The 54,445-nt window shown below is 58.1% G+C and carries 60 protein-coding genes and 3 tRNA genes (2 of these 63 running past the window's edge); 30 read left to right on the forward strand and 33 right to left on the reverse strand.

The window, feature by feature from the left end; translation table 11 throughout:
- Nucleotides 1–630: the 5' portion of a glycosyltransferase family 4 protein gene (locus ABXH05_RS11445; protein WP_353561124.1), read on the reverse strand. It extends 606 nt beyond the left edge of the window; 630 of the gene's 1,236 nt are visible here — the first part of the coding sequence; the start codon lies at nt 628–630; its stop codon lies beyond the left edge, outside the window.
- Between the two features lie 9 nt (nt 631–639).
- Nucleotides 640–1,269 (reverse strand): polysaccharide biosynthesis/export family protein, encoded by a 630-nt coding sequence (locus ABXH05_RS11450; RefSeq protein ID WP_353561125.1) that lies wholly within the window; start codon nt 1,267–1,269, stop codon nt 640–642.
- Between the two features lie 269 nt (nt 1,270–1,538).
- Here ABXH05_RS11450 and ABXH05_RS11455 point away from each other — a divergent pair, with 269 nt between their 5' ends.
- Nucleotides 1,539–3,848, forward strand: coding sequence for a Wzz/FepE/Etk N-terminal domain-containing protein (locus ABXH05_RS11455; protein ID WP_353561126.1), 2,310 nt, complete (start codon nt 1,539–1,541; stop codon nt 3,846–3,848).
- Here ABXH05_RS11455 and ABXH05_RS11460 read toward each other — a convergent pair.
- From ABXH05_RS11460 to ABXH05_RS11485, 6 genes are all read right to left on the reverse strand, one after another.
- Nucleotides 3,845–4,759, reverse strand: a complete 915-nt coding sequence (locus tag ABXH05_RS11460) for a JmjC domain-containing protein (protein WP_353561127.1) — start codon at nt 4,757–4,759, stop codon at nt 3,845–3,847. The two genes, ABXH05_RS11455 and ABXH05_RS11460, sit on opposite strands and share 4 nt — an antisense overlap.
- A complete protein-coding gene (locus tag ABXH05_RS11465; protein WP_353561128.1) occupies nt 4,756–6,021 on the reverse strand; it encodes a GNAT family N-acetyltransferase in 1,266 nt (421 codons plus the stop codon). Before ABXH05_RS11465 ends, ABXH05_RS11460 begins: the two co-directional genes overlap by 4 nt.
- Nucleotides 6,022–6,121: 100 nt before the next feature.
- Nucleotides 6,122–7,531 (reverse strand): oligosaccharide flippase family protein, encoded by a 1,410-nt coding sequence (locus tag ABXH05_RS11470; protein WP_353561129.1) that lies wholly within the window; start codon nt 7,529–7,531, stop codon nt 6,122–6,124.
- Complete coding sequence (locus ABXH05_RS11475) at nt 7,528–8,769, reverse strand: GNAT family N-acetyltransferase (protein ID WP_353561130.1); 1,242 nt, start codon at nt 8,767–8,769, stop codon at nt 7,528–7,530. The genes ABXH05_RS11470 and ABXH05_RS11475 overlap by 4 nt, the downstream gene beginning before the upstream one ends.
- A gap of 26 nt (nt 8,770–8,795) precedes the next feature.
- Nucleotides 8,796–9,725, reverse strand: a complete 930-nt coding sequence (locus ABXH05_RS11480) for a cupin-like domain-containing protein (protein WP_353561131.1) — start codon at nt 9,723–9,725, stop codon at nt 8,796–8,798.
- Nucleotides 9,726–9,812: 87 nt separating this feature from the next.
- The gene (locus tag ABXH05_RS11485) at nt 9,813–11,030 is read right to left on the reverse strand and encodes a GNAT family N-acetyltransferase (RefSeq protein ID WP_353561132.1); all 1,218 of its coding nucleotides are present in this window, start codon (nt 11,028–11,030) and stop codon (nt 9,813–9,815) included.
- Nucleotides 11,031–11,177: 147 nt separating this feature from the next.
- On the opposite strand from ABXH05_RS11485, the gene ABXH05_RS11490 reads away from it, so the two are divergent.
- Complete coding sequence (locus ABXH05_RS11490) at nt 11,178–12,239, forward strand: polysaccharide deacetylase family protein (RefSeq protein WP_353561133.1); 1,062 nt, start codon at nt 11,178–11,180, stop codon at nt 12,237–12,239.
- Between the two features lie 29 nt (nt 12,240–12,268).
- Here the strand turns inward: ABXH05_RS11490 and ABXH05_RS11495 are convergent, their stop codons facing one another.
- The gene (locus tag ABXH05_RS11495; protein WP_353561134.1) at nt 12,269–12,763 is read right to left on the reverse strand and encodes a DUF7282 domain-containing protein; all 495 of its coding nucleotides are present in this window, start codon (nt 12,761–12,763) and stop codon (nt 12,269–12,271) included.
- 359 nt (nt 12,764–13,122) lie between these two features.
- Between ABXH05_RS11495 and ABXH05_RS11500 the strand changes: the two genes are divergently transcribed.
- The gene (locus ABXH05_RS11500; RefSeq protein WP_353561135.1) at nt 13,123–14,394 is read left to right on the forward strand and encodes a glycosyltransferase; all 1,272 of its coding nucleotides are present in this window, start codon (nt 13,123–13,125) and stop codon (nt 14,392–14,394) included.
- Here the strand turns inward: ABXH05_RS11500 and ABXH05_RS11505 are convergent.
- The gene (locus ABXH05_RS11505) at nt 14,391–14,627 is read right to left on the reverse strand and encodes a DUF2842 domain-containing protein (RefSeq protein ID WP_348140722.1); all 237 of its coding nucleotides are present in this window, start codon (nt 14,625–14,627) and stop codon (nt 14,391–14,393) included. The two genes, ABXH05_RS11500 and ABXH05_RS11505, sit on opposite strands and share 4 nt — an antisense overlap.
- A 163-nt stretch (nt 14,628–14,790) precedes the next feature.
- On the opposite strand from ABXH05_RS11505, the gene ABXH05_RS11510 reads away from it, so the two are divergent.
- The gene (locus ABXH05_RS11510; protein ID WP_353561136.1) at nt 14,791–15,855 is read left to right on the forward strand and encodes a COX15/CtaA family protein; all 1,065 of its coding nucleotides are present in this window, start codon (nt 14,791–14,793) and stop codon (nt 15,853–15,855) included.
- Here the strand turns inward: ABXH05_RS11510 and ABXH05_RS11515 are convergent.
- Nucleotides 15,834–17,111 (reverse strand): O-acetylhomoserine aminocarboxypropyltransferase, encoded by a 1,278-nt coding sequence (locus tag ABXH05_RS11515; RefSeq protein WP_353561137.1) that lies wholly within the window; start codon nt 17,109–17,111, stop codon nt 15,834–15,836. The two genes, ABXH05_RS11510 and ABXH05_RS11515, sit on opposite strands and share 22 nt — an antisense overlap.
- Before the next feature lie 47 nt (nt 17,112–17,158).
- The gene (locus tag ABXH05_RS11520; protein WP_353561138.1) at nt 17,159–17,578 is read right to left on the reverse strand and encodes a CoA-binding protein; all 420 of its coding nucleotides are present in this window, start codon (nt 17,576–17,578) and stop codon (nt 17,159–17,161) included.
- A gap of 204 nt (nt 17,579–17,782) precedes the next feature.
- Here ABXH05_RS11520 and ABXH05_RS11525 point away from each other — a divergent pair, with 204 nt between their 5' ends.
- Nucleotides 17,783–18,412, forward strand: a complete 630-nt coding sequence (locus tag ABXH05_RS11525) for an HD-GYP domain-containing protein (RefSeq protein ID WP_353561139.1) — start codon at nt 17,783–17,785, stop codon at nt 18,410–18,412.
- A gap of 7 nt (nt 18,413–18,419) precedes the next feature.
- Here ABXH05_RS11525 and ABXH05_RS11530 read toward each other — a convergent pair whose 3' ends face one another.
- Together ABXH05_RS11530 and ABXH05_RS11535 are read right to left on the reverse strand one after the other, a co-directional pair.
- The gene (locus tag ABXH05_RS11530) at nt 18,420–19,235 is read right to left on the reverse strand and encodes an enoyl-CoA hydratase (protein ID WP_353561140.1); all 816 of its coding nucleotides are present in this window, start codon (nt 19,233–19,235) and stop codon (nt 18,420–18,422) included.
- 92 nt (nt 19,236–19,327) lie between these two features.
- Entirely contained in the window at nt 19,328–19,945 is a 618-nt protein-coding gene (locus ABXH05_RS11535; RefSeq protein ID WP_353561141.1) for a bactofilin family protein, read from the reverse strand.
- Nucleotides 19,946–20,281: 336 nt separating this feature from the next.
- On the opposite strand from ABXH05_RS11535, the gene rplM reads away from it, so the two are divergent.
- Nucleotides 20,282–20,746: a 50S ribosomal protein L13 gene (gene rplM, locus ABXH05_RS11540; protein WP_043949138.1), complete on the forward strand. Its 465-nt coding sequence runs from the start codon at nt 20,282–20,284 to the stop codon at nt 20,744–20,746.
- Nucleotides 20,747–20,749: 3 nt separating this feature from the next.
- Nucleotides 20,750–21,256: a 30S ribosomal protein S9 gene (gene rpsI / locus ABXH05_RS11545; protein WP_348140707.1), complete on the forward strand. Its 507-nt coding sequence runs from the start codon at nt 20,750–20,752 to the stop codon at nt 21,254–21,256.
- A 66-nt stretch (nt 21,257–21,322) separates the two neighbouring features.
- On the opposite strand, the gene ABXH05_RS11550 is transcribed toward rpsI, so the two are convergent.
- Nucleotides 21,323–21,763, reverse strand: a complete 441-nt coding sequence (locus ABXH05_RS11550; protein WP_353561142.1) for a group I truncated hemoglobin — start codon at nt 21,761–21,763, stop codon at nt 21,323–21,325.
- 158 nt (nt 21,764–21,921) lie between these two features.
- Here ABXH05_RS11550 and ABXH05_RS11555 point away from each other — a divergent pair, with 158 nt between their 5' ends.
- The 11 genes from ABXH05_RS11555 to ABXH05_RS11605 all read left to right on the forward strand — a co-directional run bounded on the left by ABXH05_RS11555 (nt 21,922) and on the right by ABXH05_RS11605 (nt 32,885).
- Nucleotides 21,922–22,143, forward strand: a complete 222-nt coding sequence (locus ABXH05_RS11555; protein WP_353561143.1) for a DUF2061 domain-containing protein — start codon at nt 21,922–21,924, stop codon at nt 22,141–22,143.
- 113 nt (nt 22,144–22,256) lie between these two features.
- Nucleotides 22,257–23,048, forward strand: a complete 792-nt coding sequence (locus ABXH05_RS11560) for an esterase/lipase family protein (RefSeq protein ID WP_353561144.1) — start codon at nt 22,257–22,259, stop codon at nt 23,046–23,048.
- A gap of 95 nt (nt 23,049–23,143) precedes the next feature.
- Nucleotides 23,144–24,112: an N-acetyl-gamma-glutamyl-phosphate reductase gene (gene argC / locus ABXH05_RS11565; RefSeq protein WP_353561145.1), complete on the forward strand. Its 969-nt coding sequence runs from the start codon at nt 23,144–23,146 to the stop codon at nt 24,110–24,112.
- A gap of 310 nt (nt 24,113–24,422) precedes the next feature.
- Nucleotides 24,423–25,967, forward strand: coding sequence for an OmpA family protein (locus ABXH05_RS11570; protein WP_353561146.1), 1,545 nt, complete (start codon nt 24,423–24,425; stop codon nt 25,965–25,967).
- Nucleotides 25,968–26,203: 236 nt separating this feature from the next.
- Entirely contained in the window at nt 26,204–27,457 is a 1,254-nt protein-coding gene (locus ABXH05_RS11575) for an LL-diaminopimelate aminotransferase (RefSeq protein ID WP_353561147.1), read from the forward strand.
- A complete protein-coding gene (locus tag ABXH05_RS11580) occupies nt 27,454–28,773 on the forward strand; it encodes a homoserine dehydrogenase (protein WP_353561148.1) in 1,320 nt (439 codons plus the stop codon). The genes ABXH05_RS11575 and ABXH05_RS11580 overlap by 4 nt, the downstream gene beginning before the upstream one ends.
- Before the next feature lie 84 nt (nt 28,774–28,857).
- On the forward strand, nt 28,858–29,853 hold the full coding sequence (gene glpX / locus ABXH05_RS11585) for a class II fructose-bisphosphatase (RefSeq protein WP_348141138.1): 996 nt from the start codon (nt 28,858–28,860) through the stop codon (nt 29,851–29,853).
- Between the two features lie 4 nt (nt 29,854–29,857).
- A complete protein-coding gene (gene recJ, locus ABXH05_RS11590) occupies nt 29,858–31,651 on the forward strand; it encodes a single-stranded-DNA-specific exonuclease RecJ (RefSeq protein WP_353561149.1) in 1,794 nt (597 codons plus the stop codon).
- Between the two features lie 116 nt (nt 31,652–31,767).
- A tRNA-Glu gene (locus ABXH05_RS11595) sits at nt 31,768–31,842 on the forward strand.
- Nucleotides 31,843–31,987: 145 nt separating this feature from the next.
- Nucleotides 31,988–32,557: a PAS domain-containing protein gene (locus ABXH05_RS11600; protein ID WP_353561150.1), complete on the forward strand. Its 570-nt coding sequence runs from the start codon at nt 31,988–31,990 to the stop codon at nt 32,555–32,557.
- On the forward strand, nt 32,541–32,885 hold the full coding sequence (locus ABXH05_RS11605; protein ID WP_353561151.1) for a TraR/DksA family transcriptional regulator: 345 nt from the start codon (nt 32,541–32,543) through the stop codon (nt 32,883–32,885). Before ABXH05_RS11600 ends, ABXH05_RS11605 begins: the two co-directional genes overlap by 17 nt.
- On the opposite strand, the gene ABXH05_RS11610 is transcribed toward ABXH05_RS11605, so the two are convergent.
- Genes ABXH05_RS11610 through ABXH05_RS11625 form a run of 4 tightly spaced genes read right to left on the reverse strand, consistent with a single transcriptional unit; the run spans nt 32,886 to nt 35,196 of the window.
- Nucleotides 32,886–33,479: a YceI family protein gene (locus ABXH05_RS11610; RefSeq protein ID WP_353561152.1), complete on the reverse strand. Its 594-nt coding sequence runs from the start codon at nt 33,477–33,479 to the stop codon at nt 32,886–32,888. It abuts the gene before it with no gap.
- Nucleotides 33,476–34,096, reverse strand: a complete 621-nt coding sequence (locus ABXH05_RS11615) for a cytochrome b (protein WP_353561153.1) — start codon at nt 34,094–34,096, stop codon at nt 33,476–33,478. The genes ABXH05_RS11610 and ABXH05_RS11615 overlap by 4 nt, the downstream gene beginning before the upstream one ends.
- Nucleotides 34,097–34,106: 10 nt before the next feature.
- On the reverse strand, nt 34,107–34,766 hold the full coding sequence (locus ABXH05_RS11620; protein ID WP_353561154.1) for a hypothetical protein: 660 nt from the start codon (nt 34,764–34,766) through the stop codon (nt 34,107–34,109).
- Between the two features lie 10 nt (nt 34,767–34,776).
- Nucleotides 34,777–35,196 (reverse strand): VOC family protein, encoded by a 420-nt coding sequence (locus ABXH05_RS11625; RefSeq protein ID WP_353561155.1) that lies wholly within the window; start codon nt 35,194–35,196, stop codon nt 34,777–34,779.
- Nucleotides 35,197–35,332: 136 nt separating this feature from the next.
- Between ABXH05_RS11625 and ABXH05_RS11630 the strand changes: the two genes are divergently transcribed.
- Complete coding sequence (locus ABXH05_RS11630; RefSeq protein WP_353561156.1) at nt 35,333–36,073, forward strand: SIR2 family NAD-dependent protein deacylase; 741 nt, start codon at nt 35,333–35,335, stop codon at nt 36,071–36,073.
- An 11-nt stretch (nt 36,074–36,084) separates the two neighbouring features.
- Here the strand turns inward: ABXH05_RS11630 and ABXH05_RS11635 are convergent, their stop codons facing one another.
- The 3 genes from ABXH05_RS11635 to ABXH05_RS11645 all read right to left on the reverse strand — a co-directional run bounded on the left by ABXH05_RS11635 (nt 36,085) and on the right by ABXH05_RS11645 (nt 38,081).
- The gene (locus ABXH05_RS11635; protein WP_353561157.1) at nt 36,085–36,675 is read right to left on the reverse strand and encodes a PAS domain-containing protein; all 591 of its coding nucleotides are present in this window, start codon (nt 36,673–36,675) and stop codon (nt 36,085–36,087) included.
- Between the two features lie 83 nt (nt 36,676–36,758).
- Complete coding sequence (locus tag ABXH05_RS11640) at nt 36,759–37,349, reverse strand: PAS domain-containing protein (RefSeq protein WP_353561158.1); 591 nt, start codon at nt 37,347–37,349, stop codon at nt 36,759–36,761.
- On the reverse strand, nt 37,350–38,081 hold the full coding sequence (locus tag ABXH05_RS11645) for an SDR family oxidoreductase (protein ID WP_353561159.1): 732 nt from the start codon (nt 38,079–38,081) through the stop codon (nt 37,350–37,352).
- Between the two features lie 99 nt (nt 38,082–38,180).
- Between ABXH05_RS11645 and ABXH05_RS11650 the strand changes: the two genes are divergently transcribed.
- On the forward strand, nt 38,181–39,779 hold the full coding sequence (locus ABXH05_RS11650) for an alpha-glucosidase family protein (RefSeq protein ID WP_353561160.1): 1,599 nt from the start codon (nt 38,181–38,183) through the stop codon (nt 39,777–39,779).
- A gap of 29 nt (nt 39,780–39,808) precedes the next feature.
- Here ABXH05_RS11650 and ABXH05_RS11655 read toward each other — a convergent pair whose 3' ends face one another.
- The 10 genes from ABXH05_RS11655 to ABXH05_RS11700 are packed head-to-tail and all read right to left on the reverse strand — an operon-like array spanning nt 39,809 to nt 47,465.
- Nucleotides 39,809–41,506, reverse strand: coding sequence for a proton-conducting transporter transmembrane domain-containing protein (locus ABXH05_RS11655; RefSeq protein ID WP_353561161.1), 1,698 nt, complete (start codon nt 41,504–41,506; stop codon nt 39,809–39,811).
- Nucleotides 41,503–41,775 carry a hypothetical protein gene (locus ABXH05_RS11660; protein WP_348140663.1) on the reverse strand — a complete coding sequence of 91 codons (273 nt, stop codon included), beginning with the start codon at nt 41,773–41,775 and terminating at the stop codon, nt 41,503–41,505. The genes ABXH05_RS11655 and ABXH05_RS11660 overlap by 4 nt, the downstream gene beginning before the upstream one ends.
- A 12-nt stretch (nt 41,776–41,787) precedes the next feature.
- Entirely contained in the window at nt 41,788–43,308 is a 1,521-nt protein-coding gene (locus ABXH05_RS11665; protein WP_353561162.1) for a proton-conducting transporter transmembrane domain-containing protein, read from the reverse strand.
- Nucleotides 43,305–44,855, reverse strand: coding sequence for a monovalent cation/H+ antiporter subunit D family protein (locus ABXH05_RS11670; protein WP_353561163.1), 1,551 nt, complete (start codon nt 44,853–44,855; stop codon nt 43,305–43,307). Before ABXH05_RS11670 ends, ABXH05_RS11665 begins: the two co-directional genes overlap by 4 nt.
- Nucleotides 44,855–45,289, reverse strand: coding sequence for a cation:proton antiporter subunit C (locus ABXH05_RS11675; protein ID WP_348140657.1), 435 nt, complete (start codon nt 45,287–45,289; stop codon nt 44,855–44,857). Before ABXH05_RS11675 ends, ABXH05_RS11670 begins: the two co-directional genes overlap by 1 nt.
- A 3-nt stretch (nt 45,290–45,292) precedes the next feature.
- Entirely contained in the window at nt 45,293–45,742 is a 450-nt protein-coding gene (locus ABXH05_RS11680) for a Na(+)/H(+) antiporter subunit B (RefSeq protein ID WP_348140655.1), read from the reverse strand.
- Nucleotides 45,739–46,320, reverse strand: coding sequence for a DUF4040 domain-containing protein (locus tag ABXH05_RS11685; protein ID WP_353561164.1), 582 nt, complete (start codon nt 46,318–46,320; stop codon nt 45,739–45,741). Before ABXH05_RS11685 ends, ABXH05_RS11680 begins: the two co-directional genes overlap by 4 nt.
- A complete protein-coding gene (mnhG, locus tag ABXH05_RS11690; RefSeq protein ID WP_353561165.1) occupies nt 46,317–46,670 on the reverse strand; it encodes a monovalent cation/H(+) antiporter subunit G in 354 nt (117 codons plus the stop codon). The genes ABXH05_RS11685 and mnhG overlap by 4 nt, the downstream gene beginning before the upstream one ends.
- Entirely contained in the window at nt 46,667–46,981 is a 315-nt protein-coding gene (locus tag ABXH05_RS11695) for an MrpF/PhaF family protein (protein WP_353561166.1), read from the reverse strand. Before ABXH05_RS11695 ends, mnhG begins: the two co-directional genes overlap by 4 nt.
- Before the next feature lie 10 nt (nt 46,982–46,991).
- Complete coding sequence (locus ABXH05_RS11700) at nt 46,992–47,465, reverse strand: Na+/H+ antiporter subunit E (protein ID WP_353561167.1); 474 nt, start codon at nt 47,463–47,465, stop codon at nt 46,992–46,994.
- Between the two features lie 310 nt (nt 47,466–47,775).
- Between ABXH05_RS11700 and ABXH05_RS11705 the strand changes: the two genes are divergently transcribed.
- The 7 genes from ABXH05_RS11705 to ABXH05_RS11735 all read left to right on the forward strand — a co-directional run bounded on the left by ABXH05_RS11705 (nt 47,776) and on the right by ABXH05_RS11735 (nt 51,047).
- The gene (locus ABXH05_RS11705; RefSeq protein WP_353561168.1) at nt 47,776–48,321 is read left to right on the forward strand and encodes a cold-shock protein; all 546 of its coding nucleotides are present in this window, start codon (nt 47,776–47,778) and stop codon (nt 48,319–48,321) included.
- A gap of 39 nt (nt 48,322–48,360) precedes the next feature.
- Entirely contained in the window at nt 48,361–48,849 is a 489-nt protein-coding gene (locus ABXH05_RS11710) for a DUF192 domain-containing protein (protein ID WP_353561169.1), read from the forward strand.
- A gap of 31 nt (nt 48,850–48,880) precedes the next feature.
- A complete protein-coding gene (locus tag ABXH05_RS11715) occupies nt 48,881–49,336 on the forward strand; it encodes a PaaI family thioesterase (protein ID WP_353561170.1) in 456 nt (151 codons plus the stop codon).
- A gap of 108 nt (nt 49,337–49,444) precedes the next feature.
- Nucleotides 49,445–49,521: transfer RNA gene (locus tag ABXH05_RS11720), tRNA-Pro, on the forward strand.
- Nucleotides 49,522–49,803: 282 nt separating this feature from the next.
- Complete coding sequence (locus ABXH05_RS11725) at nt 49,804–50,511, forward strand: TetR/AcrR family transcriptional regulator (protein WP_353561171.1); 708 nt, start codon at nt 49,804–49,806, stop codon at nt 50,509–50,511.
- A 119-nt stretch (nt 50,512–50,630) separates the two neighbouring features.
- Nucleotides 50,631–50,939 carry an ETC complex I subunit gene (locus tag ABXH05_RS11730; protein ID WP_348140632.1) on the forward strand — a complete coding sequence of 103 codons (309 nt, stop codon included), beginning with the start codon at nt 50,631–50,633 and terminating at the stop codon, nt 50,937–50,939.
- A gap of 31 nt (nt 50,940–50,970) precedes the next feature.
- Nucleotides 50,971–51,047, forward strand: a tRNA-Arg gene (locus ABXH05_RS11735).
- A gap of 21 nt (nt 51,048–51,068) precedes the next feature.
- Here ABXH05_RS11735 and ABXH05_RS11740 read toward each other — a convergent pair.
- Nucleotides 51,069–51,944, reverse strand: coding sequence for a LysR family transcriptional regulator (locus ABXH05_RS11740; RefSeq protein WP_353561172.1), 876 nt, complete (start codon nt 51,942–51,944; stop codon nt 51,069–51,071).
- A 106-nt stretch (nt 51,945–52,050) separates the two neighbouring features.
- Here ABXH05_RS11740 and ABXH05_RS11745 point away from each other — a divergent pair, with 106 nt between their 5' ends.
- The 3 genes from ABXH05_RS11745 to ABXH05_RS11755 form a co-directional block, all read left to right on the forward strand.
- Nucleotides 52,051–52,728, forward strand: coding sequence for a pirin family protein (locus ABXH05_RS11745; RefSeq protein ID WP_353561173.1), 678 nt, complete (start codon nt 52,051–52,053; stop codon nt 52,726–52,728).
- A 22-nt stretch (nt 52,729–52,750) separates the two neighbouring features.
- Complete coding sequence (locus ABXH05_RS11750) at nt 52,751–53,383, forward strand: isochorismatase family protein (protein ID WP_353561174.1); 633 nt, start codon at nt 52,751–52,753, stop codon at nt 53,381–53,383.
- A gap of 476 nt (nt 53,384–53,859) precedes the next feature.
- On the forward strand, nt 53,860–54,445 hold the 5' portion of the coding sequence (locus ABXH05_RS11755) for a tetratricopeptide repeat protein (RefSeq protein WP_353561175.1). It continues 191 nt past the right edge of the window; the window shows 586 of its 777 coding nt (coding positions 1–586); its start codon is at nt 53,860–53,862; the stop codon falls past the right edge of the window.

Here is a 54,445-nt window from a genome sequence, read left to right on the forward strand (position 1 = left end):
GGGCAGCGGCAGAAAGTCTGTTTCGCCCACGCCGTTATGCACGATCTGGGACTTGCCTTTTGGGGCGCCTATCTTTTGCGCGAAGACACTGCGCGCGAACTCGCTTTCAAAAATGAAGGCGTCGGTTCGGCTGTTCAGCAGTTTTTCGATGGCGAGATACGCCATGCCTGAAAGAGACGTGGCGTCATAGTGCAGTGATCCACCATGAGGTGTGTAGATGGAGCGCGCTCTGCGGTCCGGAGTGATGTCACTGGGTGGCCGGTGCACAGCCAATCGGGCCATCAGGCCGCCTTTTGCGCCATGCCCGTGCACGATATCCAGTTCCTGGCTCGACCGCAGGGCGCGCACCGTCGTAACGGCCGCAATATCTCGGGGGTCCGCCAGGCGCGACATGAAGATGCGCCGCATACCAAGCGCCAGATCAGGCTCCAACGCAGACAGTGCTTCTTCAGCAGCGGGCGATGTCCCGTTTGAGGCGCACACCACGCCAACACTGTGGCCAGCGGCTACCTGCCCACGCACCAAATCCTGCACATGACGAAACAGCCCACCGGCAGGTGCGCGAAACACATGCAGTATATTGAGCTTGCGCTCGGTCTCATGCTCGATGTGCTGGATTGGGTCGGTCATGATCTGGTCTTAGAAAAACCGTTCGCGGATGAAGATGGTGTCGCCGGGCATAACAAGGGCGTTCGTCTCAGCCTTGAATTCGTTGGAGGCAGTGCGTGTGATGCGCGCGCGTGACGTGTTGGCGCGATAGGTGTACCCACCGGCGATGGCCACAGCCGTCTCAACAGTCATGCCGGAGACGAACGGATATTGTCCCGGAGAGTTGACCTGCCCGAGAATGAAGAACGGGCGAAACCGCGACACTTCAACAGACACATTTGGATTGCGGAGCAATGTCTGCGACAGGGCCTGCTCAATGGACGTCTTGGTCTGTGCAGTAGACAGCCCGCGCACACCCAAAGGCGGCAGCAGGGGCATTGTGATGGAGCCTGAATCATCGACACGGAATGTGCCGGACAGGTTTTCCTGGCCAAACACGATCACACGCAGTTCATCGCCAGCGTCCAGTTGATACTGGGATATGCGTCCGGGCATGGGCGCAGCATGCTGCATGGGCTGCTGACTGGCGGCCTGAGGATGGGCCGGCATCGGAGCTGCAGCAGCCTGCATCTGCGGTTCATTGGAAAAGCCGCCGCAACCCGCCAAAACGAGTGTCGACAAGAGGCTCAATCCACCAAACAGTTTTTGATACGCACGCATGGCTGTCACCGCTACACCTTCGAAATTTTGTCAGGTGTGCGAGCCTAGCCCCGTCACGGTTACCATCGCCTTAGCGTGGGGAGGTAACAGGTGCTCCAAAATCAGCAGGAAATCCGGGAAAATTAATGCGGGTTAACATCCCGGTTACCTTAAGGCCGCTAAAAAACAAGCTGGATCATTTTTGCGCGCGAAGCGATTCGCGGGCGTATGTCCGCTGTCTGCCTTGACCTTTGGTGACCAGCGGTAATGAGGAGCAGTCTAGCTCGCCCATGTCTTACGGTGTGCCCAATCAGGATCGGGATATGTCCGCAGGCGCTCGACCGGCTGACGGGTCTGCTGGTCTGGACGTCTGGGCATTGCTGTCGCGCATCTGGGCCCGCAAGTGGTTCCTGATGCTCTTTGTGCTCTCGGGGATTGTACTTTCCTATGCAGCCCTCAGCACGGTGACACCGCACTACACCGGCGAAGTTCGCATTCTAATTGAAGGGCAGACCCCTGACCCGACCACACCGCTGGCCAATCAGGCTGTGCGCGAAGCGGATCAGAAGAAGATCGAAAGCGAAATTCAGGTCCTGCTCTCGCGCTCTCTCGCGGACCAGGTCGTGACCCAGCTGAAGCTCGACACATGGGATGAGTTCTCAACGACCGGCGGCGGCATGTTTGGGTTCGGTGCCCGCAAGCCCGCCAACCGTGCGGCTGTTATTGGCGCCTATTTCGAACGCCTGAATGTCTATCAGGTTGGCGAGTCCCGCGTTATCGCGATTGATTTTTGGGCCGAACATCCACGCAGCGCCATGATGGTCGCCAATGCCATTGCTGATCTTTACGTAGGCGGACAACTGGATGCCCAGGCTGCCGTGACACGCCGGGCAAGTTCCTGGCTTGATGAGCAGGTGGACAAGCTTCGCGCCCAGGTGCAGGCATCAGAAGCAGCCGTCAGTGAATTCCGCCGCAAGTCCGGCATCTTTGAATCAAACGGCAACCTTCTCAAAAATACAGAGCTTGCCGCTCTCAATGCGCAGCTCATCACGGCAAGCGCTGCACGGTCTGAAGTGAAGGCGCGCTTGGACAGTGCACGGGCGTTGATGCAGTCACCGGCCGGCATCGAAACATCCTCTGAAGTGCTTGATAACCCGCTCATTCGCCAGTTGCGCCAGCAGGAAGTGGCATTGCAGCGGCAGATCACGGATCTGTCTGCGGACCTTCTGCCGCAGCACCCCGATATGATTGCGCGCCTGGCCGAACTTGATGATCTGCGCCGTGCCATTTCAGCTGAAGTCGGCAAGATTGCCCGCCGTCTGGAAAATGATGTGCGTGTGGCAACCGCGCGTGAGAGAACGCTGCGGTCATCCATCGCGCGGCTCAAAAAAGATGTAACCGAGGAAAAGCAGCAGGAAAGCGAGTTGCGCTCCCTTGAACGTGAAGCCGTCGCCAACCGTGGGCTGCTGGAATCGTTTCTTCTTCGCGCCAGTGAGGCAGGTGCCCGTGACGACCGGTCCATTCAGCGGCCTGAAGCGCGCATCATCTCCCGTGCAGAAACACCTGAAAGCCCATCCTTCCCGAAGAAGGCGCCTATCCTGATGCTGGCCTTCATGGCTTCGCTGACGTTTGGACTGTTGATTGTACTCGCAACAGAAATGCTCTCAGGCGCGGCAACACCCGCGCCACGCTATGCTGCGGCACCTTCCATGCGTCGGTCCGCGCCGGTAGCGCCTCCACAAACGGTGCCTGCCGCCTATGGCGGGTCTTACGCCCCTCAAAATGCCTACGCCTATCAGCAGCAGCCTGCGCGGGTTCCGGTGCAGCACTATGCCCAGCAGCCGCAACGGCGCCAGGCGACGCCTGCTTACGCGGTGAATGGCGCACCTGATCCATTTGAGCCTCAGCAGCGCCCGCAAATGCAGGCCCACATGCAGCCGCAGCAGGTTTACAGATCCGCGCCTCCGCCAGCTCCGCCACCGATGCCCAACCATGCAGCCCCACAACAGATGGCACCTCGCCAGCCTGTGACGCAGATGATTGCGCGGCTGCCAGCCAATCCAACGCTGACGCAGCATGACCAATGGGTGCTGAGCCAGTCAGCTCAGGAAATCCTGCGTTTTATTGCCTCGCGCCCCAGCCGTTATGGCCAGCACGTTCCTGGTCGTGTGGTGCGTGTGGCATGTGGCCAGTCCGGCCCCAAAGGCCTCGTCGGCCTTGCAAGGCTGCTGGCACAACAGGGGCAGAGTGTTGTTGTCGTGGGGACATCGCCACAGCCCACTATGGGTCTGACGGATGTCATGAGCCGTCGGTGTGGCTTCGCAGATGTCATGCAGCCCGACACTCAGTCGACCGCGCGCTTCATCGGTTGGGGGTCAATCCCTGTTCACGATGATCCTGCATTGATTGCAAGCGCCATGCAGGCCCTGGCTCAATCAGCACAGATTGTTCTGGTTGGAGATACAGATAGCGTCGTTCTGGGCCTTGCGGCTTCGTTCGACCGCGCGTCTGACACGAGCCTCGTTCTCCTGCGGGGCACCAATGCGCCGACACAGGCATTGCCGCAGACAGATACGGCAGGTCTCATTCAAATCGCCTAAGGCGTGGCAGCTGCGCCGCGCAGCACGTGTCTCTTCACAAACTGTCGCGCCTTCTTGTTGTTCCGAATGGGATCCACGACTGTATTGAGGGCGTCGTAAGCGGCGGCTTTCAGCTTGTCTTTCCCTGACAGTATTCCGGCGCGGTCCTGCGGCAGTCCAATGCGCCGTAGCATGTGGTTGACGGTTGCCACCTTGCGCCGCTGCCATGTTTCAAGATCATGAAACGTAATGCCCATCGAGATGGATACCTCGTCACCATTCTTCACATAGTGAGGATCGTTGAACGGCACACAAACGGCATCGCCTGCACTCAACTCAAACTTCTGTTCCAGCGGCGCAAAGCCGGGCTGGTACTGGATGTATCGGCTTTTGGCGGGTGAGAGTTCGGTGTCTTCAGCAGTTGTCGTTGCCTGATGAGGCAGGATGGTGATCGTTTTTTTACCGGACATCTGGAGAAGGAAATTGTGCTCCGAGTCCAGATGATAGGGCGTGACGCCACCTGGTGAGGTAACGAAACCAAGGGCCACACGATGATCAAAAGCTGAAGTGGCCACACCACTCAAGCAGGCCAGATCATCAATCAGTTCGTCGAGCAGTGCATTGTAGGCGGGGACATGCTCCATGCCCTTGAGCACGATCCATGATCCGCACGTCTCAATCTCCTTGATCGTATTCGCAGCGGACAAGCCGTTGAACGGGACATGCTTTCCGGAGACATCGACAGGGAGATTTGCGAGATTGTAATCCACCTTGTCGCGCGGCAACTCATTTGCCAGATCAGCCATGGCTTCGAGGCTGAACAAGGGATTGCCTGCCAGATCATGACGCATCTTGAACGGCGACATACCTACATGCATGTCGATGTTGCCTTCATGAGCTGAGAAATGTTCCGCGTTTGATGTCTGGTTCATGCTGCTTTCCTTTTCAGCAGACTCTTTTTGATGGTCTTGGTCACTGTCTGGATTTGACGTTTTGCAGATGCTGCGGATTTTTCACTGAGGGCTGTGATGCTGAGCAACGCTGCTGATGTTGGTTTGGATGTCGTCAGGGTGATGTCCTGCATGGCCCGGCGTTCGCGCCACAGGTGATCAATCATCGGGTGATCGGGATTGGCGCAGCTGTCGACCCAGGCAACATCCCTTGACGTCAGGGCGCGGGCGGTCATCTCGAGTTCCAGAAGAACGCCGGGCGAGAAGCGCGCATAGCTTTCGTCATAGGCGATCTTGAAAGAGAACAAGCCGTCGCCGTGGGTTCCGTGCCCTTTGAAGTTGATGATGCTTGCGATCGGTTTGTTGTCCAGACGCAGGGTCAGTGGTGACAGACCGCCAGCGGCTGCAGCCGCGCGACACGCGTCAATGAAGAACCGGGCCTCAGCGGGGCGGGTGGCGATGGCCGTGCCGGCCTGACCCTTCCAGCCCGTGCGTTCGAGTTCAAGGAACTCAAGCACCACGCCCTCTACACAGGCGGGGTCACTCATATCAGGGGTTTCGAAGGTGACGTCCCCTTCGTCGGTAAGACGCCGTTTTAGCCGCCCATATTCCTTGCGTTTCTTTTTCGAGATGCTGGCCGTCAGATAGGCCTCTGCATCCAATTCGCTGTTCAGGATTGCGCGCTCAAAGGTGCGGGTCGTGGCAATGGTCGTATCGGCCACTTCGCGCACTGCTTCGCTCACCGGGCCATCGGCGGCCATGTGGTGCAGGCGCAGCAGGGGAATGCCTTCTGCCGCCAGATGCGCCATCAGGCCGGTCACAGCATCTTTTTCATAGTCCGCGCGCACCAGCGGTGTTGCGAGGAAGGTATGGATGTGTCGCCAGGGGGCGGCGCATTTGGCGGGAATGCCGCGATAGGTTGAGGTGATCTTCAGGGGCACCAGCATCACCAGCCGGTTGGCCATGAGCCTGTCGCGAATGGTCAAGACCCTGACCTGTTTGTGCCCGGGCAGATGGGCCAAAGCCGCCAGCAGGAGTGGCGGTTCATAAAAGGGATTTGGTTCGCTGGCTGAGGCCGCGAGCTCGGTCCATTCGGCGATGAAATCAGCATCCAGTGTTTCGGCGGCCATCCACTGGCTGCTGAAACGTGGGTTGGCGATTGCGGCTGGCGGCACGGTCTGGCCGCGCAGAAGCGGCGCAGGCATTTGCGCTGTTTGGGGATATTTGGTCTCAATCAGGCTCATTTGGCTTCCTGATGCAGCCGATTGTGCCATTGGGGCACAGACGGTCGGGGGTCATGCTGTTACGCAGCAATCCCAATGCCATGCGGACCCAAACCCATCCCTAGCGTCCTGGACGCAGTAGGAACGCGTTGATGCCGAGTTTTTGGTACACGGCAATGGCCAGCGCCGTGAGGTTCGCGATCATCGCAATAATGGTCGCCAGTGCCGCGCCGAGTGTTCCCAATTCAGGTATCAGCAGCAGGTTGAGTCCGGCGTTGAAGACGGCGGAAGCGCAGATGATCTTCGTGGCTGTCATCTGTCTGCCGGTCATCGACAGAAGATATTCCAGCGGACCAACCGTGCATCGGGCGATGTAACCGATGGAGAGGATTACGAGGATCAAATAACCATCCTCAAACCCGTCCCCGAACATGCCGAGGATGTATTGGCCAATGACGAGCAGAACCAGCACGCCCATGAAGCTTGGCCAGAAGCTGACACGGTTCACGCCATCGAGAAACTTCTGGAGGTCTTCGCGTGTGCCGGACGCATTGATCTCGGAGAACTTGGGAACCGTGCGGGCTGTCGTTGCGAAATAGACAAAACCGATGAGGCTCGCGGTGCGCGCGGCTGCGTAATAGATGGCGACGGAGGCGGGGTCCTCGATCTGTCCCAGCATGATGACATCTGTGGACGACATCAAAAGGTACGCGCCTTCAAAAACCAGCATCGGTATGGAAATCATCAGCCAGTAGCCGGCATGGGTGCGGGGCTTGGCGCGAGGTACGGTTGCACGGATGCTGCGCACAAGGATGACAGCCTGAACTGCGATGCCGATGGCAGTTGCGGTAATCATGGCAAACAGCGCGGCAATGGCGTCCGGGGCAATACCCACAAGGACCAGGGCACCGATGCCGAGCAACAGCAGGAGCGGCCGCATCAGATACGGGATGATATAGGCGAGCGTTACCCAGCCGAAGGCCCGCGCTGTCCCTTCCTGCGTGTCCAGCAGGGCATAGAGCGGCAGTACAAGAAGTGCCACGGCAAAGGGCAAAACGTAATAGTCATCGATGTAGGGGTGCACGATCCAAAGCGTGATGCCGCCCAGGACGGATGCCGTGGTCGCTGCGGCGAGCACGATCAGATGCGCTTGCGTCAGCAGTCCCCAAATACGTCCCCAGCGCTGACGGGCCATGTATTCGGGGATAAACCGCATCAAGGACGTGTTGAGGCCGAGCGGCGCCATGGTGCCGACAAAGATGATCCACGTCCAAACGTAGGCGTAGATGCCAAACTCGAACGCGCCCATCCAGCGGGCGAGCAGGGCCAGAGAGACGAAGCTGACACAGGCACCAGCCACGCGAATTGCCATGACCGATGCAGCACCGCGCAGGACGGAGGCAAGATCATCGGCATTGTCCAAGAGGCCTGACAGCTTCGTGGCAATCGGTGCGGGAAGTCTTGATACGATCCTGGCCGTCAGGCGCACAAAGCTGTTTGTCGCAGACTGCTGTGTGTCGAGGGCGGTCATGCAGGGAAGACTGAACGCACGATCCGACGTGCAGACAGTGCCAGGTGGAACAGGGCAGGTGATGCCTTGATCCGTCGCTTGAGCGTATCCTTGATCCGCGAAGGCAGTGCGGACACGTACCCGGCCAGTGTCAGCGAGATACGGATGTCGATGAGATCCAGATGCGCGTCGCACCAGTCCTTCTTGTATCCCTCGTCGCCGACCGTGAGGTCAAAGGCCGAAATGTTGTTGGCAAAGCACCAGCGCAGCAACTCATGCAGATGGATTGTACCTGGTGAGTGGCGCGAGGCTTCACCCTCGGCAACGCTGCCAATCACCGCATAAAAACGGTCGCCCCTGACAAACCCGACATTCCCGGCGATGACGTTGCCATCGAGGGTGAGGGCGGACAGATGAAGGCTGCTGCGCGCGGTGTGATCATCAATCAGGCCGTGCAGAAATGCTTTCACTTCGTCTGAACCAAACGGGTCAATAATGCCGCGCTCGTTCAGCCAAACAGACTTTTGCTGAAGGATGGCATCAAGCATGGCGTGCTGGTCTGCCTGCGTCGTGGGGATGGTGAAGGCCACATCACCGCTTTCGTCCAGCCGCCGGCGACGCTGGCGATCCCGCTTGCGCGTCGATTTGCTGCGCAGGGACGCGTAGAACGCCTCAAAGTCATCATGGTCCAGTGAGATGGCATGGCCGGATGAGGGGTGGGCTGCATGCGGAAGCAGGCCAAGGGGATTTTTGAAACCATCGATCTCGGCAAGGGTCTTGGTGAGACTGAAGGCATCAGCCTTTGGAATACTGGACGCCACAACATTCAAAATGCGGCCCAGCTCTTTGCGTGGCGTCTGACTATTCCATTTGGGATGGATTAGAGGCCCGTGATAGTCCGCCTCATCCTGGGCAAGCCAAACCAGTGTCGACACACCCATCGCGCGCTCAATGGCGAAGGGCAGGATCATTACCAGTTCGCCGTCCGGGTCGCGAACCAGCGCAATGCGCGGTTCAACCTGTCGGGCTTTGCCGACAGTTACCATCCAGGCGCTGAGCCATGCGTGTTGTTGAAAGGCCGTTGCGATGGCCGTCTGTTCAAACAGACGCCACGCAACAGCGCAATCATCAAGGTTTTGATAGATAGAAACGCGGTACTGCAAATCGTCAATCGACCTGACAATCCGAAGGGGTACATCCGCCGCCCGCGCAGCGGACGGGGTCATCACAGAGGTTGGTGAAGAAGCGTTCTGGGACATATGTGCACCCGCCGGATCATCGAGCGCTAGGCCCGATGACCCTCAAATTCGATGTACCCAAGTTCCTTCGACGGATCGACTTCAAAAGTCGTAACGAACTCGCGTTCGTTGGCTTCGAGAAAACCCGTCTTCTTGACCACAAAAGCCAGACAGCACTTTATCAGCGCGGCAATGCCCTTGGTGTCAACGCTCTTGGGGTTCATGCCGAACAGGCGACGCAGCACACCATTGCCGTAGATAACGCCATACTGCTTCATGGCTTCCGGCGTGTAGTAAGCCGTTGTCATGGACACATTGAGACCTTCAATGTTGTCCACGCGATGCGGTGCCTGCATCTCCCAGGACAGAAGATCGCCTGGCTGCAGATCAAAGACCTGCGCGTGCTTGTCCATGTCCTCGGTGTAGGGGACTTCCTCTTCGGTCTCACGCAGCACAACCTGTTCGCGAGAGTGATTGGAAATGAACTCTTCCGTGTTCGGATAGAGCCAAAGACGCTTGGCACCCCGGACGTGGCACAAAACGACTGGTGAGATATCGCAATGATAAAGCACGCGGGCTGACGGGCTGGAAATCAGAATACCCGTGTTGTGGCGCATGTGCTTGAGCTTGGGATTTTTCTCGTTGATTTCTTCGAAGGAGCGGGCCACCAGCGCGTGGTAGCGCGGTGCAACTTCTTCCATGTGCTGGAGATTGATCCAGAGCTTGCCACGCTTGATGGCCTCGACCACGTCAGCCCCGGTACGGCCCTTTATGGAGCCATGACGCCACGTCTCCACGCCATCTGGGTTAAGCGTTGTGGTGTGGATGCTCATATGCTCTTCGGGATAGCCTTCAATCAGCTCCGCGAGCGCATCATCATCAAACAGACCGCTTTCAACAAAGTGGTGTTTGGCTTGAACCGTGCCGGTCGAAAAACGGTCGGCGTTGTCCTGTGTAATATCCAGAATGCGGGACATGCTTGGGGCTCCCCAAAAGTGTCAGTTCACTAAAATCAAAGCCGGTGCTGGCTGTGTGTTCAGCAAAACAGTCGCATAAGGGAGTTACTAAGCCGTGTGCGTACGGTAGTCGTAGAGCCGTTTTCTGAGCTTTTTTGCCAGTGGCCACAGGCGTGGTGACTGCTTGATGTAGCGCTTTGCGGCACGTGCTTTGCCATGCAGCCAAGCTGCAGCGCGGCCTTTGATGGTTAAGCCAATGTAAACGTCAAAAAGGTCTGTCGAAGTGTCGCACCAGTCGTCCTTGTAGTCCTCATCACCCACCGTGAAATCAAACACTTTAAATCCACGAACGGTGCTCCATTCAATCAGCTCATTGAGGTGCAACTGGCCAGGCGAGTGGCATCGATATTCGCCGTCCGTCATGGTGGACAGAACGTAGTAGTATCGGTCACCCCAGGTGAGGCCCCAGTTGGTCGCAACGATGTCGTCACCGGCTTTGAAAGTGGACAGCTGGCATATCTCGGGATGCTGTTCTGCAAGCGCCCGATAGAACGCACGCACATTGGACGTCGCAAAGATGTCGTCAGCGCCCATTTCAGCGAGGCGGGCACGTTTTTGCTCGATCATTACGGAGATGGCTTCTGACCGCGCCTGAGGTGTGCGGGCGACTTTGAATTTCGTGGGGCCTGCCGCCTGTGTCAGCCGTCGTGACCGTTGCCGGAGTTTCTTGCGTGACGACGCGCCGCGTCTTGCCTTGTAGAGATCATCAAACTTGGCATTGAGCGTAAGAGAGTGTGTGCCGGCCGGCCCCCGCTGACTGGGGTAGACGAGCAGGGGGTTAAGCTGGTCGTTCAGAATTTCCGGCATGTCGAGCAGCTTGACCGCGTCAATGCCCCGGGTCAGCCGAAAGGCTTCATCGAAGAGCTTTTTTGCCGTGTCAGTGGTCAGACCTGCCATCAGGTCCCGATCGATCACCGGGCCTTTGAAGTCTGCATGTTCGTCACCGAGCCAGAGCAGCGTCCGCAGACCGGAGCGTGTCTCAATGCCCATGGGAAGAAGCGCCCGCATCACGCCGTCACGGCTGGTTGCCATGATGATGTGCGGCGTGATTCCACGCGCCTTGCCGATGTATGTGTGCCAATTCGAGACCCAGGCCCATGTCTGGAACACATGTGTTGCACTTCGCTGCTCCAGGTTGCGCCAGACGCGTTGGAGCGACGCAATATCGCTGGTGGTGCTGAAGACCATCTCGTCAGTCCTCTGGGGATCGACAAGCTGTTGATTATTCAGCGTTTCTGCGTGTTTCAGGGCCGCAATGGCGTTCATGACAGTACCTTCGGGGGTCAGATTTCTACTGTTACTCCCGCAAAAAGGGTGCCATTGCGGCACTTGTGACCGCACAGAGCCTCGTCAATCGCTTGGCAATCAGTGGGCGTTAATCTGTGCGCCTGTTGAGTGCAACCGAGAGTTTGAATGATGCGTTTGGTCGGCAGTGATGTCTTGAAGTTTGGATTGAGCACCCTGCGTACGACGCGGGCACATCGGGTGCTGGGCAATAGCTGGCGGGGCCTTGGTGCCATCTTCATGCTGCATCGCGTGGTAGAGCATGCGCCCCTGCCGCATGATTTCGCGCCAAACCGGGGACTGGAAGTAACACCCGCCTTTCTTGATGCGGTGATCTCCCGGGTTCGCGACCTGGGCTATGACATTGTCGATCTGGACGAGATGGTTCGCCGCCTGCGCAAAGGAGGCCCAGGTCCCTTTGCTGCCTTTACCTTTGATGATGGCTATCTCGACAACGCCGAACTGGCGCTGCCGATCTTTGAGAAACATGACGCGCCGTTCGCGGTCTATGTGGCGTCTGACCTACCGGACGGCATCGCCGATCTTTGGTGGCTGACGCTTGAAGCGTCCATCCGGGCGCTGGACCATGTGGAAATGGATATCGGGGGAGAGACGATCTCCCACGCTGCGCGCACCGAAAAGGAAATGCGCGGCGCGTGGGAAAGCGTCTATTGGCGGCTGCGTGACGTCAGCGAGGACGATGCGCGTTACGCGGTTGCTCGTCTCGCAGAACTTGCCGGTATCGACGGACAGTCGCTGGCATCGTCACTTTCCATGAGCTGGGACGATGTGCGTCGCCTCAATGCTCATCCACTGTGTACCATTGGTGCGCATACAGCGTCTCACTATGCGCTGGCCAAGCTACCCATGGACCGCGCACGTGAAGACATGATGGCGGGAACTGCACGACTTGAATCTGAGCTTGGCGAGCGACCAACCCACTTTGCCTATCCCTATGGGGATGAAGGCTCCGCTGGTCTGCGTGAGTTTGATTTGTCGTCAGAGCAGCGTTTTGCGTCTGCCGTGACGACGCGCAAGGGCCTGCTGTTTGATGCCCATGGCAATCATCTGCGGGCCTTGCCGCGGCTATCGCTCAATGGCGATTTTCAGGATGTTGATCTGGTGGAGGTTCTGTTGGGCGGTGCGCCATTCGCCCTTTGGAACAAGTTCCGCCGGGTGAATGTCGCCTGATCAAAGCCGCCTGTGGCTAGTCGTAACGTCTACGGCGCAGGGTAGGGGTGGGCGATCATCTTGGTGCCTTCGAACACCGCCTTGTCGGCCACTTCGCGTTCGTTGACGAACACAAAGTCAAAAACCTTGTCGTCATTGACGTCGCTGTGAAGCATGACGATGAACATCTCGCCGGCATCCGGCTCGTCATCAACCGTGATCTCAACGTCCTTGTTGGTGCCATCGCCCACATAAGTGTGGCCGACATAGATGTCGCCATTTGGTTTACCGCCCTCGAAGGGATGCATCACCAGCCAGCCATTCCCAGCAATGTGAACTTCAGGGAACGTGAAAGTCGCACCGTCACGGGTCGCGCCTTCGGTGATGATCCAGTTGTCATCGCCATTGCCCAACGTGATCTGTGGTGCGGCCTCGGCGGTTTCTTCGGCCGGGGCAGCATAGTCTTCCGCCATCAAGGGACCTGCAGCGAGGGTAAAGGCAGCGGCGATAAGGCCTGTGCGAATGGCTGACAAATTGGCTGACATGGGTTTCCTCCGGGTCATTGTTTTTGAACGCCTTTTGCGGCTTGGGATCAGTGTCAGCCCTTGATGCCGGTGCGTCAAAACAAAAATGACCCATGGTCGGAATGGATCAAAAGGCCAAAAAGCCGCATCTTGGATTTGAGGCGGAACCCTCTATAGTCCGCCGCAGATGATCAAATCACGGCGGCTCTGCGGTGAGTCGCCCCATACGAAAGACATGTCATGTCCGCCATTATCGCCATTGCCATTTTCATGGTCGCCTTTCTTGCTCTCAACAAAATGACGTTCGGCCGTTTCGACTAAGCCTTGTTTCTGCCCTTTGCGTCCGCCACATGATGGGGCGCAGGGTAGAAAGGTGACCTATGCGTATTCTGTTGATGACGTTGGGGTCACGCGGCGATGTTCAGCCGTTCATCGCGCTTGGGTGTGAGCTCAAATCAGACGGTCACGATGTGGCTGTTTCAACGGCTGCCAATTTCACAGACATGATTGAAAAGGCGGGGCTTCGGTCAGCGCCTGTGTCCGTTGACATGCAGGCTGAGCTGGAAGGCTCAGTCCTCATGGATGGCATGCGGTCTCTGCGCGGCCTGATCCGGGCGTGGCGGGCGTCTCAGGATCTGATGCAGACACAGCTGCAGGATGTCTGGGACGTGGCACATCGCGAACACCCCGATGTCATCGTCTACCACCCCAAAGCCTTTTCAGCGGTTTACGCGGCGCGCGCGCTGGGCATCGTGGCCATGCCTGTTTACCTGCAACCGGCCTATACGCTGACAGGTGCATTTCCAAATCCGATCTATCCCTGGCGTCGCTCCGGATTTTTGACGCGACCACTGAACCGCGCCTTCTTGTGGCTGACGCGGGTGGGCTACGGCTCGCTCCTCAAGAAGTGGTTTGCTAGGAACAAGGACGTCCCGTCCGATCCTCCCATTGATATCCTCACCGGCTATCACCCTGCAGGCACGCAGGTCCCGCGCTTTCATGCCTTTAGCCGACACCTTGTTCCGAGTCCGGATGATTACGGCATCCACGAAAAGACAACCGGATACTGGTTCGTTGAACCCGATGAGACCTGGCAACCACCAGCCGATCTCGAAGCGTTTTTGAGTACTGGTCCCGCGCCTGTCTATGTCGGCTTTGGCAGCATGCCGTCGCAGGATGCACAGGCACTGACGCGCGATGTTGTGGCTGCATTGGATATGGCCGGGCAACGCGGCATTATCGCGACCGGGTGGAGCGGATTATCCGGCACTGACCTTCCGCCGGAGCACTTTGCATTGGAGAGTGCGCCCCACAGCTGGCTGTTCCCGCGCTGTGCCGCCGTCGTGCACCATGGCGGTGCGGGCAGCACGCACGAAGGTTTGCGCTGGGGCAAGCCGTCCGTCATCTGTCCTGTGTTTGGCGATCAACCGTTCTGGGGGCACGTGGTGGCTGACCTTGGTGCAGGGCCAGGCCCATTGAAGCAAAAGAAGATCACCGGGCCACTTCTGGCCGACCGCATCACGCAGGCGCTTGATCCGGCCATTGCATCTGCTGCGGCGGACATTGGTAACTTGCTAAGGGCAGAAGGCGGCGCACGTCAGGCAGCAAATATCATCACGGAGATCGCCACTGACCGCCAGACGGTGGACTAGATCTGCTGGGGTGGCGAACCGGGATCAGGAATCTGCATCCACTTGATCAGGAAGCCTGCCGGAATGGCCCACAGAATGCCGGCTGCCAGAAAATAGGCAAACTCCAGCACGCCGTTTTCGGGGAGTTTGTAGACCGCAAAGGTCATCACAAACATCGCATAGAGGAACATGAACACCAGCAGCACCACGAGGCCAATGAGTTTGCGCCAGCGCATGGGAATGCCGAATGTCATGGGCGGTCTCCAAAATCAGTCACGGGTGGACCAGTGCTGTTCTGCCAGTTGATGCGGCATCGCGCCGCTGCGCCTGTCAGGCACATCAGTCTATGTTATCGCTCGAACTCAGTCATTTAGGCCGAGATGGCCAAAAGCACCAGCCCGAGCGTCAATCCGTCCCATGAGCACCCCGTTGGAAACCAGTCGTACAGATACCCGTCCCATTGCCATCTGGTTGCTGGGCGTTGCCGCCCTTGTGGCCCTGATGGTGGTTGTTGGTGGTCTGACCCGATTGACCGAATCCGGCCTGTCGATCACCGAGTGGAAACCGGTTACCGGGTCGATCCCGCCGCTGAGTGCCGAGATGTGGCAGGAAGAATTCGACAAGTACCGGCAGATTCCCCAGTACCAGCTGGTCAACAAGGGCATGAGCCTGGATGAGTTCAAGACCATCTATTGGTGGGAGTGGGGCCATCGTTTTCTGGGCCGGTTGATCGGTCTGGCATTTTTTGTGCCCTTCGTCTGGTTTCTCGCCACAGGCCGCCTACGCGGACGGCTGGCCTGGATTTGCGCTGGCCTGTTTGTGCTGGGCGGGCTGCAGGGCTTCATGGGCTGGTACATGGTGGCGTCCGGCCTCACCGAGCGTGTCAGCGTCTCCCAATACCGACTGGCCGCCCATCTTGGATTAGCGTTTCTGATTTTCGCGGCGCTGGTCTGGGTTGCTCTGGACATACTGCGTGGCACGGCTGAGCAGATACAGCGCAGATGGGTCGTGTGGACTGGCGGTCTGGCGCTCCTGGTGTATGTGCAGATTGTGCTGGGGGCGTTCGTTGCCGGGCTCGATGCCGGGATGATCTACAACACCTGGCCGCTGATGGACGGGGCCTTTGTGCCTGACGGGATTTACACAGTCCCGGCTGCGGCTTTCGAGCAGCATCTCACCGTCCAGTTCAATCACCGGATGGTCGCGTATCTCATTACCATTCTGACTGTGATTTTCTTCTGGCGCGTTGTGGCCTCAGGAGCCGACAGGCTTCAGCGGCGTGCCGCCATGTGGTTTGCGACAGCGATCAGCGTCCAGATACTCATTGGCATCTGGACGCTGGTTGCCGTTGTGCCGATCTGGCTTGGCGGGCTTCACCAGTTCGGCGCGGTCATCGTGCTGGGCGTCGCCATGGTGCAACTTCACATTGCTGTCCACGGCACGCCCGATGCTGGCCGTAATCAGGCCTTGGCCAGCGCCTGATCAATATCAGCGATGATGTCGGCCGCATCTTCAATGCCGACAGAGATACGTACCGTGTCGTCACCGGCACCCGCAGCTGCGCGTTGCTCCGGTGACAGCTGGGCGTGGGTGGTGGAGGCGGGGTGAATGATCAGCGACTTGGTGTCACCGATATTGGCCAGGTGGGACAGCATCTCAACTGAATTGCACAATGTCTTGCCTGCCTCAAAACCACCCTTCAGCCCGAAGGTGAAGACAGCGCCTGCGCCCTTGGGGCTGATCTTCTGCATCATGGCGTGGCCGGGATCATCCTTCAGGCCCGCATAGGACACCCACGAGACCTTGTCGTGGCCTTTGAGGTGCTCTGCCACCGTCACTGCATTCTGACAGTGACGCTCCATGCGCAGGGCCAGTGTTTCGCAGCCCGTGAGCAGCAGGAACGCGTTCTGCGGCGAGATGGCCGGACCAAGATCGCGCAGGCCAAGAACTCGGCAGGTGATCGCAAAGGCGATGTTGCCAAAGGTCTCGTGCATCTTCAGGCCATGATAGCTGTCACAGGGTTCGGACAGGGTCGGGTAGTTGCCGGAGGCTGACCAGTCGAAGGTGCCCGCGTCCACAATGATGCCGCCGATAGAGTTGCCGTGACCACCAATGAACTTGGTCAGTGAATGACAGACAATGTCCGCACCCAGTTCGATGGGGCGGCACAGATAAGGCGTCGCCATGGTGTTGTCGACGATGAGCGGAATGCCTGCTTCCTTGGCAATGGCTGCGATCGCGGAAACGTCCTGAACAACACCACCCGGGTTGGCAATGGACTCCATGAAGATCGCGCGGGTCTTGGGACCAATCGCTGCTTTCACGGCTGCAGGGTCGGCCATATCGGCCCAGTCCACATGCCAGTCAAACTTCTTGAAGGCATGGCCGAACTGGTTGATGGAGCCGCCGTAGAGCTGCTTTGCCGCCACGAAGCGGTCACCGGGCTGCATGATGGCGTGGAAGATCAGCAGCTGGGCTGCGTGACCTGAGGCGGTTGCAAGCGCTGCCGTGCCGCCTTCCAGAGAGGCAATGCGCTCTTCAAGTACGGCCTGTGTCGGGTTCATGATGCGCGTATAGATGTTGCCGAATTCTTCCAGGCCGAACAGGCGTGCGGCATGGTCCACATCGTTAAAGACGTAGGATGAGGTCTGATAGATCGGCGTCGCGCGCGCGCCTGTGGTGGGGTCGGGGGCCGCGCCTGCGTGGACGGCGCGTGTTGAAAATCCCTGTTCACTCATCTGTTGTACTCCCTGTACGGATCATTTGATGGTCTGAAGATGTTGGTTTACGCAGCCCGAAGGCGCGGAATTTCGATGGCCGGGCAGCGGTCCATGATGACGGTCAGTCCGGCTGCTTCGCCCCGTTTGGCTGCCGCCTCGTCGATGACGCCCAACTGCATCCAAACGGATTTGGCGCCTACCGCAATGGCCTCGTCCACGGTCTCACCAGCAACGCTCGAATTGCGGAACACATCCACCATGTCGATGGGGACGGGGACGTCTGCAAGGGACGCCAGAACCGTTCGTCCGTGAATTTCCTGACCGACCTTGAGCGGGTTGACCGGATACACGTCAAAGCCTTCGCGCAGCAAGAACCCCATCACCTCGTTGCTTGCCCGGTGTGCCTTGGGGCTTGCCCCGACAAGAGCAATGACTTTGGTGCGGTCAAACAGATTGCGGATGAGATCGTCTGAGTAGGAGGGCATTGGACCATTCCGATTTGTGGACAGGCACTAAACACCGGGGGTCATAGGGACGTCCAGTCAGATGGATTGTTGTTTTTGGCCCAATTCCTCATTTTCCCGCCCGGGACCTTTATCCCGAGGTGCAGAAAATACAACCATTATACAATCAAAAGTAATTCGACCTTAATCCAATTGCTGTAACCCTGGAGGCAGGAAGGGTCGATCATGCCTGCAGTCCATCTTTTGAACGCCGCCCATGTGGATGCACTTTCGTGCGTCCATGCCGCGCATTCAGCTACAGATGCACGCACGGCCGACCACGAACACACGGTGGGCCTGCTTGCCAAACATCTGGCGGCCCATATGGGGTCCTCGCCAGAGGAAGCTAAAGCCATCGGCCTTGCCGCGCGGCTTCATGACGTTGGTAAGATGTCGATCCCTCCAGCCATCCTGCATAAGTCAGACGTGCTGACACCGGACCAGCAGGCAATCATGCAGGGGCATGCCCTGGCGGGCGCAAAAATTCTGCGGGCTGGAAAGTTTCCGCTCATGAGACTGGCCAGCCAAATTGCCCTTGAGCATCACGAGCATGCAGATGGCTCGGGCTACCCCTATGGCTTGAGAAACAATCAGACGAGTATGGCGTCACGGATCGTCAGCCTGTGCGACGTCTATGACGCGTTGCGTCGGGAACGGGCCTACAAGCCGGGCATGACTCATGAGGAGGTGTGCGACGCATTGGCCAAAGGGAAAGGTCGGATTACGCCGGACCTGTTTGATGATCGTGTGCTGCGTGCCTTTCTGGACAACCAGAAACAGCTAGCGGAAATATTCAATCAATCAATGCGCAGGTAGCTGCCCGCTAGCGATCTTCCCAGGTCGGGTCGCGCTTCTCGATGAAGGCTGTGATCCCTTCCTCCGCATCATGGGCCATCATGTTTTGCACCATGACGTGACCGGCGTAGTCGTAGGCATCGTTGAGGCCATGCTCAAGCTGGTCGTAGAAGGCCTGCTTGCCGACGGCCAGCGTGTGGGAAGACTTTTGGGCAATGCGTTTCGCCCACGCATTCACTTCTTCGTCCAGCATGTCACCGGAAACGCACTGGTTGATCAGGCCGAACTGGGCAGCACGCTTGGCATCGAGCATCTCGCCAAGCAGCAACATTTCCATGGCGTGCTTGCGTGACACGTTGCGCGACAGCGCCACCATGGGTGTTGAACAGAACAGGCCGATGTTTACGCCGGGCGTTGCAAAGTGGGCATCGCTGCTCGCCAGAGCCAGATCGCAGCTTGCAACAAGCTGACAGCCTGCCGCCGTCGCAATCCCGTGGACGCGGGCGATGACCGGCTTGGGGCAACGTACGATCGCCTGCATCATGGCTGAGCAGCGGGACACCAGATCCTGAAAGTAGGCTTTGCCGCCATCCTCGTCCTGCCGGTGTGCCGTCATTTCCTTCAGGTCATGACCGGCACAAAAGCCGGGGCCAGCCGCATCCAGAATGATGACGCGGGCAGCGGGGTCAGTGCCAAGACGCGTCACGGCTTCATGCAAATCTGCGATGAGCGCGTCCGACAGGCTGTTGCGCGCCTTGGGGCGGTTCAGCGTCAGGCGGGCGATGCCTTTGTCCAAATGTTCAATCAGAACCGGATCGGAGATCGCAGCGGCGGCGTGTGACATGAGGCATCCTCCCAAATGCGTATGAGGAAAGCCTAAGGCCCCGACGGGACGGCGTCAGCCCCCCAAGCCGCCAAGCCGCCATGACGCCCGTGCTATTTGCGCCGAAGCATACCGCCGATGCTGCGCTTGTCAGGCTCCGGGGCAGGCGCCTCGGCCTGAACCGCAGCGGGTTCCGCCTCGGCAGGCTCCTGAGCGCGGGCAGGGGCTTCGGAGCCAATGGTACGGATATCACCTTCAAGGCGGGCGCCACGGGTGGCCTGAAACTCGCCATATCGAATGGTCCCGCTGACACTCCCGGTTTCATGGACGATCAATTCGTCCTGGACCGTCAACTCACCTTCAAAATGCCCGCGCACCTCTGCGCTCGTCACGACTGCCTGACCGGTGATGCGTCCGGCCTGGCCAATCACCAGTTCGCCGGCCTCGATGGTGGCCTGACTGAAATCGCCTTCGACCATGACGCTGACTGCATTGGTCACGTGGCCTGCCAGGGACACACCCTTGCCGAGCACAAGTTTGCCATCAGCAACCGGGGTTGCCGGTGCAGGTGCTCTTGTGGGCGCCGGAGACGATTGAGACAGAGGGCGAGGGGCAGCGGGCCGGGTTGCTGCAGGTGCAGGCGGGGCTGGTGGAGCCTTTTGCGTCGGCGTGTCTGCCGGTTTGGCCTGCGATGAGCCCTGGCCAGTCGGATTGCTACCGTCGTCCGGCATGATAAGTCCCCCAGTTTACGCGCGCTTCAAAGCGCAAGGTCGTGGCACCACCCCAAGCAATGCCATTTACCTTTGATTAACTTAGGTTGATTGAAGGGGAATTAGCCCTTCAATTCAATCAATTAGGTGACATCACAATAATTGAGGTATTAAAATACCGCACCTCGAACCTGCTGGTTTTATTGCGTTTTTTCGGGCATTCGGCGATTGACATGAAACGCGCGGTCCTAGATAAACCGCGCACTGTCAAGTTTCGCCGGGCAATCGCGTCCGGCGCTTTGTTTTCCGGCAAGGCTCCCAATGGGGCTGCACCTACCAGGATACCCAACAAGTACAATGAAGACTTTTACAGCAACCCCCTCAAATATTGAGAAGAAGTGGGTGCTTATCGACGCTGAAGGCCTTGTGGTGGGGCGTATGGCCACCATCATCGCGACGCGCCTTCGCGGCAAGCACAAGCCCACTTTCACACCGCACATGGATTGCGGTGACAACATCGTCGTCATCAATGCCAGCAAGATTGCGCTGACCGGCAAGAAGATGACCGACAAGATCTATTACCGTCACACGGGCCACCCGGGCGGTATCAAGGAAACCAATCCAACGCGGATTCTTGCCAGCAAGAACCCTGAGGACATCGTCCGTAAAGCCGTGCAGCGCATGCTGCCGGGCGGACCCCTGTCCCGCGCGCAGATGTCCAACCTGAAGATCTACCCGGGCACTGAGCATCCGCATGAGGCTCAGCAGCCTGAAGTGCTGGATATCGCGTCCATGAACTCCAAGAATACGCCGAGGGACTAGAGAATGTCAGAAACAGAAACCAAGTCCCTGGAAGATCTGGGCGACGCAATGACAGCTGCCGTCTCCGACGCACCGGTTGTTGATGCAGAACCTGAGGTTCTTCCTGATCCGAAGATTGACGAGCTGGGCCGCTCCTATGCCACTGGCAAGCGTAAGGATGCGGTTGCCCGCGTCTGGATCAAGCGCGGCACTGGCACCATCACGGTCAATGGCCGTGACCAGGAAAAGTACTTCGCACGCCCTGTGCTGCGGATGCTGGTCAACCAGCCACTCGTGGTGACTGAGCGCGCGTCGGAGTTCGACATCATCTGCACCGTCACCGGTGGTGGCCTGTCAGGTCAGGCTGGTGCTGTGCGTCATGGCATCTCCAAAGCCCTGACCCTGTTTGAGCCAGGCCTGCGCCGTACGCTCAAAGCAGGTGGCTTCCTGACACGCGACAGCCGTGTTGTTGAACGTAAGAAGTTTGGCCGCGCGAAAGCCCGCCGGAGCTTCCAGTTCTCCAAGCGCTAGGCTTCAAACCATTATCAATTGCGGGGAGGGCGGTTCTTTGGAGCCGCCCTTTCTTTTTGGCTGCTGTCAGGGCTTCGCCGGCGCAATCACCGCTTCTGCCTTGTAGCGTCCGTGGCACTCGGACACGGACTTTTTGACTATGACCTTGCGAAACAGCTCGTCGCGCTCCAACCAGATGGCGGCGATGTCTGCGTCAATGCCCACTTCAGCCAGTGCTTCGGCAAGCAGTCCGTGGCGGATGTCAAAGACTTCGTCCGTAATGAAGAGGTGCGGATGGGCCTTGTTTGGCAGGCGACCTGAATAGGTCATCGGGCCACCGAGAATACCGACGAAAAAATCCGTGAGCTGGTTTTCCTGATGCTGGCGATCCGAATTGGCAAAGAATCCCTTCAGCCAAGGGTGCGCATAGACCTTGCCGTAAAAGACACGGTGAACCTTGAGAACAACGTCTCTGCCACCGATGACGTCGATCAGTGGAACCTCCGATGTGGCACGTTGGGCTTGCATCCTGTGAGACCTGCTCAGTTACTCCTGGTTGTCTGAACACTGCACTGCAACCATGAATAATTGTGAAAGAGAGCTGGCCTGGTCCTTGAAGCGTCAGTACGCACCTCTATCTAACTAATAGTAATTCGCAAATACGGGTGATCGAGATGGCGCGGACGATGACGAAAACAGCGACCTATTCCGTCATGCACATGGTTGTGGCGATCAGCGTGGCCTATGCGCTGACCGGGAGCTGGATTGTGGCCCTTGGTATCGGGCTGGTGCAGCCTGTCGTGCAAACCGTGGCCTACCATCTGCACGAAAGGGCATGGTCTTTTGGTGATCCGCGTGGCCATAGTCGGCGTAAGGTTACCATCGACACGGCACAGGCTGCGGCTTAGTTGGCACCCGGACACAATATGTTGGGTTCCAAGGGGGTAGGCGGCGTCTGACAGCAAAACCCGTGATCGGTGAGCAATTTCAGCGGTCTAGCCGCTCATATGAGGGTCATTGAATGTCAGATATTGGTCACGCTCCGCCTGAAACGCCTCACAAATACCGCCCGATTGCACCGCCACGGCCGACTCTCTGGCCGCTGGAAATGCGTGTTCTGGGCGAAGGGGCAGCCCTTGCAGCCGCCTGGCCGGCCCTAGACCGGGCCCCCAATGGCGACGGCCACGGTGTGATCGTGGTTCCGGGCTTTTCGACAGATGACAACTCGACTGTTCCCCTGCGCCGCTACATCCGCAACCGCGGGTATCACACCCGTGGCTGGCGCAATGGCCGCAATGATGGCCCGACACAGGCAAATCTCGACGCCATCGTCGATAATGCCAAGGAACTGGCCGACAAGACGGGCGAAAAGGTCTCGCTTGTGGGCTGGAGCCTGGGCGGGGTTCTTGTTCGCGAAGCCACCCGTCAAAATCCTGAACTTGTGCGTGGCGTCATCACCATGGGCAGTCCGTTCCAGGATGTGAGGGCCAACTCCATCAGCATTATGTGGAACCTTCTGGCCTCGAAGGATCGGATTGAGGACAAAGAGCGCACAGAAGCGCTTGGCGCGCCAATTCCAGTCCCAGCCACGGCCATTTTCTCGAGTACGGATGCGGTTGTGGCCGGTGACGCCTGCCGGGAGCGCCCTGGTGGAAAGCGGGAATCCATTGAAGTTTTCGCCAGCCATTTCGGTCTGGGCGTCAATCCGCTGGTTTACTACGCCATTGCGGACCGCCTCGCCCAGAAGAAGGGCACCTGGAAGCACTTCGAACCCCCGGCACTCATGAAACGCCTCTACGAAGTGCATAGCTAGGCCGCATCAGGCATCTAGGACAATCCGGGGAGGCGTGATACATCGCGCCTCCCTATTTGTTTGTGATCTCACGTTTTTCGTAAAGGCAGCGCACCATGGCGCATACGGTATTCATCGATGGCGAAGCCGGTACAACCGGCCTTCAAATCCGCGACCGGCTGGACGCCCGGGCAGATATTGAGGTTGTGTCGATTGATCCGGCACGCCGAAAGGATGCTGATGCCCGTGCGGAACTCCTGAATGGCTGTGACGCGTCGATTCTGTGTCTGCCCGACGATGCCGCGCGCGAAGCGGTATCCCTTGTCACGAACCCGAATGCCCGGATTCTGGACGCCTCGAGTGCCCACCGGACACTGGACGGCTGGGCCTATGGCTTTCCTGAGATGGCGCCGGGGCAGCGGGATGCCATTGCGAAGACCAAACGGCTCGCGGTTCCAGGCTGCTATCCCACGGGATTTCTCGGTCTTGTGCGTCCCCTCGTTGACGCGGGACTCATTGCGGCCGACTGGCCTGCATCTGTCTTTGGTGTGTCCGGCTACTCGGGTGGCGGCAAGGCTCTGATTGACCGGTACGAGAACGAGAAGAATGACGCCTATATCACTGAAGGACATAGGCTTTATGGCCTGACGCTTCAGCACAAGCACTTGCCTGAGATGCAACATTTCTCTGGTCTGGATGCGGCACCGCTGTTTGTTCCAGCAACCAGTCAGTTCCGGCAGGGCATGTTGATACAGGTACCATTGCCGCTTCAGATGCTATCAAAGCACGCCCATATTTCTGATCTAAAACAAGTGTTTATGGAATTTTATAAAGGCGAACGCTTCGTAGTGGTTGCCGCTAATGATTCGGCAAATCCACCATCGGAGATGTTCGGTGAGGATCTCATTGGGACGAATACGATGCGGTTAAGCGTGTTTGGTCATGATGGCGCCGAGGGCACACCCGGTCAGGCTTTGCTGGTCGCGGAACTGGACAATCTTGGCAAGGGGGCCTCAGGCGCGGCTGTTCAGTGCCTCAACCTGATGCTGGGTCTGGATGAAAGCGCAAGCCTTTCAGCGATTTAGTGAGCGCAATCGTCGCTTGGCAACACTCTGTTAAGTATTCAGGCACACCCTCATGAGGAAGCTGTTTCCGTCGTTATACGGTGGGCGGTGCTTGGCCAATTTATTTGCCTATTTTGCCATGTGGCTAATGCGCTTTTGGCTGGCATTTGGTATGGAATAACTGTGTTCCGGTGCGAGGGGATTTCGCGACGTGTTGGAACACTTGCAGCATCGTTATCCAGATGATGGCTGCGCATCGGGTGGAATTTCCGGATTGTAGCGCCCTGACTAGGTGCCTGCTGCAGGGCCGGACGTCAAAAAAGAGAGCTTTATGACCAACACTTCTCTTTCACGTGTGAGCATTGATCAGCCATCAAAGACCCGCCGCGCCGGCTTGCGCGCAGGTCCGCTGGTTGCCGCAGCCGCTGGGCTCATGCTCGCCGCATGTTCCACTCTCCCGGACTGGACCAAGCCCTCTACCGCGTCGGACGCGATTACCGGCCAGTCACCCAGCCAGACCACCAATCAGACGGTGGCTGCTCAGCAGGCACGTGCCGAGGCTGCCTCCGAAAACAGCAGTTTCCCGACAGCGGGTTCTACGCCTCAGGTGCCTAAGACTGGCGACGCGAGTGCGAAGCGCGATCTGGCCAACAGCCTCGTCGCTGATCGCCAGCATGCCCGTTATTCCGGCGAAGCCCTTCGTGGCGGCACCGAGCCACCTGCATCTCCGCTGCCATCGCGGCGCGTTGCCCCTTTGCCTGACCTGCCCTCAACAGCTCCGGCTGGAACGGTCGCTGCTGCCGCCCCATCTGCTGCTGGCGTCATTCCGGCACGGGATATTCCTGCATTCCAGACACCAGCTCGCCGTATGGGCCAGCTGGACGACGGCGAAATTGTTGAGACGCCAGTAGCTGCGGCTCCAGCCGCGCCTGCGCCCACAACTCCCAAGGTTGAGGTAGCAACACTGCCTGCGCCTACTGTCGCACCTGCAGCTCCATCGGCTCCAGCCGCTGTGCCGTCTGCAGCAGCGCCTCGCGTCGCTTCAGCTCCGGTTGCAACACCTGTTCGTCAGGCTGCAACAGCACCTGCGCGCCGCGCCGCCGTGCCCGCACGGTCTGTTCCAACATATGAATCAGAAACCATTGCAGCGTCTGCGCCAGCGGCTTCTGTTCCTGTCCGTTCAGCCGTCACTCCGGTCAATGCATCCGGTCAGCCACAATTTGCTGTTTCCACGGCACCGCCGCTGCCTGCTGAGGTGCGTGATCAGGTGCCCGCCGTTGTTGCAGCACGTTTTGACGAGACGCTGGGTGAACCTCCCGCAGCTGCACAGAATGCTGGGCAGCTTTCAGCACCAGCTGCGCAAGTCGGTGCTGATGGTGTGGTCATTGACTATTCAGCCATCGGAGCTGGTTCACCGGTTCCTGCTACTCCCACGCTCGAGCAGGGCTCTACGCCGACACTTCCAATTCAGGCTTATGAGCCGCTGGAATTCTCCGGTGCTGCCTCAGACGCTGAAGGCGGACCATTTGCGCCAGTTGCCATTTACTTCGGTCACGGCTCATCCAACTTGAGCGCTGCTGATCGCGCACAGATTTCCGAAGTCGCAGCGCTCCACAAGAAGCGCGGGCAGGGCTCTGTCCGTGTGGTCGGTCATGCGTCCAGCCGGACCAACAACCTGCCGGTCAATGCTCACCTGCTTGCCAATTTCGAGGCATCCATGGACCGTGCCAATGCGGTCGCCAATGAGCTGATGCGCAAGGGCGTTGCAGCCTCTGATCTGGTGATTGAAGCGGTCGGTGACCGTGCGCCTGAATACTACGAGTCAATGCCCGCGGGCGAAGCCGGCAACCGGCGCGCGGAAATCTTTCTCGAGTAACGCGTAGCCGGCCTTTTTTCTGACTTCTCCTCGGGGTTCATTGGCCGGGGCTGTTCCCTCATCGGGCAGCACCCCGGCCATTCGCCGTTTGTGCTTTCCAACAACCCGGGCCCCATCCAGGGGACACAGGCCGGGACATTGTCAAAAGCGCTGATTGTCTGCTAATGCCGCTGGACATTCGCGCGGGGTTTTATCGCCCCGCAGCACCTGCCGCGGCAGGAACCGGAACCTTTGTTATGTCGCAAGAATTTCACCGTATTCGCCGCCTTCCGCCTTACGTCTTTGAAGTCGTCAACAAGCTTAAAGCCGAAGCCCGCGGGCGTGGCGAGGACATCATTGACCTGGGCATGGGAAATCCCGATCTGCCCACGCCTCAGCACATTGTCGATAAGCTGGTTGAAACGGTCTCAAAGCCGCGCACGAACCGCTACTCGACCAGTAAGGGTATTCCCGGACTGCGTCGCGCGCAGGCTGCTTACTACGAGCGCCGGTTTGGCGTGAAGCTCGATCCAGAGACCGAGATCGTTGCGACGATCGGGTCCAAGGAAGGTTTTGCAAACCTGGCACAGGCCATCACCGCGCCCGGTGATACAGTATTGGTGCCGAACCCGACTTATCCGATCCACTCATTTGGGTTCATCATTTCCGGTGCCGTGATCCGTCACGTGCCCATGGGAACTGAGAGCGAGTTCATGGCTGGTCTGGAACGGGCCATGAAGCACTCTGTACCCAAACCGTCTGCGGTTGTTCTTAACTTTCCGTCCAATCCAACGGCGCAGGTTGTAGATCTCGATTTCTACAAGGAGATGGTCAAGTTCGCCTACAAGCACGACGTGTTCCTGCTGTCGGATCTGGCCTATTCAGAGGTTTACTTCGACGACTGTCCGCCGCCACCGTCCATCCTGCAGGTGCCCGGTGCCAAGGATGTCGCGATCGAGTTCACCTCGCTCTCCAAGACCTACTCCATGCCTGGCTGGCGCATGGGCTTTGCCGTCGGCAATGAGCGCCTCGTGGCTGCGCTAACGCGCATCAAGTCCTATCTCGACTATGGTGCGTTTACGCCCATTCAGGTGGCAGCAACCGCTGCCCTCAACGGTCCGCAGGACTGTGTGGACGAAATGCGTGCGACCTATCAGGCACGTCGTGATGCGCTTGTGCAGTCCATGGCGCAGGCTGGATGGGACATCCCATCACCGCCCGCCACGATGTTTGCGTGGGCGCCGCTGCCGGAAAAATTCCGCCATGTGGGATCGCTTGAGTTTTCAAAGATGATGCTGGAGCACGCCAAGGTGGCTGTCTCTCCGGGCATCGGGTTTGGCGAGTATGGCGACGGACATGTCCGCGTGGCGATTGTCGAGAACGAGCAGCGCATCCGTCAGGCTGCCCGCAATGTGCGTCGCTTCATGCAGAATGCGGATGCCATTCTGGCCGGCGAAACGCCGGACCTGCGGCTGGATGAACCCGACCCGAAACCGGCTGAAGCCTCATGAGCGGTAAATCCAAAAGCGGAAAACCCATCCGCGTCGGCATCGCCGGTCTTGGTACTGTCGGCGCGGGTGTCATCAAGATCCTGACGGCGCAAGCTGATCTTCTGTCTGCGCGGGCAGGGTGTCCCATCGTCATTGGCGGTGTGTCGGCCCGCAGCAAGGATCAGGACCGGGGCGTCGATCTCTCCGCCTATCCATGGTTTGACGACTGCCTCGATATGGCTGCGTCCGACGATATTGATCTCGTGATGGAACTCATCGGCGGCGAAGAAGGTGTTGCCCGGTCACTGGTGCAAACCGCCCTTGAGAACGGCAAACATGTTGTGACAGCCAACAAGGCCCTGCTGGCGCACCATGGTGTGGAGCTTGCGCGGCTGGCTGAAACAAAAGGCGTTGTGCTTGCCTATGAAGCGGCTGTGGCGGGTGGCATTCCCGTCATCAAGGGTCTGCGGGAAGGCCTCACAGCCAACCGGATAGACCGCATGGTCGCGATCCTGAACGGCACCTGCAATTTTGTTCTCAGCCTGATGGAAGATGAAGGTGTCAGTTTCGACGCCGCGGTCAAGCAGGCGCAGGATGTAGGGTTTGCGGAAGCCGACCCGACCACGGACATTGGTGGTTTTGACGCTGCCCACAAACTGGCCATTCTCGCCAGCATCGCCTTTGGCACCCGCGTCAACTTTGATGCGGTGGACATTCAGGGCATTGACTCGATCACTGCCGAAGACATTGAAGCAGCCAAGGAGCTTGGCTATCGCATCAAGCTGATCGCCGCAGCCCAGCGTCTGGACGGCGGCTGCCTCCAGCGGGTTCAGCCGGCCCTTGTGCCTCTGGCCCATCCGCTTGCGCTGGTGAGCGGCGGGGGCAATGCCATCCATCTTGAAGGCGACTGGGTCGGAGCGGTGGAATTTGGCGGTCCAGGTGCCGGAGAAGGCCCCACAGCCTCGGCGGTTGTGGCTGACACCGTTGATATTGCCCGCGGACTGGATGTTCCGGTGTTTGGCATTCCGGTGGATGATCTTGTCGCCGAAAATGCGTCTGCGGAAGATACGTCGCAGACCGCCTTCTATCTGCGGTTCCAGATGGCCGACCAAAAGGGCACAATTGCAGCAGTTACGGGCCTTTTGGCGGAAAATGACATCTCGATTGAGACGATGATTCAGCGCCCGGAGCGCGATCACGTAGAGGGCGCAAATATGCCTGTCATCGTGATAACCTATCCCTCAACCCGTCAGGCCCTTACCAAGGCCATTAACGCCATTGAGGAAACCGGTATCGTTGCCAGCCGCCCCCATGTTATTCGCGTGGAATCGCTGTAAACGTACCCGGTAGACCGACATTCTTATTTGCCACCAGCATTCCGGCTGGCGCGCTTCACACAGATTACGAAAGACCAAAAGATCATGAGCCAGGCCAAGTCCGACGATCAGGCACCAGCATCTCTTCTTCACCGTGAGCTGACGCTTGAGCTTGCCCGTGTGACCGAACGCGCCGCTGTGGCTGCATCGCGTCTGCGCGGCCGTGGCGACGAAAAAGCCGCTGACCAGGCCGCCGTGGATGCCATGCGCCGCGAGCTCAATGCCCTGGACATCGACGGCACGGTCGTCATCGGTGAAGGCGAGCGCGACGAAGCGCCCATGCTCTACATCGGCGAAGAAGTTGGCACTAAGTCCGGCCCCAAAGTTGATATCGCGCTTGATCCGCTTGAAGGCACGACCCTGTGCGCCAAATGCATGCCCAACTCGCTGGCAACCATTGCCATGGCGGAAGGCGGGAGCCTTTTGAACGCACCTGACGTCTACATGGAAAAGATTGCCATCGGCGGCGGCTACCCTGATGGCCTTGTGGACCTGGATGCAGACCCCAAGGACAACGTCCTGGCGCTGGCCAAGGCAAAGGGTGTTGATCCCTCGCAGATCACCGTCTGCGTGCTGGATCGTCCACGTCACTCCCACATCATCAAGTCGGTTCGTGATGCCGGTGCAGCGGTCACACTGATTACCGATGGCGACATTGCCGGTGTGATCCACACAGCTGAACCCAATACTGGCATTGACATGTATATGGGTACGGGTGGTGCACCAGAAGGCGTGCTTGCCGCCGCAGCCCTGCGCTGCATTGGTGGTCAGATCCAGGGCCGCTTGATCTTCCGCGATGCAGAAGAACGCCGCCGCGCTGAGCGTGTTGGCTACACGGACTTTGACCGGAAATACGTCACCAACGAACTGGCATCGGGTGATGTCCTGTTTGCCGCCACCGGCGTAACCGATGGCGACATGCTGGAAGGCATCAAGTGGGGCAAGGATACCGTCTCCACGCACACTGTTGTGATGCGGTCCTCAACCGGCACTGTCCGCTACATCAAGGCGCAGCATAGCTATCTTGCAAAGTTCCGCTAAACCAGTGACCGACGCTTCTACCGGGCCTACGCCTTACCTTGGCGTGGCCCGGTCTTACTCTGGTCGCAGCTGGGCATTGCGGCCTGCGGACGAGCGCATTGCCGAGACCATTTCACAGGCAATGAGCCTCGATGCCTTTCTGGCGCGCATTCTTGCCGCCCGGGGCGTGACGCCGGATACAGCGCCCACTTACCTTGCACCTACATTGCGTGAGCTGCTGCCTGATCCATCCACCATGGTGGATATGGATGCAGCGGCGTCGCGTCTGGCAGACGCCATCGCCAATGAAGAGCCGGTTGCGGTCTTTGGAGATTATGACGTAGACGGAGCAACCTCCAGCGCCTTGCTTGAGCGCTATCTGACTGCACTTGGCGTCAAGCCGCGCATCTACATCCCAGATCGTATCAAGGAAGGCTACGGCCCCAACCCCATTGCCATGCGGCTACTGGCTGAGGAGGGCGCGCGCGTTGTCATCACCGTTGATTGTGGCACCATGGCCCATACAGCGCTCGAAGAAGCAAAGTCGGCCGGGCTGGATGTGTTAGTGATCGATCACCATAAGGCGAGCCCGCAGCTGCCGCCGGCATGGGCTGTCGTCAATCCAAATCGTCTTGATTGCTCGTCGGGACTGGGGCAACTCGCCGCTGTTGGCGTCGCCTTCATGCTTGCGGTGGCCACCAATCGGGCGCTGCGGCAGCGAGGCTTCTTCGGAGACAGCCGTCCTGAGCCGAAACTGACCCAGTGGCTTGATCTGGTAGCGCTTGGCACCGTGTGTGACGTGGTGCCCCTCAAGGGCGTCAACAGAGCCTTTGTGACCCAGGGCCTTAAAGTCATGGGGCAGCGCGGCAATGTGGGCCTTATGGCCCTTGGCGCTGTCTCCAAGATGGAAGGGGCCCCATCGCCATATCACGCAGGCTTCATGCTTGGCCCCCGGGTCAATGCGGGAGGACGCATCGGGGCATCCGGTCTGGGGGCCAAATTGCTGGCCAGCAATGATCCCGCTGAGGCTGCTCAGATTGCCGAACGTCTGGATGTTCTGAACGCGGAACGTCGGGCCATTGAGGCTGACGTCCTTGAGCACGCCATGGGCATTGTCGAGCGGGACAAGCTGGCGGACCGGCCTGTGGGCATTGTCGCCGGTGAAGGCTGGCATCCCGGCGTCATCGGCATTGTGGCGGCCCGCATCAAGGAGCGCACCAACAGACCGGCGATCGTGATTGCCCTGGATGAAAATGGTCTGGGCAAGGGATCAGGCCGCTCGATTGCGGGCGTTGATCTGGGCGCTGCGGTGGTTCGGGCGCTGGAAAGCGACCTGCTGGTCAATGGCGGCGGCCACGCCATGGCGGCCGGCCTGACGGTAGCGGCCAATAAAGTCCCGGAACTGAGCAATTTTTTGGAAAAAGACCTGGCTGAGAGCGTCGATCAGGCTCAGGCGAGCATGGGACTGACGCTGGATGGCGCCATTTCGTGCGGCGGGGCCAATGCGTCTCTGGTCGACATGATTGCCCAGGCAGGCCCCTATGGGTCAGGCAACCCCGAACCGCGGATTGCCATATCAGACGCCCGTGTGGCCTTCGCAGACGTTGTCGGCAGTGGGCATGTCCGGGTCACGCTCAAAGGCTCCAGTGGCAAGAATCTCAAGGCGGTGGCCTTCAGAAGTGCGGATCAGCCTCTGGGACAGGCGCTATTGGCGGCGTCTGACGAGCGTATTCATGCTGCCGGACGGCTCAAAAGGGACACCTGGCGGGGTGGAGACGCCGTTGAGTTGCATATTGAGGATGCGGCACCGGCCACGTGAGGCCTCCAGCCCACAATCAGCCCAAAAAGTCGCAAAATTTGCCACTTTGGGTACTTGAATACGTCCCATATGCAGTGTACCTAACCTCTCCGCAGCGCAACAACGCGCGGATATGTGCGCCCTTCGTCTATCGGTTAGGACGCCAGGTTTTCAACCTGGAAAGAGGGGTTCGACTCCCCTAGGGCGTACCATTTCTTCACTTTTCCATTTCTTCATTTTTTCCGGCCATTTTGGTGTCTTGATCAATCAGACCCATTGGCCGTCATGTCAGCCGTAGCAGCAGAATCGCGTCAAGGCCCCTCAAACACTCTTGAGTGTTATGAGCCTGCTCTTGCCTTGTCTGATGCACCTGACCGGCTGCGCGAGTTTCTGCAGATCTACGAAGATGTCCGCGGCGACAAAGTTGCCCCGACCAGAAGTGATCTTGACCTTCGCCGCCTGGCCAAACTGCTTCCCGATGTCACCATCATGGAACGTCTGGCTCCGATGTCAGTGATTTACCGGCTTATGGGAACAGCAGTGGCCGAGCGCATGGGTGCTGACCTGACCGGGCATAACTTCCTGAACTATCTGGGACAGACAGAACGCTCCCGCATTGACCTTGGTGTCTCAATCGTAACCGAGCTGCCGTGCGGGACGTTTTCTGTCTATGAGAACGATTACTCATCAGGCGTGACCGTCCGAGCTGAATCGATAGCCCTCCCGCTGGACACCGGCAGCGGTTGTGCGCCCTATCTGTCCCTCGGTTTGCATTCCTCCCAGACACCAGTGTCCTATGGGCAGGAAAGGGAGGAGAGCATGATCGGAACACGTTGGAAGGACGGCGTGGTGATCGATCTTGGATATGGCTTGCCTGATCAGGCGACCATGGATGCTCTCAAGATCGAAGATGACGGAACTAACTGACGCGGCCCTCGCAGATTTCCGGCAACAACTTGAAACAGAGCGCGATGAGCTTGTGCAGCAACAGGAAGCATCCGACGCAGATCGGGCGCCGGTCACACTAGACCAGCAAAGCGTTGGGCGACTGTCGCGTATGGACGCCATGCAGGTCCAGGCCATGGCCAAGGCTGTGGACGATCGCCGCAAGCTGGCGCTGGTTCAAATAGAGGCCGCGCTGAAGCGTCTTGATGCAGGAGACTTTGGCTATTGCGTCAATTGCGATGAACCCATCGCCCGAAGACGTCTTGAGCTTGATCCCAAAGCTGCCAGCTGCATCAAGTGTGCGACCTGATTAGTCTTCTTGGTCAGCCCCGGCTTCCGGCGTCGCTGCAATATCAATTGAAATGACCACATCAAGCCCGACCGTTGAGCCGCCCACATAGTCGCCCTGACCAACACCGTAGTCCGTCCGGTTCACGGTCACTGAGCCCGTTGCCACCACGCCGTCTGATGCTTCAGTCAGCGTAAAGGGCAGGGTGATGGGATTGGTCGTGCCACGCATGGTGAGATCGGCATCCATTTCAAAGCGGCCATCATCCAGCGAGCGGAATGCTGTACTGGTGAGCGTTGCCTCTGGATGCTCTTCAACAGCAAACCATTCTGCCCCCTTGAGGCTGCCGTCGCGTGCTGCATCGCCTGTGTCCGCACTGCTCATATTGATGACGACAGAGACCTGCGAGGTATCCAGAGCGTCCTCATCGAACACAATCTCGGCTGTCCAATCCCCGAACGTGCCGGGCACGGCTGAACCAAACACCTGCGCTTCAAAGCTCAGAGTGCTGTTGCCTTTGTCTATGGTCCAGGATGCCGCTTGCGCAGGAAGAATGCTCAGTAGCGTTGCGGTTGCCATCACGCCAAATGTCTTGAGCATCGATACGGGGGTCATGAACTCGTCCTTTTTTCGTTTTCCAGTCGTTCCTGAAACGCAGCTTCCGACACGGGAAGCATTTTGAGTAGGACGCTGTCACGCAACTTTATGTGATGATAGAAGGCCGCCCCCACATGGGCGATGAACAAGGCCAGCAATCCATTGGCTGCCAGTTCGTGCGCATCTCCAAACCAGCCCTCCAGAGCCTGCTTGTTAGTGGAGCTGGCGATGGCCTCGATGTGGGGCAGGGTGAAAACACCAAATATGACTGTGGGAATATTGAGGCTTGAAGCAGAAACCATGGCCCAGCCAGCCAAAGGTGCTGCAAGCAGCAGAGTATAAAAGCCCCAATGTGTGCCCTTTGCTGCCAGCCTCTGCCAGGCAGGCATGCCCGGCGGCAAGCCAGGTTGCGGGTTCGCGATCCGCCAGACCAGCCGAACCACTGTCAACAGCAGTACCGTGATGCCAAAGGACTTGTGGAGCTGATACAGCTCAAATTGCTGGAGGGAAGGTTTCATGTCCTCCATGATGGACCCAATGACATAGAGGCCAATGACCGCCAGCGCGATAAGCCAGTGCAGGGTGATAGCCACAATTCCATAGCGTGTGCTGTCGTTGGTCAAAGAGCGAGCCATGGGAATCCTCTTAATCAGACGATGATTGGGTGGTTTCAGTCCAGAAAACGGGCGTCCAGTTTCGAGCCGCCTGAACACCCTTGAGGTATTCTGTACGCGGAATACTTTTACGGATCGTTTGCATGTCGGTTGTTTCCAGCGCGTTTTCAGTGCCGATGGCCAGGCGCAATGGATTGGTTTGATACAGATAGAGCCATTTTGCGGCGATATGATGAGGGTGATAGTCGGTGCCGCCGGACAGGTAGCCCCGCAAATGCGATGCCTGCGCATCCGCCAATCCGGCCTGCGCGGCCCGTTCTATCCAGTTTCTTCCTTCGGTTTCCTGGCCTAACTGGATCTTGCACAGGCCCAGGGCATGCTGCGCGTTTTCATATCCGCGGCCTCGATTGGCCAGAAGCTGAAGATCTTCCACAGCTTCGTTACACCGGCCAGCGCTGGCAAGCTCAAAGGGGGTCCAGTACTCGCCGGTAAGTGTCTGGCCTTCTTTTTCGGCCTGTTCCGCCTGACGCCGGCGCACTACTTCAGCGCCCGTCTCCCGTGGGTCCGGGGATGTCTGGGCGCGGGCAGATATCGACAGGGTTTCACCATGTCCCGTGGCATGGGCAGCCGCCCATATGGCGCCAATAGCCACCCAGCAGACAGTCAGGATACGGGCCATGCTGGAGGTCATGCAGATGGTCCTACCAATGACCAACATTTTCCATGGATGCCCATGGCTCAGCGGGTTCCTTGGAGGCGCCTTTCTGCAGCAGCTCGACAGATACATTATCCGGTGATCGGACAAAGGCCATGCGCCCATCGCGTGGCGGGCGGTTGATTGTTACGCCTGACGCCTGAAGTTTTTCACAGATCGCGTAGATGTCATCGACTTCATAAGCCAGATGGCCAAAGTTACGTCCTTCGCCAAGCTCTTCGTCATCCCAGTTGTGGGTCAGTTCGACCTGGGCTGACTCGTCGCCGGGCGCGGAGAGAAACACGAGCGAGAAACGCCCATCCTCGATGTCAAAGCGGCCGCGCTGCTCCAGCCCAAGATGATCGCAGTAGAAGGCCAGGGAAGCATCCAGGTCACGGACACGAACCATTGTGTGCAGGTATTTCATTTCGTCTCTCTTCGCGGCAGATTAAAAAGCGCTCGCGCCCGAGATGCCGGGCAGCATTTGACCGTGATGATTGCCCAAGGCTGGGCTAGGGTCAAAGCACATATTTACGCAAGATATCACGCAGTTGGATTAAAGAATGGCAACGACACTCAAGGACTATGTGGATCAGGCAAAGCGCGTTGTCGTCTTTACCGGCGCTGGTATTTCAACTGAATCCGGCATCCCTGACTTCCGCAGTCCGGGTGGGCTGTGGACACAGAATAAGCCGATCTACTTTCAGGATTTCATGGCTTCTGAAGCCATGCGTATTGAAGCCTGGCAGCGGAAATTCAACATGGATGACACCTTCACCAATGCTGAACCCAATGCCGGTCACATGGCGATTGCTCGGCTGGTGCAAAGCGGCAAGGTCACGTCGGTCATTACCCAGAACATCGACAATCTGCATCAGGATTCAGGCATTCCCGATGACCGTATCGTCGAACTGCACGGCAATACGACTTATGCAAAGTGCCTGGATTGTGGCGGGCGTCATGAAATCGAGTTCGTGCGTGCAGGCTTTGAAGAAGACGGGCTCCCGCCACCCTGCAGCAAGTGCAATGGCATTCTGAAGACGGCAACCATCTCGTTTGGTCAAAGCATGCCGGAGGAAGAAATGCTGCGAGCAGAAGCAGCCACCCTGGAGTGCGATCTGTTTATCGCCATTGGCTCATCGCTTGTTGTGTATCCCGCTGCAGGGTTTCCGATCATTGCCAAGCAAAACGGCGCCCGGCTGGTCATCCTCAACCGCGAAGAAACCGAACTGGATGAGATTGCAGATCTTGTCCTGAATACGGAAGCCGGGCCAACGCTGTCGGCGCTGCTTCCCCACAACTAATCCTGTCGCGCTCAGCTTGGTGTCATGGCGACCAATGGCTCAGCCATCGCCTCGGCATCACGAGGCGTGGTCAGCTCGCAATCTACGGGCAGCAATGTGCGCGGGTCGTAGACGGTTCGGCGTTGCAGTTCCCCAACCAGAATATCTTTACGTGGTTCGGTAAGGGGCATCTCCGGCATCGGTGTGTCGTTCATCAAGAGCAGGTAGCGATCATGAACACCGTCCTCGTTCCCCACCGGCATCATGAACTGTTCAATGAGAACCGCAGTGCCGTCGCGTCGGTGATAGGCGCGCAGTGACTGGGTAAGGTTGTGATGCTTAAAGATGTGCTCGTAGAACCGCTCCAGCAAGTCATGTTGCGTACTAGGATATGCATTTTTGACTTCGCGCCCGGTCGCGTCTGCACCGAACGACTCCACCAGAGCCGTGCCTACCAGCGTTATCCGATAGGTAAGGTCGGGCATACGGCGGATCATGACAATGTTAGGGAGAAACGGGCGCATCTGAAACGGCCCGAACTGCGAGGTCGTGGGAAACAATGCGTCGCCGCGAGCTTTGAGCCACGCCTGCAGTGCCTGTTTTGAATCGTCCGAGTGCAGCATCACTTGCGCTTGTTACATTTGGTGTTGCAACGCAGAGTAGAACTGGCTGGTGAATAACTCGTTATGATCATATGTCGGGTCGGTCACCCCTTAAACGCTGTGAGCTTTTCCCGCATCTGCGCGGCGTCTCTTGGCGTAGTTGCAAAGCATGCAACGGGCAGCAGCGTTTCGGGGTGGTACACGGTGCGCTCTTCGAGGCTGCCCAGAGCAATGGTCCGATTGGGATCGCTGCGCGGTCGCTGGGGCAGGGGAACGTTGTAGGCCAGCAGCACGTATCTATCGTGCGCACCATTTTCATCGCTCAGTGGCACCATGAGTTGCTCGATTGTAACGAGGGCGCCTGTTCCCTTGCGTTCATAAACCCGAACTGAGTGGCTGATGTACTGATTGTTGAAAAGCAACTCATAGAAGGCGCTAAGTTCGGCATACACATCATCGGGATAAACCTCGTCCAGAAACCTACCCGTAGCATCAAACCCGAATGCCTCAACCAGACCGGTTCCCTGCAGGGTCACCTTGTAACGACCCTCCGGTGCCTTCCGATACATTGCAATGTTGGGCAGAAAGGGGCGCATCTGGAACGGCCCAAGCTGGGACGCTTTCGGCATCAACTGATCACCACGCGCATCGAGCCATTTGCTCGCGAGTTGCTGTATGTGATCAGCACGGAGCATCTAGGCCCACCCGCCGGACGCGGCAATCACCTGACCGGTAAAGAACCCGCCATCCTCGCTGGCCAGCTGAGCAACCATCGCGGCCACCTCCTCGGGTTTGCCGAGGCGGCCAAGAGGAATGTTCCTGAGAATCTTGGGTGCCTTGTCCGGGTCCGCCATCAGGTCAGGCGGGAAATAGTCCGGGTTCGCTACAAAGTTAGGCGCAATGGCATTGACCTGCACATTGGATGGACCCAGCTCCTTGGCCAGTGCCTTTACTGCCGCATTCATGGCACCGCGCGCGGCGCAATACATGGCGTAGTTGGGCAGACCGTTCAGCGGGGCAGCCGAAGTGAGGAAAACAATCTTGCCTTCCTTGCGTGCCTTCATGTGGCTTGCAACGTGGGACGCAAAGTCAAAAGGCTTCACGACCAATGCTTCCAGGGTGTCGCGCAGAACATCGGAGGCAATGTCCTGAAGTGGCGCGCGGATGGCGGGGTAAGCATCATTGCTGGCCAGAAGGTCAATCTGACCTTCCTTGCCCATCACATGTTCTACGACGTCCGCAGCACTGTGTTGGGTGAGGGCGCTTATGTTTCCCGCCAAAGATTCAAAGGCAGATCGCTTGTCTGCGTCTGAAAACACGGGATCGACGGCAAAGACCCTATAGCCGTCATTGGATAATCGTTTTGCGATGGCATCGCCTACAAAGTGAGTGGCGTCGGTCAGGATGGCGATACGTTTGTCGGTCACGAAAAAGGCCTTGCATTGGGAAATGACTGAGGCAGGTTAACGCGACTTCAATTCTACGCAAACGAGTGATTTGCGTGTACGCGATGGGGAAGAACGAACATGAGCGAGTGGTGGCAAGGTGCCGTCGTCTACCAGATCTATCCGCGCAGCTATATGGACACGGATGGGGACGGCGTTGGTGATCTTGAAGGCATTCGGCGCAAGCTCGACTATGTTGCCTCTCTTGGCGTGGACGCAATCTGGCTATCACCGATCTACCCGTCACCAAACAATGACTTTGGGTATGACGTTGCCGACTATGTGAATGTTGATGCGGCCATGGGGGGTATGGCTGCATTCGATGCGCTGCTTGAAGAAGCCCATGCGCGCGGTTTGAAAGTCATTCTGGATCAGGTCCTGAGCCACACGTCCGACCAGCATGCCTGGTTTCAGGAGAGCCTGACGTCAAAGGACAACCCCAAGTCCGACTGGTATGTGTGGACCGAAGCACGCGAAGACGGTACACCGCCCAACAACTGGCTGGCAGCCTTTGGCGGGGCTTCATGGTCATGGCACCCCCTGCGCCGGCAATACTACTTCCATCAGTTCCTGCGGACGCAGCCCAAGCTGAATTTCCACAATCCCGATGTGGTTGAGGCGGTGCTGAACGTATTGCGTTTCTGGCTCGACAAGGGCGTGGACGGGTTCCGGCTTGATGTTGCCAATTCCTATGTGCACGACGCCTCCCTTGGGGACAACACACCCGTTCCCAAGGAGAAGCGCTCAGCCCTCTCCTGGAGCCACCCAGCCCGCCTGCAGTTTCATGACCATGATTGGAACCAGCCGGAAAACGTCGCCATCATGACCCGCATCCGCGACGTGGTGGACAGCTATGAAGATCGACTGGTGTTTGGCGAGTTTGCCGCAGGTGAGAAGATCCTCGGCCAATATGCGGGCGGCGACGACCGGCTACACACCGCATACACATTCACGCTGTTGGATGCTGCCAACCTCGAGCGCTCGGTCTTTGATCATTACTACAGCCGCATCGCCGGACCGGTGGAAGACCTGTTCCCGTGTGTGACCTTTTCCAACCACGATGTGGCCCGGCCCGTCACACGCTGGTCCAAGGGCCGTGACAAGGCGCAGGTCGCCAAGCTCGGCATGGCGCTCCTCATGTGCCTGCGCGGCACGGCCTTGATGTATCAGGGCGAAGAGCTGGGTCTCGACGACATTGATGTCACCCGCGAGCAGATACAGGACCCGTTCGGCACGTTGTATTTCCCACACTTCAAGGGCAGGGACGGGTGCCGCTCTCCCATGCCGTGGGCGCCGGACGTCCGCTATGCGGGGTTCTCGACTGTTGAGCCGTGGCTGCCCGTTGGGCCGGAGCATCCCGCCCTGTCAGTCAGCACTCAGGAAGCAGACACTGGCTCGACACTGGCGTTTTCCAAGCAAGCGATTGCTCTGCGCAAGGCGCACCCGGTTTTGCAGACCGGTGACATCACACTGCTTGAAACGTCAAACGACGTGCTGGCCTTCACCCGAAGTGACGGAGCTCAGACCATGACGTGCGTGTTCAATTTTGGCGATGAAGACGCAACCATCGACACCAATGCTGTCCTCTCCCCAGAGCTGACCTTAGGCAAGGCTGGCCACGATGCGGGTCAGGTGACAGTTGGCCCGCTGGGGGTCTTTGTCGGGATGAATGCTGAGTAGCAGGCTTACCGGATTCGCGGTGTCGCGGGTCAGACGTAGCTGACCAGCAACATCACTACCAGAAGAATGGCAACCCACAGGACGCTCAGTCCGGTGCCCCATGTGGCGGCTACATTGGTCTGTGGTCCTGCGGCCGTGAACATGGCGCGGAAGGTCCCTACCAGGCGAGCACTCACAAAGTTCTGCCACGCCGAATAGGCCGCAGACGTAACCGACATGACGGTAGCCACAATTGCCGGTCCAAGACGGCGATAGAGCCAGTCCACGTCGATGAGGGCGGATGCCTCGTCGCGTGGCAGAAGTCCCCAGGCCCGAGCAGCGGCGAAAACCAGCAGCGAGAAAGCCAGTCCCTGCATGTGCAGAACAAGACCTGCCGCATCAAAGGCCACATTGTCCCAATAGGGCATGGAGCCGATGCCAACGCAGCCCAGCACACCAATCATCATGGCCAGACGCATGTGCAGAGGCGCGTCCGAAACAGTGTGCTCTTCCTGACGCTCACCGAAGAAGGCCGCAGCGGGTACCCGGAGGCCCGCATGGGCCCAAACACCGGCCACGCCGAACAGGGCCAGCGCCGCCACATAGGGACCTGAATTGGTCCAGATGGATGTCAGGAGCGCGGGAATGGCGGTGCCACCCGCGAGGATCGGAAGACCCGCGACCGACAGGCCACCAATCACCGCGAAACCTGCCGTCCACGGCATTTGGGCAGCAAGGCCGCCAAGGCTGGCAGCAGAAGCGGTGCCGGTGCGGAACAGAACCGCGCCAATGGCCATAAACATCAAGAGGAAGCCAAAGATGTTGGCAACAGCGAGTGTCGTGGCGGCCGCAAGGGCTTCGGGTGTGCCGATGCCAACTGCGGTGACGGCAAGGCCCACCTGACTGATCAGGCCGTAGCACAGCGCCCGGCGCAGATCGTTGGCGAGGAGCGCAAGAAAGACCGGAAAGGCAATCATCACAGGACCGATGAAGGTCAGCAGCTGCTCACCTGGCAGGAAGCGCATCAATGCGTATACGGATGTTGTCACAGCGAAGACGCTGAGCAGAACGGTGCCGCCCGGCGTGGACTCCGGATAGGCATCTGTCAGCCATGCGTGCAGCACTGGAAAAGCCGAGCGAATGCCAAGCGCGAGAATGAGATAAACGCCGGCGGTCGTGCTCAGGTCACCCACAAAGAAGGAAATGCTGCCGGTCACCTTGTAGGTCAGCAGGAACGCTTCCAGCAGCAAGACACCGGCCAGAATATTGGCAACGGCAAAGCGCATGCCTGCGCCCAGTGAGCGGCTGGTGCCGCCGGACCAGATCAGGAAGGCGGCCGCGATGGAGGAGATTTCAAAGAAGATGAAGAAGCTGGGCAGGTCGCCTGCCAGCACCGCGCCTGTTGCACAGCCTGTGTAAATCAGCCCGGCAGCCACGGGCAGGCCTGCGCGCTCATGCCAGTTGAAGATGCCGGCGATGGTCGCCGCTGCCAGAAAGCTGACCGCGATGGCAAAGCCCGGCTGAGTGATATCAAACGTCGCGATGGAAATGCCGAGCATCTCGACCATCCCACCGGGTCCGGCAGGCAGGGCCAGCAGATGCACAAGGCCGAGGAGCGGCGCTGCGACAGAGACAAATGGACGTGTCGCGCGTGGCAGCAGCGTTGCCAGAAGACCGGCAAGGATCAGCAGGAAGCCAGGCGACAGTCCATCAAGCGCTCCACCAAAAATATCGGGACCCATGCTCATTGGGTGTCATCCTTCCCGCTGTAATAGCCAATCCGGCGGCGCAGCAAAAAGCGCAGCGGCCAGGTAGCGACAACAGCGACCAGCGCTGCGGCGAACGAAGCCACGGCAGCGCCAAACGGAATGTCGGAAATGAACGGAAGACCGTTGGATGGAAACACAAGTCCTGCCGCGGCCAACAGCACGCAGAGGATCACAATGAAGACCAGCATGTTGCGGTCCGCCTGTTTGGTCAGCGCCCAGCCCCAGAAGCCATTTGGTTTGTCAGACATCAATCAGCCTCCCTAGTGGCCGCCAATGATGGGCGCAATCAGCTCTTTGAGCGGCCCAACGAGGAACAGGGTGAGGAAACACAAGGCGGCGGTAATCACAGGCGCAATGACGGTGAGCCGTGGTGCACGAATGCGCTCTTCCACGGGCACGGCTTCATTGAACTGGGATGCTGGCTCTGCCCGGTCACCAAGATTGCCAAAGAAGCCACGGGCAACGACCGGCAACAGATAGCCAATGGACAGAAGCGAGGCGAGGATCAGAGGATAGATGATGTATTTTTCGCCCGAATCCGTCGCGGCCATCACCAGGTAAAGCTTCACCCAGTCACCTCCCAGAGGCGGTATGCCGATGATCGCGAGGGCACCTACGGTAAAGGCGCCATACACCCAGGGCATTTTGCGCCCCAGACCATCCATCTGGCTCAGCTCGGTCTTTTGCGTGGCGACGTAAATGGCACCGGCACACATGAAGAGGGTGATCTTGGCCGTCGCGTGCATCATGATCTGCAGGGCACCGGCCGTGACGCCATAGCCTGACGCGAGCATGGCCCCAAGCGTCACATAAGACAGCTGACTGACGGTCGAGTAGGCCAACCGCGCTTTCAGATTGTCCTTCGTCATCGCAATGATGCCGGCAAACACAATCGAGAACGCAGCCACCCACATCAGCCAGACGCTGGCGTCCGTAGACGACAGAAAGTCCGTGCCGAAGACATAGACGGTCACCTTAAGAACCGTGAACACACCGGCTTTCACAACGGCCACGGCATGCAGCAATGCGGATACTGGTGTCGGTGCCACCATGGCATGGGGCAACCACGGGTGAATGGGGACGAGCGCCGCCTTGCCAATGCCGAACATGTAAAGGCCCAGCAGGATCGGCAGCAGTGCTTCGTCGATCTTGCCTTCAAGGATGCCGCCGACCTGGAAGTCACCGGTGCCAGCAACCGCATAGGTCCAGATGATGGCGGGGAGCAGGAGGCCGATGGATGTGGCCAACAGGATGCCCAGATAGATGCGTGCACCACGTCGTGCTGCCGGTGTCTCCTTGTGGGCCACCAGCGGATAGGTTGAGAGCGTGAGCACTTCGTAGAAGATGAAAAGCGTCAGCAGGTTATCTGCCAGCGCAATGCCCATGGCTGCGCCCAGCGCAATGGCAAAGCAGGCATAGAAGCGTGTCTGGTTTTCTTCCTTGTTGCCGCGCATATAGCCGATGGCATAGAGCGACGTCACAATCCAAAGCCCACTGGCGACCAGCGAGAAGATGACGCCCAGCGGTTCCAGTTTGAAGGCAATGGGCACGCCGGGCACCACATCAAACAGCACAAGACGTGGCGCTTCACCTGCCAGATATCCGCCCAGCAGATGCAGAACAGTGATGAAGAGCGCAACAGCGGTTGTCAGCGTGACGGCTTCACGCAAATTGGGCCAACGACCGGCTAGCACCAAAAGCACCGCACCGGCCATGGGGAGCAGAACGGCAATCAGCATCGCCGTGCCAAAATCGATGCCTAAGGGAGTGAGCAAGGTCATGGCGCCACTCCTTCGACCACACCATCAAGAGGAATGATGCTGGTCGCAGCATCAACGCTACCATTGAGAAGTGTTTCAGCCACGGTCTGGCCGATACTGGCCGTCAGCTCCGCATTGATGCCGAAATAGACGCACACAAGCGCAAGGGTCCACATGGGAAGCAGCATGGACAATGGAGCTTCGCGCACGGGTTTTGATCCCTCAGGAGCAGGTGTGAGATAGGCCATCTCAACCATCCGCCATACATAGATGACAGCGATGAGTGAACTCGCCACGATCATGAAAGCGATGATCCAGTCGCCGGTCTCAAGGGCACCGAGGATGAGGTACCACTTGGAAATGAAGCCGACCGTCAGGGGCACGCCGATCAGCGACAAACCGCCCACGACCATCGCCGCCATGGTCCACGGCATCTGTCGGCCAAGGCCTGCAAAGCTGGTGACGGCTGTTGAGCCCACACGATAGACTACGGCACCTGCGACCATGAACATGACGCCTTTCATGGCGGCGTGGTTGAACAGGTGCACCATGGTTGCCGTCAGGCCGGTGACGCTCGCCATGGAGAAGCCCAGCACCATGTAGCCGATCTGGGCCACAGACGAGTAGGCGAGCAAACGTTTGAAGTCAGTCTGGAATACCGCAACCGCGGAAGCCACGAACATAGCGACCAGCGCCAAGGGCAGGAACACGGTTGAGAGCGATAGCTCAACGACCGGGAAGTCATACCCAAACACTGTGAACATGAAGCGCAGCAGCACATACACAGCCACCTTGGTGGACGTCGCCGCCAGAAAGATGCTCACCACGGATGGCGCATAGGTGTAGGCGTTGGGCAGCCAGGCGTGGATCGGGAACATGGCCAGCTTCAGTGCCAGACCAACCATGATGAAGGCGAAGCCCGCCCGAACGCTGGTGAGTTCACCCAGTGGCTGCAACCGCACAGCCAGGTCTTCCATGTTGAGGGTGCCGGTTGCCTGATAGAGCAGCCCCAGTCCGATCACATAGAAGGTGGCGCCGATGGTGCCCATCACGAGATAGGTGTAGCCCGCGGTCAGGGCGCGGCGGTCCCGTCGTGCGCCCATGGCAACAAGGACATATGTCGAGAGCGATGAAATCTCGAGAAACACGAAGACGTTGAAGGCATCGCCCGCAATCGTGACACCCAGAAGGCCCGTCAGGCACAGCGTAAAGACCGTGTAGAAAAGCGCCTGTTTGGAGGGTTCAATTTCTGCGCGTATGGAGCGACGCGCAAATGGCAGAACCAGCGCGCTGGTCGCCGCAACGATCACCAGCACAAAGGCATTCATCGCATCCACACGATACTCAATGCCAAAGGGTGGTGCCCAGCCGCCCAACTGATAGGAGATTGGTCCGCTGACGATGACCTGCTGCAACAGCAACAGTGACATGATGAAGCAAAGAATGCCTGTCACGAGCGCCACGAGACCAGCAAGGTTGCCGCGCATCATCAGCAGGCAGATAGGTGCCGCCAGCATCGGCACGACCACCTGCAGCGCAGGCAGGTGATACATGATGAAGTCCATCATCAAGCAGCGCCTCCGCTTGCGGATGTTCCGCTCTCGCCACCGGCACGGGGTGAGACATCACGTCCAGCATCCGCGGCCTGAATGTCATCTTCTTCAATGGTGCCATAGGCGCGCTGAATACGGATAACGAGGCTCAATCCAACGGCCAGCGTCGCGACACCCACCACAATGGCGGTGAGGATCAAAACGTGGGGCAGGGGATTGGAATACAACGCATTGGGATCATCGACATAGATCGGGGCCGTGCCGCCCGTGACCTTGCCAACGGAGATGTAGAACAGAAACACGGACACCTGAAACAGGTTCAGGCCGACGAGCTTCTTGACGAGGTTGCCACGGGCCACAACGACATACAGACCCACCATCATCAACACGATGACGAGCCAGTAGTTGTAACGGCCAAGTACGAATTCGAGGATGGGGCTATCTTCCATGGCCTACCAGTCCTTGTCGTCGATTGGACCTGCCGCGTCTGCAAATCCGTAAAACACAAGCACCATGACAGCGGCCACGGTCAGACCTACGCCTGCTTCAATCAGCAGGATGCCCAGATGTTGCCCGGCAACCGCATAGCCGATGGGGTCAGCTGCCACATAGTCATAGTCGAGGAAGTTGCCGCCGCGCAGCATGGTGTAGACGCCGACGCCCGCATAAATCAGCACGCCAAAGCAGGCCGCTGTTCGCACCACCCACAGCGGCATGACCTGCTGTGTTGTGCGCAGACCAAAGATCAGCGCGTAGAGAATAAATCCAACAGCAACAATCACGCCGGCCTGAAAGCCACCCCCGGCGCCAAAGTCGCCATGGAATTGAACGTACAGGCCAAACAGAATGATTGGCGCAATCAGGATCTTCGTGATGACGCGAAGGACGATGTGATGGTTCATTCATCTTCCTCCCGACGATTTGCCGCCTGCGCCCGCGCAGCGACGGCGCGTCTCACCGGCTTGTGGCCCAGCAGAGCCAGCACACCTACACCGGCCATGAACACAACGACGACTTCGCCCAGAGTATCGAAGCCGCGATAGCTCGCGAGGACGGCGGTGACAATATTGGGCACGTCGATCTCTTCAGGTGTCTTGGTGATGTAGTAGGGCCCGACATGGGTCTGTGAGGGTGCCTGCGGATCACCGAATACCGGCATGTCGAAGGTTGAATAGATCAGCGCCATGCCGGTGGCGACGACCACCAGCAGGGGCACAATCTGAGTTCGCTTGGAAGGTTTTTGAATCTGCGATGTGAGCGCAAGTGTTCCCAGCATCAAGACTGTTGAGATGCCGGCACCCACGGCGGCTTCCGTAAAGGCCACATCCGGTGCATCAAGCGTGATGAAGAGGCTGGCTGTCAGTAGGCTGAAGACGCCCGACAGCATGGTCACGACAAACAGATGATCCAGCCGGACAATCTGGATGGCCACGGCCACCAGCAGCGTAAAGAGCACAAGGTCGATGATGAGCGCACTCATGTGGCACCCCCATCCTTGCCGCCGGCGTCGCCTTCTTTCAGGTCCTTGCCCAGCAGCGGCCGCAGTCCTGCCGTCCAGGCCGCATTGGCCACAGCATGGGTGGATGTCGGGCTGGTGAAGAACATGAAAAAGCCGATGGCGACTATTTTCACTGTGATGAGGCTGAAACCGGTCTGCAGCATCATCCCCAGCAAAATGAGTTCCGCGCCAAGTGTGTCGGTTATCCCGGCGGCATGCATGCGCGAATAAAAGTCGGGCAGGCGCAGGACGCCGATTGACCCGACGAGCAGGAAGAAGCTTCCACCCGCGAGCAAAACACCTGTCGCGATATCGAGGGCCATTTCAATCATTGAGAGGCCTCCGGCTTTGAAGAACCGTCCGGCTCGGCGGGCACATCCTGATCAATGTCGCCCAGCGCCCGGTAGCGGAAGAACTTCAGAACGGCGATCGTGCCAACGAAGTTGATCAGTGCATAGAGGAGCGCAATGTCCATGAAGTCCGGCCGGTCGGTCACAAATCCAACCAGACCGATCAGCAGCACTGTCTTCGTGCCGAAGGCGTTAAGGGCCAGCACACGGTCATAAAGACTTGGACCTGCAAACAAGCGCACAAGCATCAGCAGCATGGCAGCGAGGAGGGCGAGGCTAGCGGCAAAGAACATCTGTCAGCCCCTATCGATTTTCGATCGCGGTGACGCGGCGATCCATATCAGCCAGCGCTTCCACGTCAGCAAAAGAATCATCAATGGCGTGCACAATGAAGTCCTTGCCATCCGCATCAATGGTCACCGTGCCCGGCGTCAGAGTGATAGAGTTGGCAAAGGTGACCCGACCGATATCGCTTACTTGGGTGGGCGTGACCCGGACAATGGCGGGAGAAATTTTCAGCCGCGGCGCCAGAAGAATCTTCGTGACCGCGATGTTGGCTTTGACGATCTCCGCCTGCAACCAGCCCCAATACCGCATGGTGCCAAACCGCATCTGATTGGGCACACCTTCCGAATCAAGAACATCCATTCGGGCAATCAGGAAGGTGACAGCAATGGCAGATCCGGCTCCAAGGCCGATCCACAATGGCTTGTAGACGCCTGACAGCAGCAGCCACAGACCAAACAACCCAAGCGCCAAGATAAGACCGCGCAACATTGTGTTTTCAGATCGCTCCCCAAAGCAGGCTCAAAGGGCCCGTTGTCATCTTTGATAATGCGCGCAGGTGCAGTTGACCAGCAGAACCGGACGAAAAAGCGAAAGAAACCGCCCGAACCGAGCACCAAATGCTCGGAAAATTTCGCAGACACTTCTCCCCACTTTTCGAGTGTGTTATCTTGACGCACATAAGTAACGAGGTGACCCGACAAAGGGCGCCCGAAAACAAAAGCGGCATGTACAAAAGACCGTAAGAATAGGCCGTAATAGAAGCGCGAAAACGCCGGGGGTCAGGGTGGCGGAAACGCAGATGCAGGTTCAGGGAGAGGCCGCAAGCGACGCAGAGCTCGCGTTCAGAGTGACGGGCGTCGTCAAGTGGTTCGACACAACCAAAGGCTATGGCTTCATTGTCCCCGAAGACGGTTCGGCGGACGTGTTGTTGCATATGTCCTGTCTCAAGCAGGCGGGACTTGATGCAGCACGGGAAGGGGCCACGGTCGAATGCGAGGCCGTCAAGCGGCCCAAGGGCACACAGGCCCTTCGCGTTCTTGAAGTAGATGACAGCACAGCTGTTGCTGCTCCGGTTCAAACAGACACACCAAAAAGTAATGGCGAGTCGCGGGCACCGCGTGTTGTTGCCGTTGGGGATCAGGAGACAGCCACGGTCAAGTGGTTCAACCGGGCCAAGGGCTATGGTTTTGTCACCCGCGGAGACGGCACGCCGGACATCTTTGTGCACATGGAAACACTGCGCGAAGCAGGCATTCGTGAATTGCGCCAGGGGCAGCAAGTTCAGGTGCGGTTTGGCGAAGGCGACAAAGGCCTTATGGTCGCCACCATCGAGTTGCTTGATTAGCACTCACCGCTGTCTCAACTGATTTTGCAGGTCCTTTGTATGCGTAACCTTGCAGCTATGCTGCTTGCGGCAACACTTGCTGTCACAGGCCTTGCAGCATGCGCAGAACCAGATCCTTCACATGAAACCGCCGCCGAGAGTCTCACCATCGAGACCTCAACGGGTGTTCATGGCTTCAAGGTAGAGCTTGCCGATACTGAAGAGCGCCGTCGTACGGGACTGATGTTTCGTGAAGACCTGGCTTTGGACGCCGGCATGCTCTTTGATTTTGAGACCCCGCGCGTCATCACCATGTGGATGCGCAACACACCACTGCCTCTTGATATGATTTTCATCGATCCAAACGGACGCATCGTCAGCGTGGCTGAGAATACGGTACCTTATTCAGAGGCGATTGTTTCGTCGCGTTACCCTGCGTCGGCTGTCTTTGAGGTCAATGCGGGCACAGCGAAACGGATCAGCATCAAGGTCGGCGACAGGGTATCGCACCCCCTTTTCGAGAGCCCGGCCACACCAGGTGACGGGTGACACCCGGCATCAGCTGCGATATTCCCGCGTGATGACATCACCAACCAAAGCTGATCTGGCTGACCAGACCGCTCCCAATCCGCCGCAAGGCTTTGAGGAGAGCACCAATCGCGGGCCGTTTACGACCCACAACGGACCGTTCTTTCATCGCATTGATGATGATGGCAGCTTCCTGCATGGCTTCCGCGCCGCAGAGCAGCACTGCAACGGCATGGGAATCGTCCATGGCGGCCTGGTGACTGCCTTTGCGGATGGTCTGATGGGCACTGCGGTCTGGCGGCACACGCAGATTGTCGGCCTTACCATTCGTCTGAATGCTGACTTCCTGTCTATCGCCAAGGTCGGCGACTGGGTGGAAGGAACGGCCACGGTGACCCGGGCGACACGATCCGTTGCCTTTGTGGAGGCTCATGTCTCGGTCGGTTCGCGGCCCATTCTGCACGCCACGGGGGTCTTCAAATTGATGCCCCGACACAAGAAAAAGTAAGGAAAATGAGATTTGGGCTTTAATGGGCTTGCAGGAGCGGGCCTGTTGAGCCAATGTCCCGCCTCGCTGACGCAAATGGCGGTATTTCGCTGATTGTTTTAGCTCGGTCGGGGCATGGCGCAGCCCGGTAGCGCACCTGTTTTGGGAACAGGGGGTCAGAGGTTCGAATCCTCTTGCCCCGACCATTTTTCACATAATTGAAGCTATCTGACGGGCAGCCTGGCCCTATATCGTTGCGCCTTTCTCATCGCCACATGACCAAAATCTGACCAAAAATTGTGGGTTTGGGCTCAGATGACCGCTACAGGCTTGATATTCCACATTGTTTTTGTAAAACCGGGCTCTCTTAGGCCGATATGTCACTATCGCAGAGCTTGGTGTCTGCGGGCGCGGGTCATATCTTAAGGCTTAGGGTTTACTGGGAATCGGGTTTCCCAGACGGCCAGACTTGGTGAAAGGCGATAATTGTGACCCCTCCGGCAACAGCCGCAGAAAAGGTGACGTCCTCCACAGCAACAGCTGCGGGACGGTCTGGCACGCCAAAAGCACGGGCACCTGAAGCCAAACAGGCGCGGGCAGAGGCCTTGTTGCAGGCGGCAGAAGCAGCCCTGGTGGATGCCTCCTATCACGACATCACCATGCTGCAGATTGCCAAGCGCGCCGGCCTCGCCAAGGGCACTGTCTATCTCTACTACCCAAGCAAGGAAGCGCTTTTTCTCGCGGTGCTGATGCACAAGCTGGACGCCTGTTACGACACCATTGAAGAAGGTCTGCAGGGAGACCGTCAGTCTGCGGATCATATTGCGAAAGTGCTGAGCGGAGCGTTGCTTGGTCAGCACGCTTTGCTGTCTCTGCTGAGCCTGCTGTTTACACAGCTTGAACCGGGCGCAGGCATTGAGGCGCTGGTGGACTTCAAACGCCAGTTGATGTCGCGCATGGTTGAAGTCGGCGCCACGATCGAGCGCGCTGGTGGGCTGGAAGAGGGCGTGGGCACGACGCTGATCACCCGGGCGTCTGCGCTGGCCATCGGTCTGCAGCAGTTCGCCTCTCCGCCACCCGACGTTATCGCGGAACTCGCGATCCGGGCGCCGGAACTGAAAAAACAACCGCTGAATGTCGAGGCCGAGTTGACCAGCACATTGTCCGATATCATCAAGGCCAGAATGTCAGCCTGACAGCCAATGCTGTCGGAGTGAAATGGGCAATTGCCCAATCAAATGGCTTGATCTGGCGGGTTTGTTTCCGCCATACAGGCTCACAGGTAAAACGAACTTCTACAGGGTACCAAAGCATCATGGTGGCGCGCATTTACAAGCCGGCCAAAACGGCCATGCAGTCTGGCACCGCAAAGACCAATCTGTGGTTTTTGGACTATGAGCCGGAAAGCGCTCGCGAGATTGATCCGCTCATGGGCTGGACCAGTTCAGGCGACATGAACGGCCAGCTTCAGCTGAAGTTCTCCAGCAAGGAAGAAGCGGTCGCTTATGCCGAGCGGCACAAGATTGCCTATCAGGTGTTTGAGCCGCAGCCACGGGCTGCCCGCCCAAAGGCCTACTCCGACAATTTCAGATCAGATCGCGTGGACGGTAACTGGACGCATTAGCGATCAGTCTGACTGTCCTGCTTCGCGTTTTGCGCCCGTAGCTCAACTGGATAGAGCAACGGCCTTCTAAGCCGTAGGTTGCAGGTTCAAGTCCTGCCGGGCGCGCCAGCACTAAAAACTTCACCACAACTAGCAATTTGCATGCAGGTGATCGAGGAACGCCCTTACCTTGGGCGTTATACCTCTCCGACTTGGGACAACTGTAAAGAAGTCCACCTGGCCGCCAGTCCAATCACTAAGAACGCGTTTTAGCTCTCCGCGGCGAACAAAACCCTCTGCCAGGTAATCCGGAAGCAGAGCAACGCCCGCGCCGTCCAAAGCGAGTTGGCGTAAAACATTGAAGTCATCGCACGCGATTTGTGGCTTGAACGCAAATTCGATGTCTCCCGATGGCGATTGAAGGCTCCATCTTGCGCGCTTATCGACGGCATTCATGTGCAGACAGGAGTGCCCCTCAAGATCGTCCGGCTTCGTCAACGGATGGGCGGTCTTGAGATAGTCAGATGACGCATAAAGCCCCATCTGCTTGGTGCAAAGCCGAGCGGCAATCAGATTTGAATCCGCCATTTCGCCAACCCGGATGACGACGTCGAAACCCTCTTCAAGAAGATCAACCCGCCGGTTGGTCAATTGGAGGTCGATCTTCACGTCAGGATATGTTTTCGCAAACGTCCCGAGGTGAGGGGAGAGCAGATTTTGGCCCACGGTCACAGACGTGCAAACCCGAAGCCGGCCTCTTGGGGATATCGTGAACTGCTCAATTGACGCATTTGCTGCCTCAAGCTCATCTTTCACACGCACAGCATGAGCATAGTATGCCCGGCCGATCTCGGTCGGCTGGAGGCTGCGTGTCGTTCGTTCAATCAGGCGTACACCCAGAGCCTTTTCCAGCCTGGAGATGCTCCGGCTGACATTCGACTTCGGCATTCCAAGAACGTGTGCAGCCGCCGTAAAGCTTCCGCTGTCCAGCACTTCGGCAAAAGTCAGTATGTCTTCCAGATTCATTTTATTGTTATCAATAATGGATCAAAACATCTCTATCTCGTCCCTTTATCTCACAATGACACATCGATAGATACCTCACTACCGACCGTAGTTTTAGGTGATCGATATGGAAATTCTGAAGTTTGAAGACCTGCCACAAGGTGGCTTTGCGGGGCTTCGCGAACGTCGATTTGTAATGGATCAGCGGGTGTTTGGCGCGCGCAAAGGAGCCGGGACGGCAGATGGCATTGGAAATTTTGTCTATTTGGCAGACGCCAACTTCATGCCGAAAGGCGAAACGGGACTCCACCCACACCATGAGATCGATGTGATCTCTGTGATGGTCGACGGGCGAATTTCACACGCTGGGTCGATGGAACACGGTCAGGCATTGGAGGCTGGCATGGTTCAGGTGCAGCGAGCGGGCGCTGAAGGTTTTTCGCACAACGAGATTAATCCCGACGATACACAAAACCACATGATCCAAATCTGGGTAGCACCTGACGAACCAGGTGAACCGGCAGGCTACAAATCCTACACACCAAAGATGGGCGACCACGCACATGTCTATGGTGGCCCGAACGACCAAAACGATCGCTTTTACAGCAAAACGCAGATCAAAATCGTGAACGCAACGGCGGGTCAGACTTTCTCACATCATGGCGAGGTCATGGCCTACCTCAGCAAGGGTAGCGGTACCGCAAACGGGCAGGCGGTAAATGCCCGAACTCTTATGCGCACCGACGGCATCGAGTTTCAGGCTGGCGAATTGGCTCAGCTCATCCTCATTCATACCAACAACTAACTGACCTCAGAAGGGTGCCGATATGGCTAAATCCAACTACTCAGAGTTTCTCACACCGCACAATGCGGTCCTTACAATGATCGACCATCAAACAGGCCTAATGGTTGGACTTGGCGATGAACACCCAACCGTCCTGAAGAATAACATTCTTGCTCTTTCGAACATTGCAAAAACGATCGGGCTGCCATCAGTTGTCACGGCAAGCCTGCCGGAGGGCCCCAACGGGCCAGTGATGCCGGAAATCGTCGAAATTCTGGAGGCCAAGGTCATTGAGCGTGAAGGTCAAATCAATGCTTGGGACAGTAAGGCCTATCGCGAAGCAATCGAGAAGACTGGCCGACAGAAAATCATCATGGCTGGTATTGTCACTGACGTTTGCCTTCTGTTTCCAGCGTTATCCGCAATTGCTGAAGGCTATGACGTATACGCAGTAATTGATGCCTCAGGTACCTGGAACAAAACGGTTCAAGAGGTGACCATCCACCGGCTGGCGCAGGCTGGTGTGAAGGTCACTACCTGGGCGTCGGTGTTGGCCGAAATCATGAACGATTGGCGCAGCGAACACGGTGAAGCCTTGGGTGGTGTCCTTGCTGCGTACACGACGAAGTACGGCTACGTCATGAACAGCCATTTTGCGCGCCAATCGGATGAGTAGTCATAGTGATGATGGGCAACCAAGCCCGCACTTGGTGGCCTTTCTAACATTTATCGGATTGCTCCCATTGGTCTACTTCATTCCGCCATGGATCATGGACAATGTTACAAATGATAGCCTGATTGTAACGTTGCTCTCAGTCGGGTTGATCGTGCCGGTGATATCTTACGTCTTGCTCCCCATGAGTTTGAGGATGATTGCTGCAGGCATAAAGTACTTTCGACAAAGTGCTCGTTAGGCATGCGCGGGAGAAGACCTCCCAACAAGCGACATATCGAAATAATCTGGCCAATATGGTGAATGCTCGTTCAGAAGGGCATCACACACAACTGTGAGCCACCTGACGGAAGTGTAACTTGCGTCATCACAGGTGGCTCAGCCACGTTTTCACCCTAGATATTGAATATACAACAATACGGGTATCAAATTACCCGATAGCGGCGCTGTTCCCCGGCGTCTGTTTGGGAGAAGACAGAATGACGAAACGCTCTGCGGACACAAAAGCCGCATCAATGGAAAACGGGCCATCTCTTCAGATTCTGGCTGTCGCCGGTGTGTTGGCACTGGGCGCGCTGATCTGGGTCGGTATGGCAGACGCCAAGGCTCCAGCGCTTGATGCGGCGGCCGGTGAGGCGGAGGCACTTGAGGCAACAGCTGCAACCGAAAAAGCAGATGCGCCGCGTCCACTCGCTGTGGGTGATGAGGATGCCATTGCCCGCGTCGTTCGAGAAGCCGAGCGGACCGAAGACGGTGGTCTTGGACTCTATAAGCGCGGGCTTTACCCCGAAGCGCTTGTGGTCTGGGAAGAAGCAGCTGAAGCCGGCGATGCGGGCGCTGCTTACCGGATCGGCGCTGCCTACATGGATGGGCAATCAGTGTCCCACAGCTTTGATGAAGGCTTGAAGTGGCTGCGTCGCGCAGCTGATATGGGCGACGGACGCGCCATGGGTGACCTTGGCAGTGCCTATGACTGGGGCTTTGGGGTTGAGCAGGACCGTGTGGAAGCTGCCAAATGGTTCGAGCAGGGCGCCCTGCGCGGCCACGCGGCCAGCCAGTACAATG

Origin of the sequence: Pyruvatibacter sp. HU-CL02332 (genome assembly GCF_040362765.1) — a bacterium.
In the GTDB taxonomy this organism is placed as follows: domain Bacteria; phylum Pseudomonadota; class Alphaproteobacteria; order CGMCC-115125; family CGMCC-115125; genus Pyruvatibacter.

Bases quoted from the DNA above. Each gene is read 5' to 3' on its own strand.
- ABXH05_RS11450 (WP_353561125.1), bottom strand. From the start codon at position 1,269: ATGCGTGCGTATCAAAAACTGTTTGGTGGATTGAGCCTCTTGTCGACA.
- ABXH05_RS11455 (WP_353561126.1), top strand. From the start codon at position 1,539: ATGTCTTACGGTGTGCCCAATCAGGATCGGGATATGTCCGCAGGCGCT.
- ABXH05_RS11460 (WP_353561127.1), bottom strand. From the start codon at position 4,759: ATGAACCAGACATCAAACGCGGAACATTTCTCAGCTCATGAAGGCAAC.
- ABXH05_RS11465 (WP_353561128.1), bottom strand. From the start codon at position 6,021: ATGAGCCTGATTGAGACCAAATATCCCCAAACAGCGCAAATGCCTGCG.
- ABXH05_RS11470 (WP_353561129.1), bottom strand. From the start codon at position 7,531: ATGACCGCCCTCGACACACAGCAGTCTGCGACAAACAGCTTTGTGCGC.
- ABXH05_RS11475 (WP_353561130.1), bottom strand. From the start codon at position 8,769: ATGTCCCAGAACGCTTCTTCACCAACCTCTGTGATGACCCCGTCCGCT.
- ABXH05_RS11480 (WP_353561131.1), bottom strand. From the start codon at position 9,725: ATGTCCCGCATTCTGGATATTACACAGGACAACGCCGACCGTTTTTCG.
- ABXH05_RS11485 (WP_353561132.1), bottom strand. From the start codon at position 11,030: ATGAACGCCATTGCGGCCCTGAAACACGCAGAAACGCTGAATAATCAA.
- ABXH05_RS11490 (WP_353561133.1), top strand. From the start codon at position 11,178: ATGATGCGTTTGGTCGGCAGTGATGTCTTGAAGTTTGGATTGAGCACC.
- ABXH05_RS11495 (WP_353561134.1), bottom strand. From the start codon at position 12,763: ATGTCAGCCAATTTGTCAGCCATTCGCACAGGCCTTATCGCCGCTGCC.
- ABXH05_RS11500 (WP_353561135.1), top strand. From the start codon at position 13,123: ATGCGTATTCTGTTGATGACGTTGGGGTCACGCGGCGATGTTCAGCCG.
- ABXH05_RS11505 (WP_348140722.1), bottom strand. From the start codon at position 14,627: ATGACATTCGGCATTCCCATGCGCTGGCGCAAACTCATTGGCCTCGTG.
- ABXH05_RS11510 (WP_353561136.1), top strand. From the start codon at position 14,791: ATGAGCACCCCGTTGGAAACCAGTCGTACAGATACCCGTCCCATTGCC.
- ABXH05_RS11515 (WP_353561137.1), bottom strand. From the start codon at position 17,111: ATGAGTGAACAGGGATTTTCAACACGCGCCGTCCACGCAGGCGCGGCC.
- ABXH05_RS11520 (WP_353561138.1), bottom strand. From the start codon at position 17,578: ATGCCCTCCTACTCAGACGATCTCATCCGCAATCTGTTTGACCGCACC.
- ABXH05_RS11525 (WP_353561139.1), top strand. From the start codon at position 17,783: ATGCCTGCAGTCCATCTTTTGAACGCCGCCCATGTGGATGCACTTTCG.
- ABXH05_RS11530 (WP_353561140.1), bottom strand. From the start codon at position 19,235: ATGTCACACGCCGCCGCTGCGATCTCCGATCCGGTTCTGATTGAACAT.
- ABXH05_RS11535 (WP_353561141.1), bottom strand. From the start codon at position 19,945: ATGCCGGACGACGGTAGCAATCCGACTGGCCAGGGCTCATCGCAGGCC.
- rplM (WP_043949138.1), top strand. From the start codon at position 20,282: ATGAAGACTTTTACAGCAACCCCCTCAAATATTGAGAAGAAGTGGGTG.
- rpsI (WP_348140707.1), top strand. From the start codon at position 20,750: ATGTCAGAAACAGAAACCAAGTCCCTGGAAGATCTGGGCGACGCAATG.
- ABXH05_RS11550 (WP_353561142.1), bottom strand. From the start codon at position 21,763: ATGCAAGCCCAACGTGCCACATCGGAGGTTCCACTGATCGACGTCATC.
- ABXH05_RS11555 (WP_353561143.1), top strand. From the start codon at position 21,922: ATGACGAAAACAGCGACCTATTCCGTCATGCACATGGTTGTGGCGATC.
- ABXH05_RS11560 (WP_353561144.1), top strand. From the start codon at position 22,257: ATGTCAGATATTGGTCACGCTCCGCCTGAAACGCCTCACAAATACCGC.
- argC (WP_353561145.1), top strand. From the start codon at position 23,144: ATGGCGCATACGGTATTCATCGATGGCGAAGCCGGTACAACCGGCCTT.
- ABXH05_RS11570 (WP_353561146.1), top strand. From the start codon at position 24,423: ATGACCAACACTTCTCTTTCACGTGTGAGCATTGATCAGCCATCAAAG.
- ABXH05_RS11575 (WP_353561147.1), top strand. From the start codon at position 26,204: ATGTCGCAAGAATTTCACCGTATTCGCCGCCTTCCGCCTTACGTCTTT.
- ABXH05_RS11580 (WP_353561148.1), top strand. From the start codon at position 27,454: ATGAGCGGTAAATCCAAAAGCGGAAAACCCATCCGCGTCGGCATCGCC.
- glpX (WP_348141138.1), top strand. From the start codon at position 28,858: ATGAGCCAGGCCAAGTCCGACGATCAGGCACCAGCATCTCTTCTTCAC.
- ABXH05_RS11605 (WP_353561151.1), top strand. From the start codon at position 32,541: ATGACGGAACTAACTGACGCGGCCCTCGCAGATTTCCGGCAACAACTT.
- ABXH05_RS11610 (WP_353561152.1), bottom strand. From the start codon at position 33,479: ATGACCCCCGTATCGATGCTCAAGACATTTGGCGTGATGGCAACCGCA.
- ABXH05_RS11615 (WP_353561153.1), bottom strand. From the start codon at position 34,096: ATGGCTCGCTCTTTGACCAACGACAGCACACGCTATGGAATTGTGGCT.
- ABXH05_RS11620 (WP_353561154.1), bottom strand. From the start codon at position 34,766: ATGACCTCCAGCATGGCCCGTATCCTGACTGTCTGCTGGGTGGCTATT.
- ABXH05_RS11625 (WP_353561155.1), bottom strand. From the start codon at position 35,196: ATGAAATACCTGCACACAATGGTTCGTGTCCGTGACCTGGATGCTTCC.
- ABXH05_RS11630 (WP_353561156.1), top strand. From the start codon at position 35,333: ATGGCAACGACACTCAAGGACTATGTGGATCAGGCAAAGCGCGTTGTC.
- ABXH05_RS11635 (WP_353561157.1), bottom strand. From the start codon at position 36,675: ATGCTGCACTCGGACGATTCAAAACAGGCACTGCAGGCGTGGCTCAAA.
- ABXH05_RS11640 (WP_353561158.1), bottom strand. From the start codon at position 37,349: ATGCTCCGTGCTGATCACATACAGCAACTCGCGAGCAAATGGCTCGAT.
- ABXH05_RS11650 (WP_353561160.1), top strand. From the start codon at position 38,181: ATGAGCGAGTGGTGGCAAGGTGCCGTCGTCTACCAGATCTATCCGCGC.
- ABXH05_RS11655 (WP_353561161.1), bottom strand. From the start codon at position 41,506: ATGAGCATGGGTCCCGATATTTTTGGTGGAGCGCTTGATGGACTGTCG.
- ABXH05_RS11660 (WP_348140663.1), bottom strand. From the start codon at position 41,775: ATGTCTGACAAACCAAATGGCTTCTGGGGCTGGGCGCTGACCAAACAG.
- ABXH05_RS11665 (WP_353561162.1), bottom strand. From the start codon at position 43,308: ATGACCTTGCTCACTCCCTTAGGCATCGATTTTGGCACGGCGATGCTG.
- ABXH05_RS11670 (WP_353561163.1), bottom strand. From the start codon at position 44,855: ATGATGGACTTCATCATGTATCACCTGCCTGCGCTGCAGGTGGTCGTG.
- ABXH05_RS11675 (WP_348140657.1), bottom strand. From the start codon at position 45,289: ATGGAAGATAGCCCCATCCTCGAATTCGTACTTGGCCGTTACAACTAC.
- ABXH05_RS11680 (WP_348140655.1), bottom strand. From the start codon at position 45,742: ATGAACCATCACATCGTCCTTCGCGTCATCACGAAGATCCTGATTGCG.
- ABXH05_RS11685 (WP_353561164.1), bottom strand. From the start codon at position 46,320: ATGAGTGCGCTCATCATCGACCTTGTGCTCTTTACGCTGCTGGTGGCC.
- mnhG (WP_353561165.1), bottom strand. From the start codon at position 46,670: ATGATTGAAATGGCCCTCGATATCGCGACAGGTGTTTTGCTCGCGGGT.
- ABXH05_RS11695 (WP_353561166.1), bottom strand. From the start codon at position 46,981: ATGTTCTTTGCCGCTAGCCTCGCCCTCCTCGCTGCCATGCTGCTGATG.
- ABXH05_RS11700 (WP_353561167.1), bottom strand. From the start codon at position 47,465: ATGTTGCGCGGTCTTATCTTGGCGCTTGGGTTGTTTGGTCTGTGGCTG.
- ABXH05_RS11705 (WP_353561168.1), top strand. From the start codon at position 47,776: ATGCAGGTTCAGGGAGAGGCCGCAAGCGACGCAGAGCTCGCGTTCAGA.
- ABXH05_RS11710 (WP_353561169.1), top strand. From the start codon at position 48,361: ATGCGTAACCTTGCAGCTATGCTGCTTGCGGCAACACTTGCTGTCACA.
- ABXH05_RS11715 (WP_353561170.1), top strand. From the start codon at position 48,881: ATGACATCACCAACCAAAGCTGATCTGGCTGACCAGACCGCTCCCAAT.
- ABXH05_RS11730 (WP_348140632.1), top strand. From the start codon at position 50,631: ATGGTGGCGCGCATTTACAAGCCGGCCAAAACGGCCATGCAGTCTGGC.
- ABXH05_RS11740 (WP_353561172.1), bottom strand. From the start codon at position 51,944: ATGAATCTGGAAGACATACTGACTTTTGCCGAAGTGCTGGACAGCGGA.
- ABXH05_RS11745 (WP_353561173.1), top strand. From the start codon at position 52,051: ATGGAAATTCTGAAGTTTGAAGACCTGCCACAAGGTGGCTTTGCGGGG.
- ABXH05_RS11750 (WP_353561174.1), top strand. From the start codon at position 52,751: ATGGCTAAATCCAACTACTCAGAGTTTCTCACACCGCACAATGCGGTC.